The sequence below is a fragment of the Microbacterium sp. NPDC076911 genome (assembly GCF_040687125.1).
GTDB lineage: Bacteria > Actinomycetota > Actinomycetes > Actinomycetales > Microbacteriaceae > Microbacterium.
Map to the genome: position 1 here is coordinate 1 of NZ_JBFBMP010000008.1, position 57,021 is coordinate 57,021.

At 60.5% G+C, this 57,021-nt stretch carries 53 protein-coding genes, 1 pseudogene and 1 other annotated feature (1 of these 55 only partly in view); of the genes and pseudogenes, 32 read left to right on the forward strand and 22 right to left on the reverse strand.

Annotated elements, in window-relative coordinates; translation table 11 throughout:
• The first annotated feature begins 230 nt into the window (after window positions 1-230).
• A protein-coding gene (locus AB0O81_RS12710; protein ID WP_363584833.1) for an IS3 family transposase occupies window positions 231-1,495 on the forward strand; the annotation gives its coding sequence in 2 pieces (ribosomal slippage) (window positions 231-534 and window positions 534-1,495; 1,266 coding nt in all).
• Window positions 530-664, forward strand: a sequence feature (AL1L pseudoknot). Its footprint overlaps the gene before it by 135 nt.
• A gap of 311 nt (window positions 1,496-1,806) precedes the next feature.
• Here the strand turns inward: AB0O81_RS12710 and AB0O81_RS12715 are convergent.
• Entirely contained in the window at window positions 1,807-2,925 is a 1,119-nt protein-coding gene (locus AB0O81_RS12715; RefSeq protein ID WP_363584835.1) for a substrate-binding domain-containing protein, read from the reverse strand.
• A gap of 263 nt (window positions 2,926-3,188) precedes the next feature.
• Here AB0O81_RS12715 and AB0O81_RS12720 point away from each other — a divergent pair, with 263 nt between their 5' ends.
• The 6 genes from AB0O81_RS12720 to AB0O81_RS12745 all read left to right on the forward strand — a co-directional run bounded on the left by AB0O81_RS12720 (window position 3,189) and on the right by AB0O81_RS12745 (window position 10,082).
• Window positions 3,189-5,129, forward strand: coding sequence for a DUF2264 domain-containing protein (locus AB0O81_RS12720; protein ID WP_363584837.1), 1,941 nt, complete (start codon window positions 3,189-3,191; stop codon window positions 5,127-5,129).
• Window positions 5,130-5,177: 48 nt separating this feature from the next.
• Window positions 5,178-6,467 carry a sugar ABC transporter substrate-binding protein gene (locus AB0O81_RS12725; protein ID WP_363584839.1) on the forward strand — a complete coding sequence of 430 codons (1,290 nt, stop codon included), beginning with the start codon at window positions 5,178-5,180 and terminating at the stop codon, window positions 6,465-6,467.
• Between the two features lie 81 nt (window positions 6,468-6,548).
• Window positions 6,549-7,490 (forward strand): sugar ABC transporter permease, encoded by a 942-nt coding sequence (locus tag AB0O81_RS12730; protein WP_363584841.1) that lies wholly within the window; start codon window positions 6,549-6,551, stop codon window positions 7,488-7,490.
• Window positions 7,491-7,621: 131 nt separating this feature from the next.
• Window positions 7,622-8,407, forward strand: coding sequence for a carbohydrate ABC transporter permease (locus AB0O81_RS12735; protein ID WP_363584972.1), 786 nt, complete (start codon window positions 7,622-7,624; stop codon window positions 8,405-8,407).
• A gap of 5 nt (window positions 8,408-8,412) precedes the next feature.
• Window positions 8,413-9,090 carry a ferredoxin-NADPH reductase gene (locus AB0O81_RS12740; protein ID WP_363584843.1) on the forward strand — a complete coding sequence of 226 codons (678 nt, stop codon included), beginning with the start codon at window positions 8,413-8,415 and terminating at the stop codon, window positions 9,088-9,090.
• Entirely contained in the window at window positions 9,087-10,082 is a 996-nt protein-coding gene (locus AB0O81_RS12745; protein WP_363584845.1) for a hydroxyacid dehydrogenase, read from the forward strand. The genes AB0O81_RS12740 and AB0O81_RS12745 overlap by 4 nt, the downstream gene beginning before the upstream one ends.
• 40 nt (window positions 10,083-10,122) lie before the next feature.
• Here AB0O81_RS12745 and AB0O81_RS12750 read toward each other — a convergent pair whose 3' ends face one another.
• Complete coding sequence (locus AB0O81_RS12750; protein ID WP_363584847.1) at window positions 10,123-10,872, reverse strand: ion channel; 750 nt, start codon at window positions 10,870-10,872, stop codon at window positions 10,123-10,125.
• A 958-nt stretch (window positions 10,873-11,830) separates the two neighbouring features.
• Window positions 11,831-12,775 (reverse strand): LysR family transcriptional regulator, encoded by a 945-nt coding sequence (locus tag AB0O81_RS12755; RefSeq protein WP_363584849.1) that lies wholly within the window; start codon window positions 12,773-12,775, stop codon window positions 11,831-11,833.
• A 103-nt stretch (window positions 12,776-12,878) separates the two neighbouring features.
• Here AB0O81_RS12755 and AB0O81_RS12760 point away from each other — a divergent pair, with 103 nt between their 5' ends.
• The 11 genes from AB0O81_RS12760 to AB0O81_RS12810 all read left to right on the forward strand — a co-directional run bounded on the left by AB0O81_RS12760 (window position 12,879) and on the right by AB0O81_RS12810 (window position 26,063).
• Window positions 12,879-14,309, forward strand: coding sequence for a sulfatase-like hydrolase/transferase (locus AB0O81_RS12760; protein ID WP_363584851.1), 1,431 nt, complete (start codon window positions 12,879-12,881; stop codon window positions 14,307-14,309).
• Between the two features lie 2 nt (window positions 14,310-14,311).
• Window positions 14,312-15,787: a sulfatase-like hydrolase/transferase gene (locus AB0O81_RS12765; protein WP_363584853.1), complete on the forward strand. Its 1,476-nt coding sequence runs from the start codon at window positions 14,312-14,314 to the stop codon at window positions 15,785-15,787.
• A gap of 73 nt (window positions 15,788-15,860) precedes the next feature.
• Window positions 15,861-17,132: an alpha-L-fucosidase gene (locus AB0O81_RS12770; protein ID WP_363584855.1), complete on the forward strand. Its 1,272-nt coding sequence runs from the start codon at window positions 15,861-15,863 to the stop codon at window positions 17,130-17,132.
• Window positions 17,129-18,523, forward strand: a complete 1,395-nt coding sequence (locus AB0O81_RS12775) for a sulfatase-like hydrolase/transferase (protein WP_363584857.1) — start codon at window positions 17,129-17,131, stop codon at window positions 18,521-18,523. Before AB0O81_RS12770 ends, AB0O81_RS12775 begins: the two co-directional genes overlap by 4 nt.
• 104 nt (window positions 18,524-18,627) lie before the next feature.
• Window positions 18,628-19,962, forward strand: a complete 1,335-nt coding sequence (locus AB0O81_RS12780) for an ABC transporter substrate-binding protein (RefSeq protein WP_363584859.1) — start codon at window positions 18,628-18,630, stop codon at window positions 19,960-19,962.
• The gene (locus AB0O81_RS12785; protein ID WP_363584861.1) at window positions 19,959-20,936 is read left to right on the forward strand and encodes a sugar ABC transporter permease; all 978 of its coding nucleotides are present in this window, start codon (window positions 19,959-19,961) and stop codon (window positions 20,934-20,936) included. The genes AB0O81_RS12780 and AB0O81_RS12785 overlap by 4 nt, the downstream gene beginning before the upstream one ends.
• A 1-nt stretch (window position 20,937) precedes the next feature.
• A complete protein-coding gene (locus tag AB0O81_RS12790; protein ID WP_363584863.1) occupies window positions 20,938-21,879 on the forward strand; it encodes a carbohydrate ABC transporter permease in 942 nt (313 codons plus the stop codon).
• Window positions 21,872-22,981 (forward strand): enolase C-terminal domain-like protein, encoded by a 1,110-nt coding sequence (locus AB0O81_RS12795; RefSeq protein WP_363584865.1) that lies wholly within the window; start codon window positions 21,872-21,874, stop codon window positions 22,979-22,981. Before AB0O81_RS12790 ends, AB0O81_RS12795 begins: the two co-directional genes overlap by 8 nt.
• Entirely contained in the window at window positions 22,978-23,973 is a 996-nt protein-coding gene (locus AB0O81_RS12800) for a Gfo/Idh/MocA family oxidoreductase (protein ID WP_363584867.1), read from the forward strand. Before AB0O81_RS12795 ends, AB0O81_RS12800 begins: the two co-directional genes overlap by 4 nt.
• 203 nt (window positions 23,974-24,176) lie before the next feature.
• A complete protein-coding gene (locus AB0O81_RS12805) occupies window positions 24,177-24,398 on the forward strand; it encodes a hypothetical protein (protein ID WP_363584869.1) in 222 nt (73 codons plus the stop codon).
• Between the two features lie 114 nt (window positions 24,399-24,512).
• Window positions 24,513-26,063 (forward strand): arylsulfatase, encoded by a 1,551-nt coding sequence (locus AB0O81_RS12810; protein WP_363584871.1) that lies wholly within the window; start codon window positions 24,513-24,515, stop codon window positions 26,061-26,063.
• 271 nt (window positions 26,064-26,334) lie between these two features.
• On the opposite strand, the gene AB0O81_RS12815 is transcribed toward AB0O81_RS12810, so the two are convergent.
• The gene (locus AB0O81_RS12815) at window positions 26,335-26,538 is read right to left on the reverse strand and encodes a hypothetical protein (protein ID WP_363584873.1); all 204 of its coding nucleotides are present in this window, start codon (window positions 26,536-26,538) and stop codon (window positions 26,335-26,337) included.
• A gap of 458 nt (window positions 26,539-26,996) precedes the next feature.
• Between AB0O81_RS12815 and AB0O81_RS12820 the strand changes: the two genes are divergently transcribed.
• Window positions 26,997-27,254, forward strand: a complete 258-nt coding sequence (locus tag AB0O81_RS12820; RefSeq protein WP_363584875.1) for a hypothetical protein — start codon at window positions 26,997-26,999, stop codon at window positions 27,252-27,254.
• Here the strand turns inward: AB0O81_RS12820 and AB0O81_RS12825 are convergent.
• Together AB0O81_RS12825 and AB0O81_RS12830 are read right to left on the reverse strand one after the other, a co-directional pair.
• Window positions 27,245-28,048, reverse strand: a pseudogene (locus AB0O81_RS12825) (IS5 family transposase); the annotation flags it as partial. The gene AB0O81_RS12820 and the pseudogene AB0O81_RS12825 sit on opposite strands and share 10 nt — an antisense overlap.
• Before the next feature lie 41 nt (window positions 28,049-28,089).
• Window positions 28,090-28,734 carry a hypothetical protein gene (locus AB0O81_RS12830; protein ID WP_363584877.1) on the reverse strand — a complete coding sequence of 215 codons (645 nt, stop codon included), beginning with the start codon at window positions 28,732-28,734 and terminating at the stop codon, window positions 28,090-28,092.
• A gap of 529 nt (window positions 28,735-29,263) precedes the next feature.
• Here AB0O81_RS12830 and AB0O81_RS12835 point away from each other — a divergent pair.
• Window positions 29,264-29,563 (forward strand): hypothetical protein, encoded by a 300-nt coding sequence (locus AB0O81_RS12835; protein WP_363584879.1) that lies wholly within the window; start codon window positions 29,264-29,266, stop codon window positions 29,561-29,563.
• Window positions 29,564-29,567: 4 nt separating this feature from the next.
• A complete protein-coding gene (locus tag AB0O81_RS12840; protein WP_363584881.1) occupies window positions 29,568-30,164 on the forward strand; it encodes a TMEM175 family protein in 597 nt (198 codons plus the stop codon).
• A 91-nt stretch (window positions 30,165-30,255) separates the two neighbouring features.
• Here the strand turns inward: AB0O81_RS12840 and AB0O81_RS12845 are convergent, their stop codons facing one another.
• The gene (locus AB0O81_RS12845; protein WP_363584883.1) at window positions 30,256-30,516 is read right to left on the reverse strand and encodes a twin-arginine translocation signal domain-containing protein; all 261 of its coding nucleotides are present in this window, start codon (window positions 30,514-30,516) and stop codon (window positions 30,256-30,258) included.
• Between the two features lie 16 nt (window positions 30,517-30,532).
• A complete protein-coding gene (locus AB0O81_RS12850; RefSeq protein WP_363584885.1) occupies window positions 30,533-31,018 on the reverse strand; it encodes a MauE/DoxX family redox-associated membrane protein in 486 nt (161 codons plus the stop codon).
• A 395-nt stretch (window positions 31,019-31,413) separates the two neighbouring features.
• On the opposite strand from AB0O81_RS12850, the gene AB0O81_RS12855 reads away from it, so the two are divergent.
• Window positions 31,414-31,740: a hypothetical protein gene (locus tag AB0O81_RS12855; protein ID WP_363584887.1), complete on the forward strand. Its 327-nt coding sequence runs from the start codon at window positions 31,414-31,416 to the stop codon at window positions 31,738-31,740.
• 86 nt (window positions 31,741-31,826) lie between these two features.
• On the opposite strand, the gene AB0O81_RS12860 is transcribed toward AB0O81_RS12855, so the two are convergent.
• The 4 genes from AB0O81_RS12860 to AB0O81_RS12875 are packed head-to-tail and all read right to left on the reverse strand — an operon-like array spanning window position 31,827 to window position 36,032.
• Complete coding sequence (locus AB0O81_RS12860; RefSeq protein ID WP_363584889.1) at window positions 31,827-33,011, reverse strand: sugar ABC transporter permease; 1,185 nt, start codon at window positions 33,009-33,011, stop codon at window positions 31,827-31,829.
• Window positions 33,008-33,778 carry an ATP-binding cassette domain-containing protein gene (locus AB0O81_RS12865; protein ID WP_363584891.1) on the reverse strand — a complete coding sequence of 257 codons (771 nt, stop codon included), beginning with the start codon at window positions 33,776-33,778 and terminating at the stop codon, window positions 33,008-33,010. The genes AB0O81_RS12860 and AB0O81_RS12865 overlap by 4 nt, the downstream gene beginning before the upstream one ends.
• A complete protein-coding gene (locus AB0O81_RS12870) occupies window positions 33,775-34,851 on the reverse strand; it encodes a substrate-binding domain-containing protein (protein ID WP_363584893.1) in 1,077 nt (358 codons plus the stop codon). Before AB0O81_RS12870 ends, AB0O81_RS12865 begins: the two co-directional genes overlap by 4 nt.
• Entirely contained in the window at window positions 34,848-36,032 is a 1,185-nt protein-coding gene (locus tag AB0O81_RS12875) for an ROK family transcriptional regulator (RefSeq protein ID WP_363584895.1), read from the reverse strand. The genes AB0O81_RS12870 and AB0O81_RS12875 overlap by 4 nt, the downstream gene beginning before the upstream one ends.
• A 186-nt stretch (window positions 36,033-36,218) precedes the next feature.
• Between AB0O81_RS12875 and AB0O81_RS12880 the strand changes: the two genes are divergently transcribed.
• The 3 genes from AB0O81_RS12880 to AB0O81_RS12890 all read left to right on the forward strand — a co-directional run bounded on the left by AB0O81_RS12880 (window position 36,219) and on the right by AB0O81_RS12890 (window position 39,373).
• Window positions 36,219-37,502 (forward strand): ABC transporter substrate-binding protein, encoded by a 1,284-nt coding sequence (locus AB0O81_RS12880; protein WP_363584974.1) that lies wholly within the window; start codon window positions 36,219-36,221, stop codon window positions 37,500-37,502.
• Between the two features lie 69 nt (window positions 37,503-37,571).
• Complete coding sequence (locus tag AB0O81_RS12885; protein ID WP_363584897.1) at window positions 37,572-38,474, forward strand: sugar ABC transporter permease; 903 nt, start codon at window positions 37,572-37,574, stop codon at window positions 38,472-38,474.
• A complete protein-coding gene (locus AB0O81_RS12890; protein WP_363584899.1) occupies window positions 38,471-39,373 on the forward strand; it encodes a carbohydrate ABC transporter permease in 903 nt (300 codons plus the stop codon). The genes AB0O81_RS12885 and AB0O81_RS12890 overlap by 4 nt, the downstream gene beginning before the upstream one ends.
• Window positions 39,374-39,484: 111 nt before the next feature.
• Here the strand turns inward: AB0O81_RS12890 and AB0O81_RS12895 are convergent, their stop codons facing one another.
• The 3 genes from AB0O81_RS12895 to AB0O81_RS12905 all read right to left on the reverse strand — a co-directional run bounded on the left by AB0O81_RS12895 (window position 39,485) and on the right by AB0O81_RS12905 (window position 41,824).
• Window positions 39,485-40,951, reverse strand: a complete 1,467-nt coding sequence (locus AB0O81_RS12895; protein ID WP_363584901.1) for an NAD(P)/FAD-dependent oxidoreductase — start codon at window positions 40,949-40,951, stop codon at window positions 39,485-39,487.
• Entirely contained in the window at window positions 40,948-41,403 is a 456-nt protein-coding gene (locus AB0O81_RS12900; RefSeq protein ID WP_363584903.1) for an SRPBCC family protein, read from the reverse strand. Before AB0O81_RS12900 ends, AB0O81_RS12895 begins: the two co-directional genes overlap by 4 nt.
• A gap of 61 nt (window positions 41,404-41,464) precedes the next feature.
• Window positions 41,465-41,824: a hypothetical protein gene (locus tag AB0O81_RS12905; protein ID WP_363584905.1), complete on the reverse strand. Its 360-nt coding sequence runs from the start codon at window positions 41,822-41,824 to the stop codon at window positions 41,465-41,467.
• Window positions 41,825-41,979: 155 nt separating this feature from the next.
• On the opposite strand from AB0O81_RS12905, the gene AB0O81_RS12910 reads away from it, so the two are divergent.
• Entirely contained in the window at window positions 41,980-44,409 is a 2,430-nt protein-coding gene (locus AB0O81_RS12910) for a phosphoketolase family protein (protein ID WP_363584907.1), read from the forward strand.
• A gap of 1 nt (window position 44,410) precedes the next feature.
• Here AB0O81_RS12910 and AB0O81_RS12915 read toward each other — a convergent pair whose 3' ends face one another.
• Entirely contained in the window at window positions 44,411-45,454 is a 1,044-nt protein-coding gene (locus tag AB0O81_RS12915; RefSeq protein ID WP_363584909.1) for a 2-oxoglutarate and iron-dependent oxygenase domain-containing protein, read from the reverse strand.
• 191 nt (window positions 45,455-45,645) lie between these two features.
• A complete protein-coding gene (locus AB0O81_RS12920) occupies window positions 45,646-46,317 on the reverse strand; it encodes a haloacid dehalogenase type II (protein ID WP_363584911.1) in 672 nt (223 codons plus the stop codon).
• 116 nt (window positions 46,318-46,433) lie between these two features.
• Here AB0O81_RS12920 and AB0O81_RS12925 point away from each other — a divergent pair, with 116 nt between their 5' ends.
• Window positions 46,434-47,084, forward strand: a complete 651-nt coding sequence (locus AB0O81_RS12925) for a Gfo/Idh/MocA family oxidoreductase (RefSeq protein WP_363584913.1) — start codon at window positions 46,434-46,436, stop codon at window positions 47,082-47,084.
• Window positions 46,985-47,542, forward strand: a complete 558-nt coding sequence (locus AB0O81_RS12930; protein ID WP_363584915.1) for a Gfo/Idh/MocA family oxidoreductase — start codon at window positions 46,985-46,987, stop codon at window positions 47,540-47,542. The genes AB0O81_RS12925 and AB0O81_RS12930 overlap by 100 nt, the downstream gene beginning before the upstream one ends.
• Before the next feature lie 9 nt (window positions 47,543-47,551).
• Here the strand turns inward: AB0O81_RS12930 and AB0O81_RS12935 are convergent, their stop codons facing one another.
• Complete coding sequence (locus tag AB0O81_RS12935) at window positions 47,552-47,980, reverse strand: DUF6326 family protein (protein ID WP_363584917.1); 429 nt, start codon at window positions 47,978-47,980, stop codon at window positions 47,552-47,554.
• Window positions 47,981-48,061: 81 nt separating this feature from the next.
• Between AB0O81_RS12935 and AB0O81_RS12940 the strand changes: the two genes are divergently transcribed.
• A complete protein-coding gene (locus tag AB0O81_RS12940; protein WP_363584919.1) occupies window positions 48,062-48,751 on the forward strand; it encodes a TetR/AcrR family transcriptional regulator in 690 nt (229 codons plus the stop codon).
• A 201-nt stretch (window positions 48,752-48,952) separates the two neighbouring features.
• On the opposite strand, the gene AB0O81_RS12945 is transcribed toward AB0O81_RS12940, so the two are convergent.
• The 3 genes from AB0O81_RS12945 to AB0O81_RS12955 form a co-directional block, all read right to left on the reverse strand.
• On the reverse strand, window positions 48,953-49,777 hold the full coding sequence (locus AB0O81_RS12945) for a carbohydrate ABC transporter permease (protein ID WP_337337645.1): 825 nt from the start codon (window positions 49,775-49,777) through the stop codon (window positions 48,953-48,955).
• Between the two features lie 69 nt (window positions 49,778-49,846).
• Window positions 49,847-50,770 carry a sugar ABC transporter permease gene (locus AB0O81_RS12950; protein WP_363584921.1) on the reverse strand — a complete coding sequence of 308 codons (924 nt, stop codon included), beginning with the start codon at window positions 50,768-50,770 and terminating at the stop codon, window positions 49,847-49,849.
• Window position 50,771: 1 nt separating this feature from the next.
• Window positions 50,772-52,064 (reverse strand): extracellular solute-binding protein, encoded by a 1,293-nt coding sequence (locus tag AB0O81_RS12955; protein ID WP_363584923.1) that lies wholly within the window; start codon window positions 52,062-52,064, stop codon window positions 50,772-50,774.
• A 138-nt stretch (window positions 52,065-52,202) separates the two neighbouring features.
• Here AB0O81_RS12955 and AB0O81_RS12960 point away from each other — a divergent pair, with 138 nt between their 5' ends.
• Window positions 52,203-53,492: an ROK family protein gene (locus AB0O81_RS12960; RefSeq protein ID WP_363584925.1), complete on the forward strand. Its 1,290-nt coding sequence runs from the start codon at window positions 52,203-52,205 to the stop codon at window positions 53,490-53,492.
• A 139-nt stretch (window positions 53,493-53,631) separates the two neighbouring features.
• The gene (locus AB0O81_RS12965) at window positions 53,632-55,890 is read left to right on the forward strand and encodes a glycoside hydrolase family 3 N-terminal domain-containing protein (protein WP_363584976.1); all 2,259 of its coding nucleotides are present in this window, start codon (window positions 53,632-53,634) and stop codon (window positions 55,888-55,890) included.
• Window positions 55,891-55,983: 93 nt separating this feature from the next.
• Here AB0O81_RS12965 and AB0O81_RS12970 read toward each other — a convergent pair whose 3' ends face one another.
• Window positions 55,984-56,691, reverse strand: a complete 708-nt coding sequence (locus AB0O81_RS12970) for an SDR family oxidoreductase (protein ID WP_363584927.1) — start codon at window positions 56,689-56,691, stop codon at window positions 55,984-55,986.
• Between the two features lie 154 nt (window positions 56,692-56,845).
• Here AB0O81_RS12970 and AB0O81_RS12975 point away from each other — a divergent pair, with 154 nt between their 5' ends.
• On the forward strand, window positions 56,846-57,021 hold the beginning of the coding sequence (locus AB0O81_RS12975; protein ID WP_363584929.1) for a TetR/AcrR family transcriptional regulator. The gene runs 469 nt beyond the window's last position; the window shows 176 of its 645 coding nt (coding positions 1-176); its start codon is at window positions 56,846-56,848; its stop codon lies off the right edge, out of view.

A 57,021-nucleotide genomic window follows, 5' to 3' on the forward strand; every position in this document is an offset into this window, starting at 1 on the left:
TTGAACTCTTCCGAATACCTCATCATGATCAATTATTCCGATCTCGCCACCCTCGCGGGAAGCGGACAGGAGTCAACCAAACCTTCAGCAGACCCGAGGATCCGAATAGGACTCTCGGGAACGTCATGAATGCCAGCGCAGCGTGTGCGGTACAGAGTTGATGATTTGCCGAGGACTGAAGCGCCCTGGGTTTGATGGAGGCTCCTGACCTTGGAAACGAGGATGGAGTCATGGTGTCGAATCAGGGATCTGGGAAGCCGACGGGACGGCGGTATTCGCCGGAGGAGAAGGCCGCAGCGGTTCGGATGGTGCGGACTCTGCGTGCGGAGCTCGGGACCGAGCACGGAACGGTCCATCGGGTCGCATCGCAACTCGGCTACGGGGTCGAGTCCGTGCGGATGTGGGTCAAGCAAGCCGACGTTGACGACGGTCACGTCGTCGGGGTGAGCACCGCGGAGGCTCACCGAGTGCGAGAGCTCGAGCAGGAAGTGCGTGAGTTGCGGCGGGCGAACGAAATTCTGAAGAGGGCCGCGTCTTTCTTCGGGGCGGAGCTCGACCGCCAACACCGGAAGTAGTCGCGTTCATCGACGCGAACAAGAACGACGTCGTCGAAGGTCGCCCGCTCGGAGTCGAGCCCATCTGCACCCTGTTGCAGGTGGCTCCGAGCACGTATTACGCCGCGAAGGACCGCGCCCCGTCAGCGCGGGCCGTGAACGACGCGGCCCTCATCCCGGAACTGGTGACGCTCTGGAAGACGAACTACTGCGTCTACGGGGTCCGCAAACTCTGGAAGACCGCCCGCCGCAACGGGATCGACATCGGCCGGGACCAGATCGGCCGGCTCATGCGTGGTGCCGGCATCGAAGGCGCGACCCGAAGCAAACGAGTGAAGACAACTCGCCCCGATCCCACGGCCGTGCGGCACCCGGACCTGGTGAAGCGGGAGTTCACTGCGACTGCCCCGAACCGGTTCTGGGTCACAGATCTGACGTTCGTGCCGACGTGGTCGGGCGTCGCATACGTCTGCTTCATCATCGACGCGTACTCCCGGATGATCGTCGGATGGCGGTGCGCGTCACACATGCGCACCGAAATGGTCTTCGACGCGATCGAGATGGCCCGCTGGTCCAGGGGCCGCCACCACGAGAATCTGCGCTGTCACAGCGATGCGGGATCTCAATTCACGTCCATTCGCTACGGCGAACGCCTCGCCGAGATCGGCGCCACCCCATCGATCGGGACCGTCGGCGACAGCTATGACAATGCTCTCGCCGAGACCGTCAACGGCTACTACAAGACTGAACTCGTCCGCGGACCCGCACGCCCGGGACCGTGGAAGAGCGTCGAGGACCTCGAGCTCGCGACCCTCCGATGGGTGCACTGGCACAACACCGAGCGTCTCCACGGCTACCTCGGTGACATCCCACCCGCCGAGTTCGAGCACGCGTTCTATGCTGTCCAAACCGACCGCGATCAGTTGGTGGGAATCAAATAGCGCGAGTCTCCATCAAACCCAGGGCGCTTCAGTCGCTGAATCCCGACACTGTGGTCGAAACCTGGCTAAGGCTCGCTGACCGCTCCCCGGTGGTCAAATCGCACTAGCCGCTGGGTAGCGACAGCGGGGGAGGTGCCGCGCAGATTTCGCAGGGCGCCGACGTTCTGGGCGGTCGTCAAGACCGGCCGCCTTACCGCGATATTCTGCTCGGAGCAATTTGCGAAGATTTTTGTTTGCAAATGCACGTCCGTCGCTCGAACGTCAGATCACGCTTGAGGACTCAGGCTGGTGGCCGATCAGCGCACCTGCGTTTATCGCTCCGCCTCGGGAGCCTGCGGGGGAGCGGTTGTTGAGCGGAGACTCAACGACGGGTTCAGCGACACGCGGTGCACGGGCCGATCTGGTTCGGCTATGCGCCGAACCAGCAAGTCGAGAGCCGCGGCTCCGACCGCCTCGCGTGGGGGGCGAACTGCTGTCAAAGCTGGCGTGAAGCGCTCGGCAACCTCATCGTCGTACGACATGAGTGATAGATCTCCTGGCACAGCCAGTCCGCGATTGAGCGCCATGTCGACAAATGCCATTGCCTCTGGGTCCGAATGCACCAAGAGTGCCGTCATGCCGAGTTCGAGAGCACGGTCGAGGGTGGCGTTCACTGCGACAGAGAACTCTTTCGTATTTCGGCGAGGAAGCAGTGTTTCGAAGTGCTGGGTGGGGGCGAGTCCCAGATCGCGGCAGGCGGCGTACCAACCGGTGGCTATTTTGCGTGAAGTCGGAGATTGCCGGGCGACCACCAGACCGACTTTTCGGTGCCCGAGCTCGGCGAGGTGTTGCGCTGCCAGAAACCCTCCTAGAGCGTGGTCGCTTCCCGCTCCCTCTACCGGCGCTCCACCCGGTGGGTAGCTCGCCTCCCTTTCGGCAAGCACGGAAGGAACACCACATTGCCGCAACCATTTCACGACGTCGGCTGAATGTTCTGTGCCGGCGTTGAATGCGACGATGAGACCAGCAGGTCGATCATTGCGCAAGATTCGTTCGAGTATGGGGCGTTCATCTTGAGTTTCGTACGACGCGGTGCGCACCTGAACGTTCAGCCCATGCCGACGTGCTTCACTCTCGATGCCGTCGATAATTGACGGCCAGTAGTAGTCGAGCGTCGGAACAAGAACTGCGATCGAGTGGTTGTCGTTGAACGCTTCACGCTCGCTTCGTTGAGTCGTCAAAAAGCTGCCCTCTGTGGGCACGGCGCCGCCATGAACACGTGTGAGTTTGCCGTCGAGTTCGAGCTGTGCAAGATCGCGCCTCAGCGTGACGGGGGTGACGCCGAGCTCTGCAATCAGCTCGGAGCTTCTGATGGTTCCATGCTCGGCGAGCGCCGCCAGAATTCGCGCATGCCGAGTTGGGGCCAATGCCACGCCCGCGTATTCGCTCATCGAAATTGCCCGCCGATCTGCTTGTCTCTGCCAGGTGGCCGTTGCCGCCAATGTTAAAGCGATTACTGACTTACGGCGCCGCGTTCCGGCTGCCCAGTCGGCATTGGGAGGTGATAGAAGCTCATGGCAACGATTTCTGAACCCACACTCCCGTTATTCGATCATAAACGATCGTACTTGATTGAAAAAGTTTGCTAACTATCGAAAGTCGTTGCTACGCTCCATCTGTGCACTCCGGTGCTTGGTTTCAAAGGAGAATCTTCATGCATCAGATTGCGAACGCGTCTACCGCCACCTGGAGTAGAGCTGACTGGGCCGGGATTGCTGATCGGCTTCTCGCCGCTGCTCATCGACACGCCAGCGTCAATGGCGCGCGGATCGAGTTTCCCGGTGCTGAAGGCGGATATGGGCACGCCATCGACGGCCTCGAAGGATTCGCGCGGACGGGTCTCATCGCCGGATTTCGCATCGCTGGTGAACGAGGCGAAGGCCTGGACGACCTCATCGCGTTCATGCGTCGCGGAGTCACGGCTGGCGTAGACCCGACGGCCCCAGATAGGTGGGTTCGACTTGAGGAACACGGTCAGGCAAAAGTTGAAGCGGCATCGCTTGCTCTGATGCTCGATATGACGCGTCCGTGGATCTGGGATGAGCTGGATTCGGTCACGCAGCAACGCCTGGTGCAGTACCTCTCTCCCGCGGTTGGAGACGATACCTATCCGCGCAATAATTGGTTGTGGTTTCGCATCGTTGTGCAAACCTTTCTGCGATCGGTCGGGGGGCCGTGGTCCGCGGACGACATCGCTACCGACCTTGCGCTCTATGACTCTTTCCGTCGCGAGAACGGCTGGTATTCCGATGGGGACCAAAGTGCGTACGACCACTACGTGGGGTGGGCGCTTCACCTCTATCCCGTTTTGTGGGCTCGAATGGTCGGCGCATCCGACCTTGTGGGAGACCGACCTGAAGCACACCGAGCTGAGCTGGATCGCTTTCTGACCGATGCGCTCGTCTTAGTTGGAGGCGACGGCTCGCCGCTAGTTCAAGGGCGCAGCCTCATATATCGTTTTGCGGCGGCAGCGCCATTTTGGGCAGGGGTGATTGCGGGCGTACCGTCTTCGTCGCCGGGGCAGTTGCGTCACGCAGCAGAGGCAACGGTGCGACACTTTCTGGACCGCGGGGCGTTGGATGATGATGTGCTCACGATGGGTTGGCACGGCCCCTGGCGTCCGCTTGCGCAGTCGTACTCGGGCCCCGGCTCGCCGTATTGGGCGGCAAAGGGTCTCGTGGGCATCATGTTGCCTGCTGACCACCCGGTCTGGGGGGCACCCGACGTGCCGCTTCCGGTAGAGGTGCGTGACGACCTGCGTGTGATCGAGTCGCCGAACTGGCTCGTTTCTGCGACCACTGGTGATGGGATTGTGCGCGTCATCAATCATGGGACCGATCATGCGCTGCCTAACACGTACGTGGCTGACTCACCTCTCTATGCACGGATTGGCTACTCCACCGCGACCGCTCCACTTCTCGACGAACTGGCGTGGACGCAGCCGTTAGAACAGTCTGTCGCGCTCGTAGACGCGGCGGGGCGAGTAACTCACAGGGCCGCGATCCGAAGCCTTGGTGCTGAGGTTTCTGGTGGAGTGGGTGTTGCCGCGTCGACAAGTCGAGCGCATTGGGTGAACACTGACGCTGAGCCCGTGCGCCATGGTGCTGGGTGGGCCGGTGAGGTTGAAATTGTCGCGCAGCTTACGGTGTGCTCGATCGTGAGGGGGCCTTGGGAGGTGCGCATCTGGCGCGTCGGTGCGCTGGAGGCTTCAGTTGACGCGGCGACACTCTTCGTCCGCGTCGGTGGGTGGGCAATCAGCGGGGACGCCGTCGAATCTGTCGCTGCTGATGGATCGGCGTCTGCGCGCTGCGGTTCACTCGTCAGCGCGATTAACGCTGATTCGAACGCCGTGGCGCAGCTAGAGGTACGCGACAACGCCAGCCCATTGGGTAACACGTCGGTAGTGCCCGTGGTGCGAGCGCCCCTCACCGTCGGCGCCTGGCAGGTCGCGACCCTTACGCTCACGGCTGCTGAAGCGAAACGAGACGTTGACGTCGAGCTTGACGAGGACGTCGTGCGTATCGAGTGGCCTGATGGCCATCATTCGTGCACAGATTTGAAAGATTTCCGAGCGACCAACGATGGCGACCGGTAGGAGAGCGTCGGGTTTTTACTCGACCCCAGTGCAAAGGAGCAGCAATCAATGAACAAAAGAATCGCAGTTATTGGCGGAGTTCTCGCCGTCAGTGCCCTCACCCTCGTCGGCTGCAGCGGTGAGCCGGCTTCGACAGATGGAGAGTCAGGGGATGTCACACTCTCGGTCTCTGGCTGGACGCTCGCGACAACCCCGGAGTTTCAGGCGCTCGCGGATGGCTTTGAGGAACTGCACCCAGAGGTGACGGTTGATCTGAAGGAATATGACTCCGCGGAGTATGACACCCTCATCACCGCCGATCTCGCAGCGGGGGTTGGGCCAGACATCATCACTCAGAAGGGCGTCGCTTACGTTTCCACGTACCAAGAGGGCGGTCAGCTGATGGACCTTTCCGACGTCGAGATGCCCGAGGGGATCAACGGCACCGAGGCGTATGAAATTGACGGTTCGACATACGGGGTTCCTTATCGGCAAGATTCGTTCCTACTCTTTTACAACAAGGACCTCTTCGATGAGGCAGGCGTTGACTACCCCGATGGCACATGGACCTGGGACGACTACGACGAGGCAGCAGCTGAGTTGTCGGAAGGCCTTGATGGAGCTGACGGCACCTACTTGCACCGCTGGCAGTCGACGGTTCAGGGCTTTGCAAATTCGCAGACCCCGGGGGCAGACATCCTTTCGGGCGACTACAAGTACTTTGCGCCGTACTACGAGCGGGCACTTGCACTACAAGACGCTGGCTATCAGGCCGACTTCAACACATCCACGGCGAACCAGCTCACATACCAGGGGCAATTTGGTACTCAGCAGGCGGCGATGCTTCCGATGGGAAGTTGGTTTGTGGCGACTCTCGTGTCCCAGCAGGCGGCGGGTGAAGCAGACGACTTCGAGTGGGGCATCGCGCCCGTCCCCCAGTACGACAGCTCGACGACAGGACTCGACGCAGTTCCACTCAGCTTCGGAGATCCCACTGGATTTGCGATCAACGCCAACACTCCTGATGCGAAGGTCCAAGCGGCGAAAGACTTCGTCGAATACGCCGCGAGCGAGGCGGGCGCAATCGAACTTGCGCAGATCGGTATCACCCCTGCGCTGTTGTCTGAAGAGGTTGTCGAAACCTACTTCTCCGTTGATGGCGTTCCTGCCGATGACTTGTCTGTCTTCGCGTTTTCTACGCACGACACGGCGCTTGAGAACCCCGCAACATCTAACACTGCTGCCGTGCAAGGGATTCTCTACGACATGCACACGGCGATTATGAGCGGTTCGCAGTCAGTGGATGCTGCAATCGCTGAGGCAGAGAGTCGAGTGGCGAACGAGGTTGACCTCGGCTGACATTAGCCACCGATGAACGGCCCGGCCCTGCGCCAGGGGCGGGCCGTTCATTCTCTTTTTCTTGACCAGGAGGTCTGCCACATGACGATCACCACCGTTCGCTCGGACGACCCGCCAGCGCTGTCGCCCGGTTTGCCGAGCTCGAAGCGCAAAGCAATGCGCCGCCGAAACAACCTCATTGCGTGGTCATTCATCTTGCCGAATTTCATCGGCTTCGCTGCACTGACCCTCGTTCCTGTCGTCACCATGTTTTACATGTCGTTCACCGACTGGAATATCTTCGGCGGCGCGGAGTGGGTAGGACTCGACAACTTCAAACGCTTGCTCGGCGATGGCAGTTTCCAGATCGCTTTGTGGAACACCATCTACTACGCGGTGATGCATATTCCGTTGACCATCATTGTCTCGTTGGGTTTGGCGCTGCTGCTAAACAACAAGCTTCGAGGCGTCGCGTTCTTTCGTACCGCTGCGTTCTTTCCGTACATCACCTCGATTGTTGCGATCGCGGTCGTCTGGAATCTGCTCTTCAGCCCGGAATATGGCCCGATCAATGAAATGCTGCGGGCCATTGGGATCGCTAACCCCCCTGGCTGGCTCACCTCTCCGGAGTGGGCAATGCCTGCGGTAGTCATTGTCAGCACATGGCGCGATATGGGCTATTACATGATCCTGTTTCTGGCGGGGCTGCAAACGGTGCCACGTGAGTTGCATGAGGCAGCACGAATGGATGGTGCCAACGCTATGCAGCGATTCATCAACGTCACACTGCCCTGTTTGCGCCCGACGATGTTTTTCGTGATCGTGATCTTGACGATCAATTCACTCAAGATCTTCGATCTCATCCTCGTCATGACCGATGGCGGACCGGGTCGCGCGACGCTAGTTCTCTCCCAGTTCATCTATGACAAGGGTTTCGGAGAGAGCCAGTTCGGCTACGCTTCCGCAGCCTCAGTCGCACTCTTTTTCCTTTGCATATCAGTGACGGCCATCCAATTCGTCTGGAACAAACGGAGGTCCGTCTGATGGCCACCGAAACCCTTATCGCGCCCGTGCGACGCGGCCTGCGCAAGCTGTCTGATCCTGCTCCGAGGGCTCGGCCGACGGCCGGTGCATCTCCTTGGCGCGCAATCGGTCGCGGCGCCGGCTATGCCGCGATGGTTCTCGCGGCCGTGGTGCTTCTTATGCCATTCTTCTGGATGCTGATGAGTTCGCTCAAACCCAGCAACGAAGTCTTTGCGGTGCCGATCGTCTGGATTCCTGACACATTCGTGTGGAGCAACTATCTCGACATCTGGACCGAGTCGAATATCCTCACGTGGACGCGTAACACTCTCGTCCTGTCGGTCTCGGTGACATTTTTGCAGGTACTCACCGGCTCATTCGCTGCGTATGGCTTTGCTCGAATGCGCTTCCCCGGTCGCAACGCGCTATTCCTCCTCTACGTTGCGACGATCGCCGTGCCGTGGCAGAGCTACATGATCCCCCAGTTCATTCTGCTTTCCAATTTGAAGGTAGCCAACACCCTTTGGGCGATCATTCTGCTGCAGACGTTCAGCGCATTCGGCGTATTTCTGATGAAACAGTTCTACGAGACCATCCCGGAAGAGCTCTCTGAAGCCGCGCGAATCGACGGCATGAGCGAATACGGCATTTATCGGAAGATCATGTTGCCGCTGTCAATCCCGGCGATCGCTTCGTTGTCATTGTTGACGTTCGTCAACACATGGAACGACTACCTCGGCCCTCTGATCTACTTGCGAAACCCCGATCTGTGGACTCTGCAACTAGGCCTCAAGAGCTTTGTGAGCAACCTTTACGACACCGACTACGCACTGTTGTTCGCGGGGCTGACAATTTCGGTGATACCGATTGCGATCATCTTCTTACTAGGCCAGAGATTCTTTGTCGAGGGCATCGCTACGAGCGGGATGAAGGGTTGAACGCCTTGCGGGTTTCACACGATATGTTCTCGACGGTATTCGCCGTGGTCGCTGTCGGTCTGATCGCGAATGTATTGCTGGTCTTGTCTTGTCTGCCACTTATAGGACTGTTGATGCTGACTGACCCGGCTTCATCGTGGCCATACCTTGCGGCGTTGGCGCCGCTGTGCGGGCCGGCGATAGTCGGCGCTTTCCATGTCTTCGCTGAGCATGAGCGCGGCGGCCACGGGCCTCTGCGAGCTTTCGTCTCGGGTTGGCGACGGTCCTGGCCAAAAGCAAGCGGGGTGGGCGTACTGGGTACTCTCGCGCTTGTGGTGCTTCTCGTTGACGTACGTGCGCTTAGCGCGCTGGAGGTAGGTGTGTTGTTGATCCCTCTCTTGGCGGTGCTGGTGGTGCTGTCTGTCGGTGCGACGCTACTTGCTCTCGCGGGTTTAGCGGAAGTGCCCACCGCGAGAGTGCGTGACCTGCTTCGCGCAAGCATCTACTTCGCGGTGCGACGTTGGTATTTGACTGCGGCGTCGCTAGTAGTTCTGGTAGCGCAGGTGGCGCTGTTCACCCATGCACCTGCGCTGGCTCTCGGGTTAACCGCAGCGCCCGCCCTCTACCTTGTCTGGGCAAATTCGCGCTTTGTGCTGCGCCCTGTGCTTGACGATGTCGCCGTGCACACGGTGGCACGCGCATGAGGCCCGTCGTGCGCGCATCGATGTCGCCTGACGTTTTTGCGATGCTGTTCGATTCACCCAGGTTGGCGCGATTGGCTGAGCTCGCGTGTGTGGCTGAACCACTGTTGCTTGATCCTGACGACACGTCGTCGATTGACGACACGGAGGTGTTGATCACGTCGTGGGGAGCGCCGCGGCTGGACAAAGCGATGCTTGACAAAATGCCACGTTTGCGTGCAGTTTTGCACGCTGCAGGTACGGTGCAGGGGCTAGTGTCCGACGACCTGTGGGAGCGAAGGGTTCTCGTTACAACAGCGGCAGATGCGAATGCGATACCAGTTGCAGAATTCACCTTTGCCTCAGTGATACTCGCTTTCAAAAGGGTCTTCACACATATGCAACAACCTGCCGAGATGAAAGGCAGGTGGGCGGAGCTTCGCAATGAGTCGAGCTACGGCTCCCTTGGACGCACCGTAGGCGTCGTTGGATTCTCGCGCATCGGACGGCGCGTGGTGAGTATGCTTCAACAGCTTGAGAATGTGCAAGTGCTGGTGGCCGATCCGATGGTCGATCCGGCTGAAGTAGCAGCCGCGGGCGCAGTGTTGATGCCGCTTAGTGAGATGCTCCCGCGGGTCGATGTGCTCACCGTGCACGCGCCCTCGCTAGCCTCGACCTATCAGATGATCGGAGCTACTGAACTGGCAGCCTTGCCTGACGGTGCCACGCTCATCAATACGGCTCGTGGTGCTTTGATAGACCACGATGCGCTGTTGTTCGAATGTCGAACAGGGCGTCTTGATGCGATCTTAGACGTGACCGATCCCGAGCCTTTGCCCGCGGATTCGGAACTTTACAGGCTGCCGAACGTGGCGATAACGCCGCACGTTGCGGGCTCGCTAGGGACAGAAGTGCGCCGGCTCGCGGACTCCGCGCTCGACGACTTGGCCTCGTTGGTCGAGGGGAACACGCCAGATCATGTTGTTGCGCATCACGATCTCAGGCTGTCCGCCTGAGATCGGCCTTCACGTCGCTGGTGAATCGCCTCAACGATGATTAGCTGGCTTCGAGGCTTGACGGCCGCGGGGTCGGCTGTAGCGCGCGGATCATATCTTTGAGCTCAGCAACTTCGCGACTCAATGCTTCGACGTGGGCTTCAGTTGCCGGCGGTGCGGCCATCGTCATATTTTGGTCGCTGACGCGTTCAACGATCCAGGACGCAAGGGTCGCGGTGACGACACCGATGAGGGCGATGCCACCGATCATGAGTCCGACTGCGATGAGTCTCCCGGTCGTGGTTACTGGGTAGTAGTCACCATAGCCAACGGTGGTGATGGTGACGAAAGCCCACCAGAGCGAATCACCGAATGTGGTGATCGTCCCCTCGGATTGTTCGGCGTCAAGCATTGCGAGGGCAGCCACGAGAACTGCTAGTGCGGTTGCTCCGAATGTGTAGATCACGACTTGTCCGCGAAGCAGGTTGCCCGCGCCACGTTGGATCATTGCGAGCACAGTCAGGAACCGCATCAGGCGAAGCGGTCGCAGCATCGGCAAGACGACGATGGCAAGGTCGAGGAGGTGGTGGTAGAACCATCGCCATTTGTTCTGGGCGAGTGTGATGCGCACGATGTAGTCGACGGCGAACATGGCCCATGCGATCCAAATCACGACGTTTGCGATCACGCCACTCGCACCACGAAGGTCTGCGGTGATATCGAAGGCGTAGGCGATGAAGAAGAGGATAGCGGCGATGGTGAGTGGCCACTCCATGGCCTTCTCCCACCGGACGATTCGGGTTCCGTGCATGCTGCGATTCTTCCAGCAGGTCGGAGGCCCCTGACCGGTGGATTGCTGAAGCAGTAGGCTTCGCCCAATTGAGGGGAAGGAACAAGAATGAACAATGATTACTCGGGGATGTACGCTGGTCTGGGAATCGGCGCAATCCTCTTCTTCATCGTGTTGTACTGCGGAACGCTGGCGCTCACTATCTGGATTGGATAATTGATCATGCGCACGGCCGTCAAGAACGGCATCCTTAAAGCCGACGAAGAGCGCGCCAGGCGACGACTGCCGCAGCAACCGGGCATGTAGTTCTATCGCACCTGGGTTCATTGGAATCGGACAGCTGGATAGCGAATCCGGATAGCGAATCTCATTCGTACGCACTGAACGCTTGCGAAGAATTCGCGAACACTTCAACGCGTGCCAGCGTCGCTGAACGTAGTCGAACGAACACTTGGCCCTCGCCAAATCCGCGTAAACATGCGCGAGTGCACGTGAACGTGCGCCCGTACAGCCGTAGAGGCGGGGTTCAAATCCCTCCGTCTCCGCCGAAAAACCCCCGGTCAGAGGTCTGTGATGTTTTCACAGATAGTTGATTTGCGAGCAATAGCGAGGTTTCCAGTCGTAAGCAACCTGCCGGTTTCCGCGTTGGAGCGGCATTCAGGTCAGTAGTTCCACGGCTGACCCGCGTTTTGGGCTCCCTCCAGCGAACTCAGCCGAGCGGAGGTGTGTCGCCCCTCCGGCTGAGTGGCGGGCGAGCGCTGCTGGTAGGCACTGGCGCAGCGACCGGTCAAACCGAAGAATCGATTGCCACGCCGATCGCCAGGTCGGGGCCGCGTGCGGCGCCGCGTGCGGCGCGGGTGGTGTTGTCATCGGGCGCAGCGATTGCCCGCAACTCAGTACATCCAGGCTTGCAATGTTGCCGACGTAAGCTCGGTTGCGTTTCGCGTCCTTCAGACGTGCGCCAGGCGTGTTCGCGCCGCTACTGGCTGGGCGGATCAAACCTCGCGCCCTGAGTTGACGCGTGGCTGCCCCACTGGTGGATTCGCTGTTCAACAGTTGGTGAATCCGCAAGGAAGCGATCGACGATGGGCGGCCTGTGCCAGCGGCGGTACGCGAGCCAGAGTGTCGCATCGAGATCGGCGGCAAGAGGGATGCAGCGCACTCCGGCACGAATGATCGAGCTGTTGCTTTCGGCCTGAAGCGTGATACCAATTCCGGCGGCCACGAGAGCCAACTGTGACTCAAGCGAGGTTCCGTAGCCGGTGATGCGGGGGGTAAAGCCAGCCCGCTGGCACCCGGAGATGATGAGGTCGTAATAAGAGGGGCCGTGGTAGCGCGGCCAGAGAATGAAGTCTTCCGCTGCCAGTTCGTGAAGACGAACAAACTGGCGGGCCGCGAGTGGGTGGGTGTCAGCCAAGTAGACGACGAACTGTTCATCCAACAACCTGCGAGAGGCGACGAGTTGCTCATTGCTTATCGATCGAACAACTCCGAGGTCGAGGGAGCCGGCGAGAATCTCTCGCTCAAGGGTGGCACTGTTGGAGTGATGGTGCAGTTCCACCACGAGTCCGTGGGCGGTTGCGCGGAAACCTGAGATCATCTCGGGCAACGGGCCGTTGGCCCCCGCGCCCAGCGTGCCGATCACCAGATGAGCGTTGATTCCTAGGGGCGCGTCACGCACGATCTCTTCAGCGCGTAGAGCCTCTGAGAGCGTCCGGCGGCAACCTTCCAAGAACAACTCGCCGACGGGGGAAAGGCTCACCTCGCGGCTCGTGCGCACGACAAGTTCGGCACCCATCTCGGCCTCGAGCTTCGACAGCAACTGGCTCAGAGCGGGTTGCGAAACACCTAGAGACTCGGCCGCTCTACCGAAGTGCAGATTGTCTGCGAGTGCTACGAAGGCTCGCATCTGTCGAAGATCCATAAATAGATCTTATCGAATTAGAAGTTGAGTGGGATTGATCTATCGGTTGAGATTAGGCAACCTACTGGAGACAAAGATTGTCGCAATCAACCCGGCAGGCGCGATGACGCTCGCTGCGAGAGGACTGATCCTGATGCCCAACGGTGCGAGGCAGTCGAACGTGCGCAAGCCCAACGTTGTCTTGATCTTCATGGATGATCAAGCGTTCCGGACGATCGGATCGTTCAACAATCCAGAAATCTATACGCCGCATCTCGATGCCCTCGTCAGCCGCGGAACCACCTTCACGCACGCGTTCAATCAGGGCTCATGGGTGCCCGCGGTGTGCGTGGCATCGCGGGCAATGCTGATCACCGGGATGAGCCTCTTTCACGCGCACGATCGGCTCGAAGAGTCTTCGCTGCTTGGTCAGTATCTCGGCCAGTGTGGTTACCTGACGTTCTTCACCGGCAAATGGCACAACGGTCGGAACTCACTCGATCGAAGCTACAGCCAAGTGGGACCGTGGGTCGGAGGCATCAACGCCGACGGATTCAGCCCGGATAACCCCGCTTACAGAAGGCCTTCAGAGCGTAACTCGTGGCGACCTGACGACACCAGTCAAGGGCGCCATTGGATGCAGGACGACGGCGTGGTCGTGCACAGCAGTGAACTATGGACGAACGCAGCCGTCGATTTCATTGAGCGTGCAGCAACGGAGGACCAGCCATTCTTCTTGCACCTGGCGTATCACGCGCCACACGACCCGCGGCAGACCTATCCGGAGTTCCTTGACCTCTATCCCATCGACGACATCGAAGTTCCGCCGAACTTTCAACCGCAGCATCCATTTGATCAGGGCGACGCGCTGATTCGGGACGAGCAACTTGCGCCCTTTCCGCGGACTGAAGAGGCAGTCCGGTTGCACCGCTCCGAGTATTACGCGATTCTCACCCACGCCGACCAGCAGATCGGTCGAGTCCTCGAAGAGGTGGATGCGCGGGGGCTCACAGATGACACCATCATCGTGTTCTCAAGCGACCACGGCCTCGCGGTCGGCGAACACGGGCTGATGGGAAAACAGAATCAGTACGACCATTCCGTCAGGGTGCCCCTCATCTTTGCGGGTGCGGGCATTCCGTCTGGCGAGACCCTCGATGCTCTCGTGTATCAGAGCAGCATTTTCGCGACAGTCTGCGATTTGCTCGAGCTTCCCTCGCCGCAGTCGGTGGAGTTTCCGTCGCTGCTCCCACTCATGTCCGGTGCGGCCGACTCGGTTTACACCAGCATTTTCGGTGCGTATCGGCACTTCCAGCGGATGGTCCGCACGCGCTCGCACAAGCTCATTGCCTACCCCGAGCAGTCTCTTTTTCAGCTGTTCGACCTGACAGCCGATCCGTGGGAAACAGACGACCTCAGCGGCGAAGTTGCGCACACCGAACTGATTAACGAGCTACGGCACGAGATCGAACGTTGGCAGCTCAGCATCGACGACGACCTTGACATCACGCCCGCATTTGCTGCCAACGACGCGTGCACTTCGGAGGTGAGCTGATCATGTCGAGACCGAATGTGGTCGTGATCATGGCCGATCAGCTCAAGGCGACAGCGCTGCCTCAGTATGGCAACCCTGATGTGCTCGCGCCGTCACTCGATCGTCTGGCTGATCAAGGGGTTCTGTATGATCTGGCGTTCACGCCGCACCCCCTCTGCACCCCCTCCCGAGTATCGCTATGGACGGGTACATATCCGCACAATCACGGTGTGCGGACAAACGAACTGACGGCACCGCGCGACCGAGACAACTATCTGCGCGCGTTCCATCGCGCTGGCTACAACCTTGCGCTACTTGGCAAGAATCATTGCTTCGGCGCAGATGACCTTGGACTATTCGACGTCTACAAAGACTTCAGTCATACCGGCCGCACCGACGGCGGCGATGAACGTGACAAAAGGTTCCGGCGGTGGATGAGTGACGCGAACTATTCCCAGCTCTGGGAAGCGCGAACAGCTCCCCTTTCAGCCGACGACTGCCCGGCAGCGCGTGTGACTGAAGAGTCCTGCCGATTCATCGAGTCCACGACGGAGCCGTTCTTGCTCTGGATGTCGTTGCCCGAGCCGCATGAGCCGTATCACGCTCCCGAACCGTTCGCCTCGATGTATGACCCGGACGAGATTCAGATCCCCGCCTGGGAAGCGACAGAAGCAGTCGACGAGCCAGTGCGTCGACGGCTCTATCGTGAGTTGTGCGGCTTCACGGGTATCGATGACCGCGCGTTGCGCGAGGCAGTCGCGATGTACTACGCCATGATCAGCTTCGTTGATTCGTGTGTGGGGCGTGTTCTCGACACCCTCGAGCAGTTCGGGCGGCATCGCGACACGATCGTCGTCTTCGTATCGGACCACGGTGATTTCGGTGGTGAGCGAGGACTGATGGTGAAATGCAATTCCCTTGTCGATGCGCTCACGCGAATTCCTTTGCTTGTCAGCGTTCCAGGCGCGGCCGGTGCCGGGACTGTCGTTGATCACCCTGTGAGCCTGATCGACGTGATGCCCACGCTTGCTCGCTTGGCAGGGATGGAAACGATCGAAGAGAGCAGAGGGCGAAATCTGCCAGGACTCGAGCTCGCAACGCAGCCGCGGAGCGCGGTCTTCGCCGAGTACGGTGCTGGGGCCACACCGATGACTTACCAGACCGGCGTTGATGCGGCAGGGGCGACGCCCGTCACGCTTCGCCCGCTTTTGCGTGCGGCAGAGGCTGAAGGTCGCTCAAAGATGGTGCGCACGAGTCGGTGGAAGTACATCTACGACCCGCTCGACCCGCTCGACGAGCTATACGACCTGGCAGTGGACCCGCTTGAGTTGCACAATCTGGCTGCCGACCCCGACTTCTCAGATGTCATCGCAGACATGCGGCGCGAGCTGCTGGACTGGTCGATCAACACAGAAGATGCTCGTCCGGTACCGCTGTACTTTTCCGCGTCTGACCTGGCGCCCACCAGCGACGCACACTTTGCGCCGTTTGGAGCGTGAATTTGTGATGAAGAGCAATGTGAATGCCGAAATCTTGACCACGACTAATCTCCCCCAAAGTGAGGACGCCCCTATGGCCGATATCCCGGATGCTGGACAGATCACCTTCGCGCAGGATCCGCACTCAAAGAGCAATCCAGCCCTGAAGTGGTTCCGCGAGGCCCGGTTCGGGATGTTCGTGCACTGGGGTGTGTATGCGATCCCCGCCGGGTACTGGAATGGAAAACCCACACCTCACATGGGGGAGTGGATCATGCACGACTTGAAGATTCCCGCCGAAGAGTACAAGCAACTCGCCGCTTCTTTCGACCCGAACGATTTCGACGCCACCGAGCTCGTCGATCTGGCCGTGCGCGCGGGGCAGCGTTACCTGGTTCTGACTGCGAAGCATCACGATGGCTTCTGCTTGTGGCCAACCGAACTGACAAGTTTTAGTTCAACGGCTGATGCGCCCCTCGGGCGTGACATCGTCGGGGAGATCTCGCAGGCGTGTCGTGAGCGCGGCATCAAGTTTGGTCTGTATTACTCACAGACGCAGGATTGGACGCATCCGGATGCCGCGGGCAACGACTGGGATTTCGATCCCGAAACAAAAGACTTCGAGGGTTATCTGCAGGAGTATGTAAAGCCCCAGCTGACGGAGCTACTCACTGGCTACGGTGAGATCTCGCTGATCTGGTTCGATACGCCCCAAGGGATCACTGCGCAGCAGAGCCGCGATCTCGTCGAGCACGTACACAAGCTGCAGCCCTACTGTCTCGTCAACGGACGCGTCGGCAACGGACTGGGGGACTACGGTCAAACGCGAGACAACGAGATGCCCGACGAACCATCGGGTGACTGGGAAACCCCAGTCACCGGCAACGGCACGTGGGGGTTCACCGACAATACCGAGTGGAAGAGCGCCCACGAGATTGCCGTGACGATCGCGAAGGCCGTCTCTCGCGGCGGAAACGTGCTTCTGAACGTGGGGCCCGATAGCCACGGTGCCGTACCTTCGGCTCAGGTCGCTGAGCTCGAGGCGATCGGAGGCTGGTTGCAGCGCTGTGGTGCGTCCATCTATGAAACACGTCGCGGTCCATTCCGTGCACTCGAGTGGGGTTGGAGCACTGCTTCGAGCGATCACGTTTACCTACTCGTGGAGAATTGGCCTGTGCAGGGCGATCTGGTGCTGCCGGCGGGTGTCTCGGTCGAATCTGCCCGGCTGCTGACAGATGCGGGCGCCACCTCGCTCGGGGTGCATGATTCTTCAGGCGGCGCCGTTTTGGGCCTGACCGGGATCGAGCCCGATGCGGTTCTGTCAGTAATCGAGCTCACGGGTGCACGAGAGGTAGCGCCGCTATGAGTCGTCCAAACATCCTGCAGATCGTGGCCGATGACCTTGGGTTTGGCGACATCGGCTGCTTCAACTTCGGAATGACAGAGACTCCCGGATTGGACAGCTTGTTCCGGGAGGGTGTCGAACTGAGCCAGCACTATTCGGCATCGCCGGTCTGCGCACCGGCTCGGGCTGCGTTGCTCACCGGACGATACTCGCATCGAACCGGTGCCATTGACACTCTTGACGGTCGCGGACTGGACAGAATCGCGCTAGATGAGGACACTCTCGCAGACTGCCTTCGAGCGTCCGGTTACGCGACTGGGCTCGTCGGAAAGTGGCATAGCGGTGCTCTCGATGATCAATACCACCCGACGAATCGAGGATTCAGTGAGTTCGTTGGTTTCCAAGGCGGCTGGATGGACTACTGGGACTGGACCATTCAGAAGAATGGCACAGCGGTGCGCACTGACGGCCGCTACCTCACGGATGTGTGGACAGATGAGGCAGTCGACTTTCTTCAGGCGCACAGCGACGAACCGTTTTACTTGCATTTGGCCTACAACGCACCGCACGCACCGTTTCAGGCCCCCGAAGGTACAGATAAAAAGCACCTAGAACGTGGCAACAACCCTGCCGTCGCCACGTTGTACGCGATGGTCGAGGCGATGGATGCTGGAATCGTTCGCGTTCTGGCGGAGCTTGATCGACTCGGCCTGCGCGACAACACGCTGGTCATGTTCACGAGCGACAACGGGCCGCAAATGCGGGGGCATGGGCCACAAGCAACCGACCGCTTCAACTGCGGATTTCGCGGCTCGAAAGGACATACCTACGAAGGTGGGATTCGTGTGCCCGGTATTGTTCGTTGGCCCAACGGAATCGAAGGTGGGCGCCGTGTCGATGACATGGTGCACTTCACAGACTGGTACCCGACGATCCTTGCGGCTACAGAGACGTCGACCGTGAATGCCGATCTCGCTCGTGACGGTGAGAACGTGTTGCCCATTCTGCGTGGCGACGCGGGTGCAGTTGCTGAACAACGTTTCTGGCAATGGAATCGATATCGACCAGTTGGAGTGTGCAACGCGGCGATGCGTGACGGGCACTGGAAGCTGGTACTGCCCGAGATCACGGCGGCAATGCATGTGACACCGGACGACCTTGAGATGGATCGTGCTCTGAGGTACGAGCCCGAGCAGTTTTCCCAGATCCGCACCGGCCCGTTGCCACCGATGCCGCGGGTGCAGCCTGGTGAGGTGTGCCCCGAGCTTTACAACCTGGCGATAGATCCTTTAGAACTCAACGATCTCGCTCAGGAGGAGCCGGGTCGCGTTGAAGCGATGCGTGCGCAACTTGAAACGTGGTTTCTCGAGGTCAACAGGCCGGAGGTCGAGGCGATTTTCATGCCGACTTAAACGTTTCCACCAATCCTGACCAGACTCTCAACACCCACGACAACACATCACACCGATCCCAGCGTTGGGGTCATTCCTGCAGATATCAACGAAGAGGAACTGCCATGAAGAAATTGCAATCCAACAAGACCTGGCGAAAGGTCGCGATCGCCACGCTGAGCGCGACAGCGGTCGGCGCGCTGCTGAGCGGCTGCGCAGTCGGGGGAACGTCGACCGAAACCGTTGACCAGGCTGAGGGAGACGCCACACTCGTCGTCTGGACCGATGCGATCCGCCTCCCGCTATTCGAGGCGTACCAAGAGGCACACCCCGAGGTGACTCTTGAAATTGAGACCCTCGATAGCTCGCCCGATGAACTGGCATCAAAGATTCTTCTTGCCAACACTTCGGGACAGGGGTGGCCCGACGTTCTCGCCACGGCTGCATCTGCAGCAAGTTCGCTGGCCGGTGACCCGTATGACTTCGCGCTCGATCTCACGTCGCTTGTCGACCCAGAAATCGTCGCGGACTTTTCGCAGGGGACACTTGATCCGTGCACCGTCGGGAACGAACTAATTTGTCTGAGAGGCGACTTCGCGCCGGGCGTGCTCTGGTACAACCCGAACTTGATGGACGAGTTCGGATACTCCATCCCAACGACCTGGGAAGAATTCCAGGCCACTGGTGAGAAGCTGGTTGAAGAGCACCCTGGCTACGTCGTCGGCAGTGCCAGTAACCCTTGGGACGACTTGACCTACTACGCGGCAGCGGAGTGCCCCGGTCCGGAGTTCACGGGTGTGGACACCGTCACGGTCGATCTGAGCGATCCGAACTGCACGCGCGTGACCGAAATGATCGACAGCATGCTCGAGGTCGATGCGTTTGCCCGGACAGCCGTTGTTGATCCCCAGTTCGCCCAGGACTACGGCACTCCTGAGAAGGTTCTGATGATGATGGGACCGATCTGGTACGGACAGAACGTTTACGCCAACTCATTCGACGCTGCTCCTGGCACTCTCTCGTTCGCAGCTCCGCCTAAGTGGGAGGCTGACGCCGAAGCTCACACCGGCGACATCGGCGGTCGCGCGTACGTAGTGTCGAACCACAGTGAATACCAGCAGGCGGCGGCGGACTTGGTGACCTGGGTCACAACGGGTCCGTTCCTCGCCACCGAGGCCTCGACAACGTTGCCATCGTACGAGCCGATGCAAGGCGCTTGGCTTGACCGCAACATCGAGGATGGCACGTTCACCGAAGTAGATACGCCGCTCGACGAGGTGCTAGCCACTGCTGTTGATGGCATCTGGACGGGACTGACCTACAAGCAAGCCAATTCTGAGACCTACCGTTCGGTAGTTCCGGCTGCGCTCGGAACAGGGCAGACGATGACCGAAACTGTCCCGGAGTGGGAGACGCGACTGGTTCAGAACCTCGAGGCAGCTGGTTGGGAAGTCGAATGATGTCGACCCCACAAAGCCCCGCGCTTGCCGTAGCGGCAAGCGCGGGGCCGGAAGCCGAGGGTCAGACGCACGCCGCTTCCGCGGGGCGTGGCGGGCGAGCCCCAGGCGGTGCGTCGCGAGGCATGATCCTCACGTCCTACCTGTTCCTCTCGCCGTATCTCTTGCTGGTGATCGGATTCGGGCTCGTGCCGGCGATTTATGCCGTCGTTATCTCGTTCAGCGGACCGAATGGTGGGTTCGCGGGATTCGACGCCTATGTGCAGACATTTCAGGACTTCCGCTATGTCGATGCGTTCGTGAATATCGGCATCTACGCATTCTTCTTCATCGCGCCGTCGATGATCGTCTCGATCGGCATCGCGCTGCTCCTTCAGGGGCGATCGGCGCGCGCGGGCTCCGGATTCCGGTTCGCGTATTACCTGCCGCAAGCCCTCGTCGGGGCGGCCGGAGTCGTGGTGTGGATCTTCATGCTGAACCCGGCGACAAGTCCCGTTGGGGGACTCATGAACGCGTTCGGTCTCGAGAACATTTTCCAGGTGCTCACTCCAGCCGCTGTGCCCCCAGTGCTGGCGATGATCGCCGTATGGACCTCGGCGAATGCCATCCTGCTTATGTATGCGGCGCTCACATCCATCCCTGCGGAGATCCTGGAAGCTGCACGAATCGATGGCGCCGGTTCATGGACTACGGCCATGCAGATCAAGCTTCCGATGCTTAGAAAGTGGATCGGCTACACACTGATCCTCAATATCGCCGCGGCGACGCAGCTCTTCGTGGAGCCGCAGATTCTCTCCAGCGCGACAGGCGGAGCCATCGGTGATGACTTCTCGCCACTGCAGCTGACCTACACGTTCGCCTATACCTACGGAAACTTCCCCGCAGCCGCGGCATTGTCCGTTCAGCTGCTTGCCATCGCCGGAATTCTTGCTGCTGTTGTGCTGCGAAAGACTGACATGTTCCGGGTGGAGATCTGACATGACATATGCAATGAAAACGGAGTCCATCCGGACCCCACCCCCTGAACTGAATACGGGGGGTAAGTCACCGTTCGGACCGGCGACAGCTCGCACCGTCGCATGGTTCGTGCTGCTTGCATGGGCAGCCTTCTCGTTGATTCCGATCATCTGGTTGCTGCTTGCGGTCACCAAGTCCAACGCGCAGCTGCAAAACGATTTCCCGTTTTCGTTCGGCAGTTTCGGGAATATCTCGACCGCGTGGGCAAACCTGCAAGGCTACGACGGCGGCGTCGTCGTGGATTGGATCGGAAACTCGGTTCTGCTCACGGTCGGCGGTATCTTCCTGGCGGTCATCACGACGGTGCCGGCAGGCTATGCGCTCGGAACGCGAGAGTTTCCCGGGCGTAAAGCAATACTGATGGTCAGCTTGCTGCTCATGCTTGTGCCGGCTTCAGCGCTCGTGCTACCGCTATTCCTTGAGATGACGACGCTCGGACTCGTCGGGCATCCACTGTCGGTCATCTTGCCCCTGGGCGTCTTTCCCTTCGGCATCTACATGTCGTTCATCTACTTCAGTACGACGGTGGACAAAGACATCTATTCGGCCGCGCGACTTGACGGGTGCAGCGAATTTCAGGTGTTCCTGAGAGTCGCGGTGCCACTGGCCAAGCCCATCGTCGTCCTGATCGCCTTCTTCGCCTTCATGCGCAACTGGACTGAGTATTTCCTTCCATTCGTCATGCTGGGAGGTCCACAGCAACCGCTACCCGTCGGGCTTGCGACACTGGCGAGCAACGTTCCGCAGCTCAATCCGTTGTCCGCCCAGGCTGCCGATGTCGGCTTGCCCGAACTGATCCTCGCAACCATCATTTCGATGGCCCCCGTCATGATCGTCTTGATCGTGGCTCAGCGGACCGTGCTCCGCAGCGCAGATCTAATGGGGGGAGGGCTTCGTGGTTGAAGCTGCAGAAGAAGGCTCGTCAGTCGATCGCATCGCTTCCGTAGAGGTGGTGATGGTGCAGTCTCCTGGCGTTTCACCGTCGTTCCTATGGCGGGACGGGCTGCCCGGTTCGGATCCAGCGGGGGTCGGTGCCTGGCTTGTGCTTACCACTGAGTCAGGACTACGCGGGTATGCCTTCGCCCAGCGAGGGGTGATCTTGAACGACATCGTCGATCGACGTTTGCGTGCAGAACTGATCGGCCATGATGCGCTGGCGCGAGAGTACCTATGGCGGCGGGTGTGGGAAATCGACCGCATCGAACACATCCCGCTGCACCTGATGGGAACGGTAGACATCGCCCTATGGGATATCGGGGCGAAAGCGGCGCGAGTACCGCTTTACAAACTTCTGGGATCGTTTCGAGAAGCGATACCGGCATACGCGTCAACAGCAACGTTTGGCGACATTGCGGAGTACATGGACGTCGCAGACCAATGCCGGGAGCTCGGGTACTCCGCGATCAAGCTCCATGCTTGGGGGCACGCTCGAAAGGATGCTGCGCTCGCGGCGGCGCTTCGGTCACGCATGGGAGACGACATGGATCTCATGTATGACGGCTCCGCCGGATTCGACTTGGCTGACGCCGTCTATCTAGGCCGGGCGCTAGCTGATGAAGGCTACCTCTGGTACGAGGAGCCGATGCGCGAGTTCAGCGTTTCGGCCTATGCCGCGCTCGCACGCCGTGTGGAGATTCCTCTGCTCATCGCAGAAACCAGCGCCGGTGCACATATGAACACGGCCGACTTCATTGCGTCCGGATGCGCAACAGCCGTTCGTACGAGTTCGGCGCTCAAAGGAGGAGTGACAGGGGCGATGCGCATCGCGCATCTCGCAGATTCGTTCTTGCTTCGGGCAGAGGTTCATGGCGGCGGCTTGGTGAACACACATTTGTGCATGGCGATCCCCAACACGACCTACTACGAGTCGCTCGTTCCGCATCGCCAAGTTGTACGGGAAAGCGTTGTAGGCTCGGACGGATTTGTGCGGGCGAGTAGCGCGATAGGTGTCGGCTGGGAGTCGGCCTGGCAAGAGTTCGGGCCGCCGAAGGGAATCGCTCTGTGAACAATGAGACGGCTGTCGATGGATCAGTTGCGGTGATGCGAGTTGGGCTGTTGGGCGCTTCGGGAATCGCACCGCGCGCGATCATCGCCCCGTCCAAGCGACGCACCGATGCATTGATCGTGGCGGTAGCCTCTCGGAGCGAAGCTTCAGAGTACGCGCAGCGCCACGGCATCGCCCGGGTGCATGCGGACTACCAGACCTTGATCGACGACGCTGAAGTCGATCTGGTTTATATCGCGCTGCCACCCTCGGAACATGCGCGTTGGACAATCGCTGCGTTGGAAGCGGGCAAGAACGTGCTGTGCGAAAAGCCCTTCGCGATGAACGCCGTCGAGGCAGGTGACGTCGCCCAAGCGGTGGAGCGCACCGGGCGCCGCGTCGTCGAAGCGTTTCACGACTACTACCACCCGCTGTTTCAGTGGGTACGCGAATTCGTTGCGTCCGGCGAACTCGGCTCCATCGATGCCGTCACCGCCGAGTTCAACGCGGAGATTCCGTTTGATCGCTCATCGATCCGCCATGCGCCAGAACTAGGCGGTGGGGCACTGATGGACCTCGGGTGCTATCCCCTTCATTGGCTTCGGTCGCTGTTCGGCGAGCCAGCAGTGTTGGAGGCGAGCGCAGAATTGAACCCATTGGGCGCGGACCTGTCGATAGTCGCCCGGCTGGACTTCGGCGATGGGATTGAAGCAAGCCTGGGCGCAAGCATGGCCCCAGGCATCGAGTTCGGCGCGTTCCTGCATATTGTGGGCTCGAAGGCGACATTGCATGTCGACAATCTTGTGTTCCCTTCTGCAGGTCATTCCATTGTTGTCACGCGCGACGGTCTCGACTACACGTCGACTGTCGCCGGACAGGAAACGTACGATCACCAACTAGCCGCGGTGCTCGATGCGTTTCGCACGGGCGAGTCGCTCGCGACAGAAATCGAAGACTCTGTGCGGACAATGCGAGTGATCGACGACATTTATCGCGTTGCAGGGGTTCGCTGACAATGAGCCTTTCGAGCACGTTGATGGGCCAGGTAGAGGTGGCACGCTCAGGAGTGTGGTTGTGATGGGACGAAGCGAACGACGCCAGGTACGTGCGAGGAATTCGCGAACACTTGAGTACCTCTCGACGTCGCTGAACGTAGTCGAACGGACACCCGGCCGTCGCTGAATCCGCGTGGTCCGCCTTCTTTTTGCCTTTTGTCATGCTTGCAGATGATCGAACCTTCACGCTGCAGATCCGACTGAAGAACTTGCTGGAGTCGACCGGTGCGATCAATGTGTCACTGGGACAATCCACTTTGCCGATCCACGCCCCCGAGGCGGCGCTGGCGGGGCTTATCACTGTCGGACCCATTCTGCTCGTCTTCCTCTTCGCTCAGCGCTTTCTGACGTCGGGTCAGTTGGCCGGCGCGGAGAAAGGATGAGCGACGGACTGAGGCGAACAACTAGCGGCTGGTCGCGGATACCTTTTCGATCGTCGCCCACAGACGCCCCGGCTAGCGCCCACAGATCAGTAGATAGGAAGTTGAATGAATTGCATGACCACGGACCGCCATGCGCGACGAAATGCGCAGCCCAATATCGTTCTGATTCTCGCCGACGATATGGGCTGGGGGGACCTCGGTTGCTATGGCGCGAGCGCGATCTCGACGCCGCGTATGGACGCGGTGGCAAGCGCGGGGGTGCGATTCACTGACGCGCACTCGTCCTCTGCGGTTTGCTCCCCTAGCCGCTATTCGATCCTGACCGGGCGCTACGCGTGGCGCAGTCCGATGAAGCAGCACGTGCTGCATAGCTACGCGCCGGCGATCATCGAAACCAGTCGTCCCACCATTGCTTCTGAACTGCAGGCGAGCGGCTATTCGACCGGGGTCTTCGGGAAATGGCACCTGGGCCTGGATTGGACGCGCACCGACGGCACGCGGGTGACCGCGTTCGGCGAGCAGGCCGATCTCGATATACTCGACCGTCCTGATCAGTATCCCGTCGAGGACATCGATCATGCGCAACCCTTCGCAGGGGGTCCGTGCGACCTCGGCTTCGATCGGTTCTTCGGTATCGCGGGGTCGTTGAACATGCCACCCTCGGCATTCTTGTCGCAGGACCGCACGGTCGGTGTGCCCACCTTGCCGCGGGACATCTACATGGCCGGCCAGAACCCTGGGTTGAAGGTGGATGGGTGGCGTGATGACGAGGCGGACCTCCGATTCACGTCGGAGGCAGTGGATTGGATGAAAGAGTGTGCTGGCGAGGAGGAGCCGTTCTTCCTGTTCCTCTCCACAGCTGCGCCGCACCGTCCGTGCGTTCCACCGGCACGTTTTCATGGACTGTCACAGGCGGGGATGCGTGGAGACGCGGTCTGTCTCGTGGACTGGATGGTGGGGGAGATCGACGACACGCTCGCGGAGCTCGGCATCGCCGACGACACGATCGTGATCATCACCAGCGACAACGGTGCGCCGATGATTTTCCCCGAGGATGGGGACACGGACCATCATCGACCAAATGGCCCGTACCGCGGGCAGAAGGGCGACATCTGGGACGGTGGACATCGTGAGCCGCTCATTGTGCGCTGGCCAGCCGGCTTGGAGGCGGGACTCGTGCGCGACGATCTCATTTGCCTGTCCGACCTGTATCCGACGATTCTGGCGGCGGCCGGCCTGTCGCCTTCGAGCGGCGCGGCAGAAGATGCCGTTGACATCTTCGCGCGACTAGACAGTTCCGATCCGCGGCCACGAGGTCTGCCCGTCGTACACCACAGCATGGGAGGTGCGTTCGCGCTGCGGATAGATCAGTACAAGGTGAATTTCTGCACAGAGTCCGGTCGCGGCTTCTCGGCACAGATCAGGGACGACGGCGGAGCGAACCGTGCCATCTTCTCTGCCAGTAGCCGGGAAGACGGCACTGTCTACGACGCCAAGCACCCCATTGGCCGCATCTACGACATCGACACCGACCCGCAGGAGACCACCGACCTGTGGGACCAGCGCCCCGACCTGGCGGCTCAAGCACACCGAATGCTCTGCGAGATCACCGCAGGCGCCGACAGCGGCTTTCCCTGTGGCATCGGTCCGAGTGTCGCACGGTAACGAGGAGCCTAACGGGTTGAAACCAAAGACCCTGCAGTCCCACGCCGCAGGCGAGAGGAGCCCAGCGGTATACGCGGCCTGCTAGCGGTCGCGCCGGCAGCCTCGCCCGCCGCGACCTGTCCGCTGGTCTGGCTCGCAACGTGCGCAGCGTCCTTTGGTCACCACCGACCATCAACGACGGGATCCGCCGACGGATTGGCGAAGGTGTCCTGACCCCAGGACTATGCTGCAGGTTCGGTGGCAAGGTGGTGGTCAGCTCCTGAATGCTCATCTAGACGACCCCTCCCTTTGCGCGCGTTCCGGTCGCAGTGTTGCCCGTCAGTATCGCGGGAGCCAGATCGCGTGCGATCAAGACGAACGGGAATCTCAAGGGCACGACACCCGCTACGACACCGGGCAGTTCACGCGTGAGCAAGACACCGATCGCAATGGTTGCGTTTATCTGCCCAGGTGCCCCCCAGGTGTCCCCGAGCATCCTGAGAGTGTTGTTTCTCAGCGAGTCTAGAGTGCGTGGAGTGCCTCGCGAGCGGGAAAAGGACCCGTGTAAAAGGCCTGATTAGGTCTACTAACTAGCGTGATTCTGCGGTAGAATCGGCAACAGTTGATTGATCGGGTCAGGGCGCAATTTCACCCTGCTAAGGTCGAGTCCTCGCAAGGGGACCGAGGGTTCAAATCCCTCCGTCTCCGCCAGCTAATATGGCCCGCATTCCCTTGTAAACACTGGGATCGCGGGCCATAGCTTTTTCATAGAATCTGCTTTTGCGAACAAATCGCGAACATTCTGCGAAAACGCGCTCAGGTGGTCGATGGTGAGACTGCCAATGCGTCGCTGATGGAACCCTCAGCTAGGGCGTGTCTGACAATGAGCGAGCCGTAGCCAAGGTCCGTCTTCAGGGGGATGTGTGCGCGTGACCCTTGTGGTGTAGTTGGACTATGGATTCGATGCTTCGAGGACGTGAAGTGGGCGTTCACAGTGTTCAGCGGCTAAAGCTGACGGTGCGGCTCCGCAACGTCGTCGCGATCGTCGGAGTGGGCGTTGCGATTGTCTGGTTCGGGTTCGCCGCCGCCGACGCTTCTGGTGCTCAGATGGCCGCGGCCAGCGCGATGTTCGCGGCATTCACCAGCGGGTGGGCGGGCGCTTTCGCAGCTATCAAGGCAAAGCTGAAGTCGGGCGTGCCAGCTCAGGCTTGAGCGAGTTTGCCCGTCCATGCGATAGCGGCGTGAATGAGGACGGCGGCCCGGTAGACGATCGCGTGTTTGTCGTAGCGGGTCGCGAGGCCTCGCCATTGCTTGGTGTGGCAGAAACGGCGCTCGATCACGTTGCGGTTCCGGTAATCGCCAGCATCGAGGCCGACGGGCCTGCCGCCAAGTGAGCCGCGTCGCTTCCGATGACCCTGCTGGTCTCTCGGTTCGGGAATCACAGCCTTGATCCCGCGTCCACGCAGGTGCGACCGGATCGCGCGGGACGAGTAGGCCTTGTCGCCCCGGACCGCATCTGGGCGCGTGCGTGGCCGGCCGACCGGGCGCTCCACGCGGAGCATCTTCAGCATCTGTAGCAGCGTTGGAGAATCCCCAGCCTGGCCGGACGTGATCACGGTTACAGTCGGAGACCGTTGCCGTCTACGAGTTGATGGATCTTCGTCGAGAGGCCGCCGCGTGAGCGACCGATCCCGTGATCAGGCGGCTCGGCGGCTGGATTCGTGTAATTCAATCCAGCCCCCTGTGGGGCACGTCGTATTCGTCGCGTGCTGATGTGCCCTGGCGATCGTCGAGTCCACCGACACCGACCAATCGACCAGCTCCTCGGCATCGGCCTGCGCGATCAGCGCCCGCACGATCGTGTCCCAGGTTCCCTTGACCGCAAGACGGTGATGCCACGTCCACACGGTCTGCCATGGCCCGAACACCTCCGGCAGATCACGCTACGCAATTCCGCACCGATACCGGTAGATGATGCCCTCGAGCATCGTTCTCGCGTCCGAGAAGGCGTGTCTCTCATTCGCATGTGTTGCGCTGACGCGCGGTGCTACCAGGTGTCGACGAGCTCGAAGTCGAACACGAAGGATCCTGTGCCGTCGATGTCGACGCTCTCGGCGCGGTCGATGTCCGCGGGGGAGAACGTCAGTTTCGCTAGCGTGGTGTCCGTGCGAGTGCCTGCGGCCCATTCGATATCGAACTTGATGGGATATCCGTTGTCGGCCAGGATGCCGTCGGAGCAGCTGGAAGAGTAGTTGGGGGCAACTATCTCGCCGTCTGCGTCCAACACGTCGCGGGTGACGTTCGCACCCCCGAGCTCGGGGTCGGGGTTGTCTACCGGGACCTCCTGCAAGCTGGCTTCGACGAGCACCGCGTAGCAGTTCAGGTCGTCGCCGAAGCCGTCGTCGAGGACTCCCATGTCGGCGATACCCCGGTAGGTGACGTCGAAGACGCCGAAGAACTCGTCACCCATCGTGAAGCTGTCTCCCACGCCATAGCGGATGACGTCAGTGGTGGGTTCCTCCACGGGCTCTTGTGGCTCGGCCACCGCTGCTGTCTCTTCAGCGGGCACCTCGACAGCGGCGGGCTCATCCGTTGCGGGTGCGCACGCCGTGAGCACGCCGATCGCGAGAACGCCGATCACGGCGGCTCTCACGCAGCTGGTCAGCGGAAGAGGCCCACGCGAACATGTCATGTCATCAATTCTGCTCACTGCCCAGGCGACAGGACAATACGTCTTTCGACTGACCCGCGCGAGCAGTGTGACACAGCATGGAGCTCAGCGATTCTGATGCCCGGGTGGTCCTGCTGGTCGCCGGCGACTCGCGCAGCATCCGCCCGCCGGGTTCTCAGAGGCGCTCGAGGCGCTGCGCTCGGTGATCGAGTGCGACAGTGCATCCTTCAACGACATGGTGTTGGGGGCTTCGGATTTTCGCTACGAGATCGTGCCCCCGAGTGAGAGGGCGAGAGCGAAACAGCTCAAGCCACAGTATGACAAGTACGTTCGTGAGCATCCGCTCATTGCTGCAGCAAGCGCGACGAGCGGGCTCGGCGCCATTCGGTTCTGCGACGTAGACGTGGCGCCGACATCACTTCCACGGACCTTTTCCGCCATTTCTACTCCCCGTTCAACGTGCGCTTTCAGCTCGCCGTCGGGCTTCCGTCGCCACCGGATGTGGTGGTTGGCTACGCCCTCAACCGCAGCGCGACAGCGGGAGAGTTCAGTGATCGCGACGTCGCCGTTCGGTTCTTCCGCTCAAGTCGACGCATCCGCTCCGCCTCGCTCGAGGCCACTCTCGGACGTTCACCGAGATCGACCTGCGTTTGCCGCACCCACCGACGTTCACACCTCACACGTTTTGGCCAGGATGCTGACCGATCGGGATCTTGTGTTTGCGATCAGTCACACCGGTTCAACGATTGAAACACTCGCTGCGGCGCGCGCGGCAGTATTGTCGAACTCGGCTGGAGGTCTGCGGCTCTACGTCGATGCGATCTTGACGCAGTTCAACCCGGAAGGATAGGCGCATGAACACCTCTCGCGGCCTTGAGCGCCTGATCTTGTTTTCGGATGCTGTTGTGGCTATCGCAATCACGCTCCTGATCCTGCCTCTTGTCGAGTCCGTCGCCGACTTTGAGGGGGCGGACCTGGCCGACTATGTCGACGAGCACTACCTTCAACTGCTCGTCTTCGCGCTGAGCTTCGTCGTAATCGGCCGCTTCTGGATGGTGCATCACCGGATGTACGAGAAGGTGGCGGGATATACCCAGCCGATGCTCTGGGTGAACCTCCTCTGGCTGATGAGCATCGTCTTCCTGCCGTTTCCTACCGCGCTGCTGTCGGCATCGAGCAGCAGCAGCATCCATGCCCTCTACATCGGCACGATCCTGGTCACATCTTTGGCCAGTCTTCTCCAGCAATGGCTGATCAAGCGCGATCCCACATTGCAGATCCCGGAAGCACGGGGCACAATCCGCATGCTTCCGTTCGTCATAACTCCGCTGATCCTGGCCGTCGCCCTAGCGCTCGCCTTGGCGATCCCGTCGTTTGAAGTGTGGAGCGTGTTGGTGCTGCTCACCGTCGCGCCGATCGAAGTCCTCGGCCGACGAAAGGCCCGCGCCTGACTGTGCCTGGACAGGCCCGAACTGCCGGGAGCTGCGTGGCATGCAGTGAATTCTGGCCCCCGAAGCGTCTTCATTGCAGCCGAGAGGAAGTTCAGTCTTCGCATCCGCGTGGCGGCAATTCGGCCAGTAGGTACCGGACGCAATGTCGGATGCTGCTGGGAGAATTGAGGCATGAAGGAATCCACCGCAAGTAGCTGTCCTCTGTGATTGATCCGTTCAGATTGAACTTGTAATGGAGAGCCGGCGCCGCCGCCAGCCCTTGGGGTTCGACAAGCCCCAGGCCGCCAAGCCCGGCCGCCGCTCCCCAGGTCAACGCCCTCTTGAGAAAGCGCCTCCTCGAAGCGATGTTCACTCCTTCTTCTCTGTTCTCATCGCGCCAATTGTCGGTACGATCCAACGGCGATCACCGCGGCGACGATTGCGCCTGCAGCTAAAACAACAGGCTCGCCGGGATAAGTGGGCGTTGAGGAGAACATTCCGCCTACGACGAGAGCGGAAAGGGCCGCGTTTCGCACAATGAGGATGGGTCGCACCTTCTCTTCTTTTCCGCCGCATCCGCAATTGTTCCCAGTCTTCCGGGCGAGCGAGACCGACATTGCCGCCGTGAAGACGAGTAGTAGGGCTAGGAGGGCGACTCCGGTTGCGAACGGTGAAATGCCCGCTGAGAAGTACAGTCCAGCGATGAACTGAACTGGGATGATCACGCTAGCGAGGACACCAGAGGTGCGTGCTCCGGTGAGCTTGTAGCCCATGATCTCGGACCAGAACTTCTGCGTCTTGCCTAGTTTCGTGCTTGCGGACCAGACGAAATATCCGCCCGCCGCCATTCGTGCCAACACAAGTGCGATCTCCAAGGACTAGACACCCCTCTCACGGTTCCGAAAGTTGCGTTCTTACGCATCACGACGAAAGGAAATCCCCGCACGACACGAGTGAGAATCCCCTGATCAGGCACCAGCGACGCTATCGATGGAAGGGGTGTGAGTCAAGCACTCTGTGCTCAATAGCCATTGCAGCTTCATCGAAATCAATCGCGTCAAGAGTGGCCTTCGAATCAAGGAAACGAATCTCCTTCACCATCAGGCCACCCACCCGGCCACATTGCGCGTCGGACCCGCGATACCATCCGACAGTTCACTACTCTCAAGTTTTTCGCAACTATGCGACGCGCGTAGACCTGCTTCTCGCGACGGCGGCGTGGATCGAAAGCGAGATCTTTCCACGGCACGATGCACCGAGCATCTTCGACATGCCTCTGACAATTCGCGCAGCGATGGATTCATACGACCAGCGTCCAGAGCTAGCGCACGTAGTAGCCGAAACGACGATGCGAGGAATCAGCGGCGCGGCGCCCAGCCCGCGCCGCGCGCTGCTGGAGACCATGATAGATACCGAAGTTCCAGGACTTGAGGTAGGCCAGCGTAGGGCGATTCTCGCGGCGTTGTCTCACTTGGACTCGGCGGCGACGTGGGTCACATTCCGTCGAGAATTCGGCATGAGTCGAAGCGACATCGCCGATGCTGGCGCATGGGCCGCCGAAGCGGTGCTGGACCCGATTCGCTCACGAGTAATCTGACGCAAGCCGGGAACCTCATCTCATTGGAGCGACAAGTTCGACGTTTCGAAGCCGCGTAAGCACGTGCGAACGCCTGCGAACGCAGGTCAAGACCCGTTTGTTGATCCTGCGAATGGGCTTCGTCGCTTGCTTAACAACGTGTCGATGGTCACCGCGAGTACCAGCACCAGCCCTGTGGCTATGTTGCGGGCCGACGCGTCGAGGTCGATCAGCGTCAATCCGTTGGCGATGGATTGGATCACCAGGATTCCGATGAAGGCTGACCATGCGCTTCCTCGTCCGCCATAGAGGCTTGTGCCCCCCACGATCGCGGCAGCGATCGCGATGAGGAAGACCTCACCGCCCCCCGAGCTTTGATTTGCAGCGGCGAGGCGGCCTGCGCCGAGAATGCCCCCCAGCGCAGCGAGTGTCGAGCAGGCCACAAAGGCGCTGACAACAATCGTTTGCACTCGTACGCCGGCCAACCGCGCGGCCTGCGGATTTCCGCCGATCGCACGGATTCCTCTGCCCCATCGAGTTCGCCGCAGCAGAATGTCCGTTCCCCACACCAGACCAATGAACAGCACGACGCTCCACCCGATTCCGCGCTCTTGCGAGAGATAGGCGATAGGAACAGCAAGTGCCACCGCGATCAGGATCGCTCTGAGTCCGATCGCAAGGGGCGCTTCGGCTGGAAGCTCCGCGGCAAGGCGCTGTCGCCGTTCGATGAGTCGCGTGACGGTGATTCCGATTACCACCACTGCGACGAGGACCCATGCGAGCCAGCTCGGGACGAAAGCCGTTTGACTGAAGCGCACCAGCCAAGAGTCGAACGGCAGGTTGACCGAGCCAGCGTCGCCGAGAATCTGCCACTGAATGCCGACCGCGATCAACAGACCAGCCAAAGTCAGCACGAATCCGGGCAGACCTACTCGGGCGATGAGTATCCCATAGATGAATCCGATGATTGAGCCCGCGAGCAGGGCGGCAAGTACGGCGAGTGCGAGGTTCCATCCCAGCGAAGTGGCTGCCACTGCTGCAATTGCGGCGGCAAGGCCGCTTACCGATCCCACGGAGAGATCAATCTGTCCGATCAAAAGTACGATCACGACGCCCAAGGCGATGATGCCCGTTGATACTGATTGCAACGATAGGTTGACGAAATTCTCAGGTGTCCAGAACGTGGGCGAGGCGATGCCCAGGATGATCCAGATTACGAATAGCGCCGTAATGATCGGAACTAGCGGCCGTTCGCCGTCTCGAATCTTCCGCCAGGACTCGGCAATGTTCATGCTCGCGCCCATCCTGTGCCGGTTGCGCTCGGACTCGTCGGTGCGGTCGCACCCGTGATGGCCCCGAGCAATTGCTCCGCGGTAGTATTCGCGGCGTCGTACTCCGCAACAAGTCGTCCGAGGCGCAGCACCGCGACTCGATCAGCCACCGCGAGAACATCAGTAATTGAATGACTTGCAAGCACCACCGCAAGGCCACGCGTGCGCAAGCGACCGATGAGTGTGAGGATCTGCGCAGTCTGGCGAACGCCGAGCGCGTTCGTCGGTTCGTCGAGGAGAATGACTCGCGGATCGCCGAGAAGCGTACGTGCAATTGCGACGCTGCGACGTTGACCGCCGGAAAGTGCATGAACAGGCACGCGTACGTCGGGGATGCGCGCCGCCAAGCTGTCTAAGACGACTCGGGCGCCACGTTCCATGCTGACTTCGTCGAGCAAGCCTTTCGCTACGTTCTCGTGTCCCAAGTAGAGATTCTCGACGACATCGAGATTCTCGCAGAGCGAAAGCCCCTGCGGAGAAGCGACGATTCCGGTGCGTCGGGCATCGGCAGGGGAGCCGAACTTCACCGGTCGCTGATCAACGCGGAGGACTCCCGCAGAGGGTGCGATCGCCCCCGAAGCAACTCCCATCAGGGTCGACTTTCCTGCGCCATTATCGCCAACAATCGCGAGCACCTCGCCAGCGTTGATCTGAAGATCGATGTCGATGAGCGCCTGCGCGGCGCCGAAATCTTTCGACACCCCTTCGATTGAGACGACGGCGGTCATGGAATCTCCTTGTCAATGAGTCCTATGCGCACGCAGGCATCGGCATAGTCCGGAGTGCAAATGGCTTCGACTGAGTGCACGCGACCTTGCACAATCACCCGCTCGATATCGCTCTGCTCGACGGCCGTGGGCGCGAGTACAAAGCTCGGTACTCCAAGGATCATGCTGGGAGCGGCCGGCTCCTCACCGCGGAGTAAACGGACAGCAATCTCGGCCGCCGTGCGTGCTTGGTCATCGGTTGCCTTCGCGACCGTCATCAGCTGGTTGCCATCGACGATTCGTTGAATCGCTGAGAGTTCACCATCCTGCCCCGACACGGGTGGCACGGGATCGACGCCTGCGGCTTTCAGTGCTGCGATGGCGCCCCCGGCGAGCGCATCGTTGGCGGCCACGATGCCATCGACTCGGCCCGGAAACTGCGTTAGTTGTCCCGAGACCCACTCTTGTGCCTGCGTCGAGCTCCACGCAGGCGCGTCAAATTCGCCGAGGATTTCGACGTTTGCGCCTTCGAGCGCGTCGTGGACGCCCGCGCGCAAAGCAGCAGCGTTCGGGTCTGTCGGTGACCCATGAACCAGCAAAATCCCCGGAAGATCGCCAGCTTCCGACGGGAGGGCCGCGACGACGGCGTCGGCTTGAATTCTCCCGATCAGCTCTGAGTCGAATGACACGTAAATGTCGACGTCGGGGTGGTCGATGAACCGGTCGTAGGCGATGACATCCGCTCCATGGCGAGACGCTTCGGCCACGATGCTTTCTGCGGCGACGGTGTCGACTGCGTCGAGCACGATCACGTCTACCCCGCGTGCAAGCATCGCTTCTGCCTGCTCTTGCTGACGAGCCGCACTGGAACCAGCGTTCGCGTACAACAGATCGCATTCGGGGCATCGTTTGGCAACGACCTCTTCAAACACTGGTCGGTCTGACGTCTCGTACCGAGATACACCTGCTTCCGGCAGCAATAGTCCGATCGTGCCAGCCGACGATTCTGCGGGACTACTCACACACCCGACCAGCGTGCCAAGCACGAAAACGCCGAATATCGCAGCGAAGGTTCGCCGTTGTACCCGATTCATGAAATGACCCCCAGCACACCGAGCGCCCGCGCACGGTCGAGTGCGGCGGCGAGCGTGCCGCGCAGTTCTGCCTCGCGGCCGAATTCTGCGGCGACCACATCTGCGTAGCCGCTCGACGAGGTCAGAGTGTTGTGCTGCATTGCTTCTCGCAGTGGCGCTAGAAGCAGTTCGCCTGATGCGACGAGATCGCCGCCGATCACGACAATATCGGGGTCGATTAGGTTGCATACGTTCGCGATCGCCGCCCCGAGGCTTCGTCCGGTGTCGGCTATTGCGCGCTGGCATCCAGGGTCGCCATCGAGGCCTCGCGCGATCACATCGTCAAGGGTGAGATGGCCGTGGCTTACGCTCAACATTCTGAGAAGCGCTGCCGAACCCGCAACAGTCTCGAGGCAGCCCCTGTTGCCGCATCTGCAGACATCGCCGCGCTCGTCAACAATCATGTGTCCGAGCTCCCCGGCGGCGCCTCGGCGGCCGTGAAGCAGCTTTCCGTCCACGACGATGCCAGCGCTGATGCTGTGCGAAACGCTGATGTAGACGACAGGGTCTCGGCCGACCCCCGCGCCATATCGAGCCTCTGCGAGGGCCCCGAGATTAGCGTGATTGTCGACAGCGGCTGGTGCTCGCAACACCGTCGCGAGCACGTCGGCCACGGCGGCACCATCCCATCCGCGAAGCAGCGACGACGAAGAAACCACACCTGACGAAACGTCAACAGGCACGGGAACGCCGACGCCCACGGCGAGTAGCTCATCGACTGACGCATCGACGGACTCGACGAGCTCATTCACGAGCATCGCGGCACGTTGCAAACTCATGTCTGCTCGGTGGTCGGGCGCCAATGGCAGTGTTTCAGTCGCCAGTATTCGCATCGAGGTGTCGGCTAACGCGACGCTCATCGATCGAGCGGCCACGTCTATTCCTGCGACAACACCGATCGAGCGGGCGAGAGTGACTAGTCGCGCTCTTCGTCCCGACCGGATCGAGGGACTGGTATCGAGCACGCCAGCATCGGCAAGTTCCGTGACGATATTTGAAACGCTCGCTGGCGAGAGGCCGGTGATCCCTGCCAGTTCGACCTGCGTTAACGACCCATGCTGTTGCACTGCAGCAACGACGCGAGCACGGTTCGCCTCGCGCAACGATGTCTGCGACCCCGTTGCCGCTTGCGTGTGCTGCACACCCGTACGATACATCGTTGTCGCGTTGACTTCGAGAAGTAACGCAATGATCACGGTTCTCGAGTTGTTGAGTTCAAGTCTTGACTTCAAGGGTTATTGGCCCCGAAGATGATCACACAGCGAGCGCAAGGCAGCGCTCAGGCATGGGGAACCGTGCACCACATCGGCAAGGAAGACGATATGACAATGCGTAGCAAGAAATGGATCGCGCTTGGTGCAGGAGCGGCAGCGACCGCACTGGTACTTGCAGGCTGCTCGAGCACTCCGTCAGACGAGAGCAACGACGGTGGCGGCAGTAGCGGCCCCGAGGTGGAAGTCTTCACCTGGTGGGCTGCCGGTTCTGAGAAGGCGGGGCTCGACGCTTTGGTGAGCGTCTTCAACGAGCAAAACCCCGACCTCGAGTTCGTCAATGGCGCAGTCGCAGGTGGAGCCGGCTCGGCTGCAAAAGACCTGCTTCAGTCCCGACTGCAGGCGGGGGATGCACCTGATACGTTCCAGGCTCACGCGGGTGCTGAGCTTCAGGACTACATCGATGCTGCCCAGATTCAGGATGTATCCGACCTATATGACGAATTCGGGCTTACCGACGCATTCCCGGCAGATCTCATTGACCGACTCACCGTAGACGGCATGATCTACTCGGTGCCGTCAAACATTCACCGAGCGAACGTGGTGTGGGCAAACCCAACGGTGTTGGCCGATGCGGGCCTAGACCCCGAAGCAGAGTACGCCGACATCGACGAATGGATCGTGGCCCTCGACGCCGTGCAGGACTCAGGCAAGACGGCCCTCTCGATTGCCACCACGTGGACTCAGGTGAACTTCCTCGAAACAGTGCTGCTGTCATCGCTGGGAGCCGAGGCGTACAACGGACTGTGGGACGGCTCGACTGACTGGGAAGGCCCCGAAGTCACCGCAGCGCTCGAAGACTTCGAAACGTTGATGACTTACACCAACACCGACCGCGACGGCTTGGACTGGCCCGACGCCACCCAGCAGATCATCGACGGTCAGGCCGGGTTCAACGTGATGGGCGACTGGGCAGAAGCCGCGTTCGCTGAGGCGGGACTCACGTCGCCGACCGACTACATCTACTTCCCGGTTCCCGGAACTGAAGGCGTGTTCGACTTCCTTGCGGATTCGTTCACCCTGCCGGTCGGAGCGCCAAACGAAGACGGCGCGAAGGCATGGCTTGAGACCGTGTCTTCTGCTGACGGACAGGCAGCGTTCAACAAGGCCAAGGGTTCAATCCCGGCACGTACCGACGCAGACACGAGCGACTTCAGCCCGTACCAGCAGTCGGCAATCGAAGCATTCGAGACTGATGTCATCGTGTCATCGCTTGCGCACGGTGCGGCAGCTCCTGTCGCGACGCTGAACAAGGTGGCTGACGCGACGAGCAAGTTCACGACTGGGGCATCTGACCTCGCAACATTCCAGTCCGAGCTCGCAGCAGCCGTCAACGGCTAGGCCCACTGAGCTGCCCGGGACTCACAGAGTTCCGGGCAGCTCACTCTGACTAACTCGGAAAGTACTTCTATGCTGAAGCGACTCAAAGCGGCGGGGCCACCCCTGCTGTTGCTCGCACCTTCACTCATTCTGCTGGCTGTGTTCGTGTATGGCCTGCTGGCGGCCAACTTTCAGACCTCGATCACTGACAACCACACAGCAGCACAGGCAACCGGTCAGCAGCCGACCGTTGTGGTGTGGTTCGACAACTATTTCGCACTTCTCGGAAGCAGCAGCTTTCAGCACTCGCTGATGAACCTGTTGCTGTTCACCGTTGTCTTTCTCATAGGAACCATGGTCATTGGCTTTTGCTGGGCCTGGATGATGGACAAGCCCTCCCGAGGCGAAGGTATCTTTCGCTCCATCTACCTCTTCCCGATGGCCGTCTCATTCGTGGCATCCGGTGTTGTGTGGCGTTGGCTACTGAACTCAAACGAAGGCGAGAACGCCAGCGGCCTCAACCGCCTGTTTCAGATGGTTGGCCTCGACTTTCTGCAGAACCCGTGGTGGAACGACGTCACCTTCGGTATTACGGCCATCGCCCTTCCCGCGATCTGGCAGCTGTCGGGTTATGTCATGGCGCTCTTTCTCGCTGGCTTTCGTGGAATCCCAGAGGAACTCCGCGAGGCGGCCCGTATGGACGGCGCGTCTGAATGGCAGCTATACCGGCTGGTGCTGTTCCCCCAGCTTTCGCCGGTTGCATTGTCGGCCCTCATCATCATCGGACACATGTCGCTGAAGTCGTTCGACCTCATCATGTCGATTTCGAAACCCGCGAACTACCAAACCAAGGTGCCCGCCGTCGACATGTACGTCTTCAAATCGAGTTTTGACTATGCGAACGCTGCCGCGGTTGGCACGATTCTGCTCGTCATCGTCGCGGTGATCGTTGTGCCGTACCTCATTTGGACCAACCGTCAGGAGAAGCGATGACTTCCTCGGTTTCTGCTCCGGCGTTGACGCCGAATGCAAACGAACCCGCCATCGACGCCCCACGGAGAAAGACGAAAAGGCGTTACAGCGTCTCGCGCACCCTGCGATTCGCCTTGATGATCTTCTTTGTCATGGTCGTGCTCACGCCGGTGTACGTGCTATTCGTGACCAGCTTCAAGGGCGCAGGAGATGCATCCCCCGTGCGGGCATGGAACCTGCCGGAGATTTGGGTTCTCGACAATTGGATTGGCGCGTGGAATGCGCTAGCCCCTTCGATCGGACGCTCGTTCATGATCGTGATTCCATCGGCGATCATCTCGGCATTCCTCGGATCGTTGAATGGCTTTGTACTGTCACTGTGGCGCTTCCCCGGCGCGAACCTCGTGTTCACACTGATTCTGTTCGGGATGTTTATCCCGTATCAGGCCGTGATGATCCCGCTGCTGGAGATCATGCTGGGGGCTGGCATTCCCAGTGGTGTGCCCTCGCTGATTCTGCTGCACGTTATATATGGCATTCCGATCACCACTTTGATCTTCCGCAACTACTACATGACGGTGCCTCACGAGCTGATCGAGGCGGGTCGAGTAGATGGCGCCGGGATGTTGCGCACCTATTGGTCGATCATTTTGCCCATCTCGCTACCCAGCTTCGTGGTGGTCTTGATCTGGCAGTTCACCAACGCGTGGAACGACTTCCTCTTCGCGGTGTTCTTCTCCTCAAGCCAGAACGGCCCGGTGACGCTCGCGCTCAACAACCTTGCCAACGGCGCGCTGCTGCAGGACTACGGCATTTCGATGGCGGGAGCACTTCTCGCGTCGTTGCCTCCGCTGATCGTGTACATCCTGCTCGGAAAGTACTTTGTCGGTGGGCTAATGTCTGGCTCGGTAAAAGGTTAGGTCGCACGCTCAAACCCTCGGGTCACGCTCCTCGTGTGTCCCGAGGGTTTCGTCGTGCGCAGCGTTCTGGTTCAAGGGCGGCTGCGTCACATTTAAGCTCGAGCCGTCAGCTCAGCGAGGCATGAGATTGGGCAGTGCGGTCGCGCCAAACTCATGTTCGAGGGCGCTCAGCGCGGCATGCCAACCGGCGAGCCCATGCATGCCCGGTCCGGGGCTCACCGAAGCCCCGGCAAGGTAGACGCCGGGCATCGGGGTGCGCCACGGGTCATTTGACAGCGTCGGCCGCTGAAGCAGCTGTCGCACGCTGGGTTCCCCAGAAGAAATGTCTCCGCCTACGTAGTTTGGGTTGTGGGCGGCGACCGCTGTGGCGGTGCGAGAGGTGCTGGCGAGAATCGTGTCGCGAAACCCCGGCGCGAACCTTTCGATCTGCTCAATCACGACTTCCTTGCGGTCGACCGCGGAGTCTGCAGGCACATGCGTGTATGCCCACAGCGTGTGCATACCTTCGGGCGCACGCGTCTTGTCGAAAACTGTGGGCTGCGACACAAGTACAAAGGGGTTCTCGCTCAGATGTCCTCGAACCACACTGTTCTCGGATGCCTGGATTTCTGCGCGCGTGCCGCCGACATGGATCGTGCCCGCCTCTCGCACTGCTGCGTTGGACCATGGCACCGGTTCCGATAGCGCGAAGTCGACCTTCGCGACCGCATTTCCGTATCGAAAACGCTCCAAACGGCGGCGGTATGCCGATGGCATGCGATCGCCCGCCAGACTCAGCAAGGCCCTGGGCGTGACGTCCAGCAACGTTGCGCGCGCTCGCGGCAACTCGTCGAGAGAAGTGACTTCGTGGTCTGCGACGACCACTCCGCCATGAGCCTCGATGTCAGCCACCATTGCGTCAGCGATGCGCTGGCTGCCACCAACAGGGATCGGCCATCCTTGAGCGTGCGCGTACGCCGTCAGGGCGAGACCTGCGCCGGCAGCGGCGAGGCTCGGCAGTGGCAGCACGGTGTGCGCTGCGACACCTGTCAGCAGGGCCGGTGCGGTGTCTTGGCGAAAACGTGCATTCCACAGCGGAGACCCCTGTTCGAGCGTGGCAGCACCGAAGTACGTGGCAGCACCACTGTGGGGCGGCACTCGGAGCAGAGTTGACCCCGTGAGTTCGGCGACTTCGCTCGCCCGTGCCGCAAGCGGCCGCATGAGTGACGCGTACGCCGCGCCATCTCGCCCGAGGCCCTCGCTTGTGCGCGCGAGATCGCGATAGGCGACTCCCGCTTGCCTGCCGTCGAGCGGATGCGCGAACGACACCTCTGGCACCACGAAATCGACACGACGCCGTAGCCCGAACTCTCGGAAGAACCGTGACTCAAAAGCCAAGGGATGCACCGCGGAGCAGACATCGTGCGTGAAGCCCGGGAGAGTGAGTTCGGCGCTTGAGACGCCGCCCCCGGGCGTTGCCGCGCGTTCGAACACCATCACTTTCAGTCCGGCCCGCGCAAGGGTGACTGCGGCGGCGAGGCCGTTCGGGCCTGCGCCCACGACGATGGCGTCGACATCTGAGTGCAACGGATTGTTCATGATGCATCGCCGTTCGCGCGGCGTCCTTCAGCGACGAATGCCAAGCGCTCGATGGTTTCCGCGTTGCGAGTGTGTAAGAGCAGATCGCGCACGCCGCGAGGCAACAAGCGCGCTGGGCCGCGCACCGCTTGTTCTTGGATGCGGACCATGCAGTGTTCTTCGTCGAGTGAGCGTACGTCGATGGTCACTTGTGCTTCACCGATCGGCCAGCCCCGTGCCCGCATCACCATTTGATAAGGAGGATCCCACATGAGACTCACGGTGGTGTCGTTGATCAGCGCTGGCCAGACCCCAAAGGAATGATGAAGCCGACTGCCTGGCTGGGGCCACTGAGGTTCCACCTCGCGCATTCTCGAGGCGCCTACCACCCATGTCGGATACAGCCAGCCATCAGAGAGCGCAGCGAAGACATCGTCGGGCGTGCAGGCGAAGCAGCGCACATTGCGTGACATGTTCCTCCCTCAGGGTGTCTAGTCGATCCTGCAGTTGCCGTCGTGGGTCGGCGGCGCGCAACTATCGTTCGGTGATGTCCACTACCTGAGGTGAATCATCCGCACCGTGGCCTGGGGGAGCGTCGACGCTCTCTGCGACGATCATGATCCCCCCGGAAGAGTTCGCGGATTGTGCGAGCTTGTCGATCCACTCTCGGCTCAGTTCCTCGGGTTCCGGGTTCTCGAACACAAATCTCAGCGGGATTGAAGAGTGCAGCCAGATTGTGCTGCGACCGCGCGGTTGGTCTTCTGGGTGAGTCCACGAGACGGTGAAGCTCTCGTTGCGGCGCAACTTGGTGGCGATCACTACTTTCAGGTGCGCCAACGTGCGATCTTCGATGTGAATCGGCGTAGCTGAACCGCCATAGTAGATGGTTCCCATGGCTGTCATAGTAGCCACTGCCCTGAAGAAAGATCCATGTTAACCACGGAGGTTGGCAAGGGGATGCTTCGCCTCAGCATCGCCCGTGATATCGCCCATCAGCCGCTCCTGTCAACCCGAGCGCATCGGTTCGACACGGCTCGTATCCTCGCAGCATGGCGAGATCATCGAGAGAGGACGACCACAGTACGGGCGCTAGATCGGAGGGAGGCAACGCGGTGGCGGAAGGCGCGCACACCTGGGCTCATCTCGATGGGTGGTGGCGCGCAGCCAACTATCTCAGTGTCGGGCAGATCTATCTGCTCGACAACCCATTGCTTCGAGAGCCGCTTCGCCGCGAGCACATCAAGCCGCGTCTACTCGGCCACTTCGGCACAGTTCCCGGCCTCAACCTGATCTATGCGCATCTGAACCGGGTCATCTGCGAGCGCGACGTCGACTGCCTATACATCGCTGGTCCAGGGCATGGTGGCCCAGGAATGGTCGCCAATGCGTGGCTTGACGGCACATATACCGAGCGCTTTCCCGCGGTCACGACAGACGCCCTCGGCATGCAACGCCTGTTCCGGCAGTTCTCGTTCCCCGGCGGCATCCCGTCGCACGCGGCTCCAGAGACGCCCGGCTCGATCCATGAAGGCGGTGAACTCGGATACTCGCTCAGCCATGCCTATGGGGCGGCCTTCGACAATCCTGATCTGGTCGTCGCGTGCGTTGTCGGCGATGGAGAAGCTGAGACGGGTCCGCTCGCTACCGCTTGGCACTCGAACAAGTTTCTCGATCCCGTCACCGATGGCACAGTGCTGCCCATTCTGCATCTCAACGGATGGAAGATTGCGAACCCGACCGTCCTTGCGCGGATTCCTGAGCATGAGCTTCTCGAACTGATGCGCGGCTACGGCCACGATCCCTTGCTCGTCTCCTTCGATGCATCGGCTGGGTCAGATGACATTCACCGCACCATGGCCGCCGTCATGGATACGGCTTTCGATCGCATCGCACAGATTCGGCGCGCGGCGGCCGAGGGCGATTTGCAACGACCTCGATGGCCAATGATCATTCTTCGTTCGCCGAAAGGCTGGACGGGTCCAGAACAATCCGGCGGGCTCGCCGTTGAAGGCACCTGGCGTTCACATCAAGTGCCGCTGAGCGACCCGCGGGGCGACGGACACCAGCTCGAGCAGCTGGAGGACTGGCTGCGTAGCTATCGCCCCGACGAATTGTTCGAAAGCGGCGGCGCCCCGCGTTCAGCAACAGTCGCGTTCGCTCCGAAGGGCGAGAAGCGCATGAGCGCGTCGCCGCACGCTAATGGAGGAGTTCTGCGCACACCGCTCGATCTCCCCGACTTCCGCGAATTTGCTGCGCGAGTCACGGCTCCTGGTGCCGACACTGCGCAGGCCACCGGGATGCTGGGAGAGATGCTCGCCGAGGTGATTCGACGCAACCCGCAGAACTTTAGAATCTTCGGCCCGGATGAAACTGCATCCAACAAACTCGCCCCGGCCGTGTATGAGGCGACGCAGAAACAATGGAATGCCGAGGTTTCGCCACTCGATGAGCATTTGGCACGCGCCGGTCGGGTGATGGAGGTGCTCAGCGAGCATCAGTGCCCGGGGTGGCTGGAGGGCTACCTGCTCACCGGTCGCCACGGCGTCTTCACCTCGTACGAAGCGTTCATTCACATCGTCGATTCGATGTTCAATCAGCACGCGAAGTGGCTTGAAGCTGCCAACGAAGTGTCGTGGAGAAGCGACATCTCAAGCTTGAACTATCTACTCTCGAGCCACGTGTGGCGACAAGATCACAATGGTTTCTCGCATCAAGATCCCGGGTTTCTCGATGTCGTCGTCAACAAGAGCTCAGACATTGTGCGCGTCTATCTGCCCTTTGACACGAACACCCTGCTCTCAACTTACGACCACTGCCTTCGCTCCACCGGCTACGTCAATGTCGTGGTCGCGGGCAAACAAGACGCTCCCCAATGGCTGTCGATGGATGAAGCGATCGAGCATTGCGCAAATGGTCTCGGTGAGTTGGCATGGGCGAGCAACGTGCCCGACGGGGAAGAGCCTGATGTCGTGGTGGCCGCAGCCGGCGACGTTCCCACCATGGAGATGCTCGCAGCGGTGTCAGTGCTTCATGAGGAGCTGCCTGACCTTCGTATTCGCGTGGTCAATGTTGTCGACCTCATGAGGCTGCAAAGCGAGGGAGAACACCCGCACGGCATGCCCGACGACGAATTCGACGCGCTCTTCACTCGAGATCGGCCCATCGTGTTCGCGTTTCATGGATACCCCTGGCTCATCCACAGACTGGCCTACCGGCGTTTTGGACACCCAAACCTTCACGTGCGCGGGTTCAAGGAGCGAGGTACAACCACCACACCATTCGACATGGTGATGCTCAACGATCTGGACAGGTTCCAGCTTGCGATCGACGTCATTGATCGCGTGCCTGGGCTCGGCGACGCAGGCAGCCAGCTTCGCCAAGATCTCGAGAATCGTCGCCGGGATGCTCGGTCCTATGCACGCGAGTTCGGCGAAGACCCGGCCGAGATTCAGGAGTGGGCGTGGCCAGTGAACGCCTAGGCTAGCGCTTGCTCGACAGCACGCGCGCGGACTCGCGCTGAGCATATGTGTTGATCACGCCAGCGCGTGAGCCCTTCAACTTCGCCGTAATGTGGTCGCCCACGGTGACTGGTGCATACAAGGCAGGGTGCTCATCGTCTATGCATGACGGCAAGACGTCGATGACCGCGTCGAGATCACCGTCATGGAAGAACGCGGCGCTGCGACGGCGTTCGATCGTTCCGTTGATGATCGGAGGCTTGACTCGGTGCAGGGTCGACATCCATCGTTCGTTCGTCAGGTGAGCGGTGGCATCGCCAAGGTTGACGAGGAACGCACCGTCGTCGGGCTCGACATCGTGCCAGTTGCCATCTTGCCCAAGAACTTGCAGTCCGCGCACCTGGTCGGCCCACAGCACGGTGACTATTCCGAAGTCGGTGTGCTCGCCCATCCCAGTGAGATCACCGTCGAGAGCAATGTCTGTGCCTGGGGGAAGGGCGTAGTTGTTCATCCGAAGCACGTCGAGCGAGTGGCCCGTGCGCTCCGCGAAGAAGTTCTGTTCAAGGCCGAGCGCGTGCCCAAAAATAGTGGTGAGTGTTCGCGCGACGCGCGCGGCCTCGGCGAAATACGCGGTCACTGACTCTTCGAACCCAGCAACGTCGGGCCAGACATTGTCGGCGTATTCAATTTCAGGAAGGCCCGGGCTGGCGGGATAGTCGGCGGCGGTCGCTCCGACGTTGAATGCTTCGAAGAAGTCATTCATCCGGTTCGCGGACTCCACACCCAGCGACAGGCTGAGCGCTTCCGACTTCGGCGGGGAATAGCCACGGTTTATCGAAGGCGGAGTGCGGTAAGTCTTCTTCTCATCAAGGTCGAGGGCAAAGAAGTCGTCCATCGCCGCGACGAATGCCGATGTGATCGATTCCGGTACGCGGTGACCGACGATCTGGATGAATCCGACGCTTCGGCACGCGCTGTCGATCTGGCGGGCTACTTCGGCACGTTGCTCGGCCGTTCCCTCAGCGACATACGCTGAGATATCGACGCGTGGAACAGAGAATGTCATGGCGCTCTCTTTCGGTATGGTCACCAAGGGCGACCGCGAATAGGCCGCTTCAGGCTTTCCTCACCCGAGTGGGTGTTGCTTCCATGAGCGTGAGTTGATTGTAAACACGTCACTGTTACGCGCGGGTTTCAGCGCCTGCTCAACGACTGGTTGCGCTGGAGCGCAAGGCGGGGTGCTGTTCGAATTGCTTGCTAAAGGTCGGTCGCAATGATCGCCCCGACAACTTCGGTGAGGTCAGAGCCGATGATGTCGGGCTGCGGGCCGATAGGACTGGGAACCACGCCGCCCCGGGCGATAAACGCTGCTTTTGCTCCGACTTCGAGCGCTCCCGTGATGTCCCACGAGTGTGCAGCGACGAGGCGTACCTCGCTGATATCGACGCCAAACTGCTCCGCGACGGCAAGATACGGCTCCGGCGCGGGCTTGAGAGCTCGAACGGCATCAGCCGACATCGCATCGTCGAAGAACTCTCGGATGCCGGAATTCGCGAGTTGTAAATCAGCGACCTCGCCCGTGGAGTTGGTAAGTGCCACGATCTTGAGCCCGGTTGTGCGCAGCTGCTCGAGGGCAGCTGGAACCTCGGGGTGAGGAGGAAGCGAAGTCATGCGGTCGACCATCTCGATCACGTCGGCCTCTGATATCGCCACGCCAGCGCGCTCGGCAACCATGGCTAACGCCCCGCGCTGGGCAGTGCGGAAGTCAACATACTGTGACGTAAAGCCGCCGACGAATGAGAGCCGGAGCATCTGTGAAAACCATTGACCGCGCAATGCGGCTGAACCGAGCAGCTGCTCGAACGCTGGATCAAGTGCTCGCAAGTCGAGCAGCGTCTCGTTCACGTCGAATGCGATGACCTTAATCATGTTCTTTTCCTAGCGTGCGTCTCGTGATGATCGTATTCGCTGTTCCACGGTTGGTGAATCTGCAAGAAAATGCACCCCAGCTTGAATGATCGAACTGTTGCTCTCCGCATCGCCAAGTGGCACGAGAAAGCGTTGTAGGCTCGGACGGATTTGTGCGTGCAAGTAGCGCCATTGGTGTCGGATGGGAGTCGGCCTGGCAAGAGTTCGGGCCGCCGAAGGGAATGAACGGTGCGACGGCTGGCGATGAGGCGGTTACGGTGACGCGAGTCGGATTGTTGGGTGCGTCTGGCATCGCGCCGCGCGCGATAATTGCTCCTGCGAAGCGGCGCGCTGACGTGTCGATTGTGGCGGTGGCGTCTCGCAGCGAAGCGACAGACTACGCACAGCACCACGGCATTGCCCGCGTCCACGCCAACTACCAGGCGTTGATTGACGACTCCGAAGTTGACCTGGTTTATGTCGCACTGCCGCCCTCGGAGCATGCGCGCTGGACGATCGCTGCGTTAGCAGCGGGCAAGGACGTGCTGTGCGAAAAGCCCTTCGCGATGAACGCTGTCGAAGCAGATGAGGTCGCTCAAGCCGTGGAGCGCACCGGGCGCCGCGTCGTCGAAGCGTTTCACGACTATTACCACCCGTTGTTTCAATGGGTACGCGGGTACGCGGGTTCGTGGCGTCTGGCGAGCTCGGCACAATCGATGCCGTCACCGCTGAGTTCAACGCGGAGATTCCGTTCGATCGTTCATCGATTCGCCATGTGCCAGAACTAGGCGGTGGTGCGCTGATGGACCTTGGGTGCTATCCCCTTCATTGGCTTCGGTCGCTGTTCGGCGAGCCGACAGTGGTGGAGGCGAGCGCAGAGTTGAATCCATTGGGGGCAGATCTGTCGATAGCCGCCCGGCTGGACTTCGGCGACGGGATTGAAGCAAGCCTGGGTGCAAGCATGGCACCCGGCGTCGAGTTCGGCGCTTTCCTGCATATTGTGGGCTCGAAGGCGACATTGCATGTCGACAATCTGGTGTTCCCCTCTGGCGGCCACTCCATCGTTGTCACCCGTGACGGCCTCGACTACAAGTCGACTGTCGCCGGAGAGGAAACGTACGATCACCAACTTGCGGCGGTGCTCGACGCGCTACGCACCGGTGAATCGCTCGCGACAGAAGTCGACGATTCTGTGCGGACTATGCGAGTGATCGACGACATCTATCGCGTCGCCGGGGTTCGCTGAGCCTAGTTTCTAGTTTCTAGTTTCTAGTTTCGGCGGGAGCTGCCAGCGTGCGGCGAGCACAATAACAACCGCGAGTAGGCCGAGTTCTACACCGCTGGCCACGAGGTAGTACCCCCATTCGCCGATAGCTGCACCGACAATCGTGATCGCGAAGAGGGCGGCCACGATGATGTTGAGCAACCGGTTCGCGCGCCAGGGGAGAAAGATGCTGGCTGCGATCATCAGCGTTGGGATCATGACGTAGAGAACGATGCCGAGCATGAAAGGCTGGCCGATCTCGAACATGAATACGCTTCCCGCTTCAATTTGTTCACGCAAGTCAGCGCGAAAGAGACCGAAGATATCGACGAAGGCGACGATGATCATCGTCGCGGTCCACAGCGCAGACAAGCGCAAGCGAACGTCGATCGGGGGCAGAGGCTGAAGAGTGGATGACATGGACGCGCCTTTCAGGCTTACGAGTGTAAGGGGATAGTTTTCAGCATAGCCTTACATCTGTAAGTGAGGCAAGATGGAGGAATGACAGCGCGAGGAACACTGAGCCGCGAACTCGTCATTTCCGCCGCGGCAGCTGTGGCGGATCGCAACGGAATCAACGCCGTCAGCATGCGTACGGTGGGAGCCGAGCTCGGTGTCAAGGCGATGTCGATCTACCACCACGTCAGCGACAAAGAGGCACTGCTGGACGCGCTGGCGGAGTGGGTGTTTGCGCAGATAGCGCTGCCCGTCGTTGGCGACCCGTGGCGCGAGGCGATGACAACGCGGGCGGTGTCAGCGCGCGCTGTGCTCGGCCAGCATCCGTGGGGGTTGGGGATGCTGGAATCGCGCCCCGTGCCAGGCCCGGCCCTGATGCGACACCACGATCGTGTGGTTGGGTGCCTCATGAGCCAAGGCTTCTCAGCACTCCTCGCGACGCACGCCTTCTCAACACTCGATGCGTACATTTACGGATTTGTGCTGACCGAGGTGAGCTTGCCATTTGCTGCGGAAGGCGAGACGGAGGCAGACTTCGCGGCGAGGGTGGCGCCTTCCGAAGCGGAATACCCGCACCTTGCGCGTGCGCTTGAGCAGCTCTTTGCTCAGGAAAGCTATGCGTTCTCGGACGAGTTCCTCGATGGGCTCAATCTCATTCTTGACGGACTCGCGCAGCGCTTGGCCGCAGCACAAGGCTATGAGCGACCTACCGGCGCTGACCCGCGTCGCGCGTGAGTCTCCTCGATCTAACGCTGCTGTCGATCCCGTGATCGAATTGTCGACCTCGCTCCGTATGCTTTCGATCGTGCCCGAGCGGCGATGAAGGCCGAACGCAACCTGGAATAGGTGGCGAGTTCGGCGAACACCGCCGCGTCGTCACGGAGCCTGCCGGGCTTTTTCGGTTGCTGAAGGAGCTCGACTATCCCCAACCTCTCTTTACTTCACCCCGGCGCTGACGACGCTCTGAACGAAGTAGCGCTGAAGGAAGAGGAACAGGATGACGATTGGCGTGATGACCAGCACCGCACCCGCCAACAGCAAGCCATAGTTGGTCGCTTCTTGCCCTTTCGAAAACAGCGTCAGCGCGATGGGCAGTGTGTACGTCGCCTCGCTCTGCGCTGCGACTAGCGGCCAGAGGAAGTTGTTCCACGACATCAGGAACGTGAGGATCGACAGCGTCGCAATCGGTGCACCGCATAGCGGCAAGACGACTGTGAAGAACAATCGAACTTCCTTCGCTCCATCGAGACGAGCTGCTTCCAGCAGCTCATTCGGGATTCCCATCATGAACTGGCGCATGAGGAAGACACCGAGCGGCGTGACAAGGAACGGCAGGAATAGACCGGGTAGCGTGTTGACAAGCCCGAGCTTGCTTACCAGAACGAACAAGGGCACGAAGGTTACTGTCCCCGGAACCATGAGCGTGAGCATTACCAGCGCGAACAACAGCTTCTTGCCCGGGAACTCCATCTTGGCCATCGCATAGCCGACCATCGAACAGAACACCACATTGCCCGCCACCGTGACGGTGGCCACGATGAGGCTCGTCATGAAGAACTGCTGGATGTTCAGGTCTTGAAACCACTGCAGGTAGTTGTCGAACGTGAGTTCTTGGGGTATCAGCCCCGTCGGGTTTCGTAGGAGTTCGCCCTCGGTTTTCAACGAGTTGATGACCATGACGACGAACGGTGTGAAAAAGAGGATGACGCCGAGCGTGAGCAGGAGATACGCAACCGCCTGCAAGGGGGCGGGCGTCTCCATAGCGGTGGAGCGCGAGCGCCGGCGCTTCTTTGGCACGGTGACCAAAAGTGTTTCTGACATCTCTTACTCTCAATCCTTGGAGCGCAACACGCGGAACTGTGCGAACGCCAACAGTGCGATGACTACGAACAGCACGTACGACCCGGCAGAGGCCGTGCCGTAGTTGCCGAACCCAAACTCGTTGTAGACGAAATAGGTCACCGACAAGGTCGAATCGAGTGGGCCTCCGTTTGTCATGATGAACGGCTCCTCGAAGAACTGCAGGTAGCCGACTGAGATGAGAATTGCCCCGAGCAACAGTGTCGGGCGCATGAGCGGCAGGGTGATGTGGATGAACCGTTGCCAGATCGAGACGCCGTCGAGCGCGGACGCTTCCCGCATCTCGGGGGCAATGGTCTGCAGCCCTGCGAGAAAAATGATCATCAGCGTTCCCACGTTGCGCCATACGGCCATGACAATGAGGGCTGGCATTGCCCAGAAGGTGTCATTGAGCCAGTTCGGCCCATCGATTCCCACGAAGCTGAGCGCCGCGTTGATGATTCCGTCGTCCTGCAAAAGAAAACGCCACACCACAGCTACCGCGACGATAGATGCGACCACTGGCAGGTAAAACCCGACACGGTATACCGACCTCAGTCGTGAAATTCCCGTGTTGAGGGCAAGGGCCAATAGCAGCGCCACCGCCATCGTGAGTGGGATGCCGACGAGCACGAAGTAGAAAGTGACGCCCAGTGACTTGATGAACTGTGGGTCGCGGAACAGCTGGATGTATTGGTCCAAGCCCACGAACGTGACGGCGAACGGATCTTGCACGTCGCTGGCCCTGAAGTCCGTGAACGACATCGCAAACGACGACAGGATCGGTATCAGCATGAAAACGCCGAAGAAGATCATGAAGGGGAGTGCGAATCCCCAAGCGACGAGGGCCTGTCGTCGGGCGCCTTTCGACTCCCGACGATTCACCTTCGCGCTGCTCTGCTGAGCAACGGACATGTTACTGTCCGGTTCCGATTGATTCGGCAGCCGACTGCAGATCTGCCATCGCCTGGGCAGGATCTGCTCCCGCGCGGATGATCTGTTCCAGCGCCTTGTCGGCCTGGGCACTTACCTGCGTCCAAGTCGTGAGGGTAGGAGGCGAGTTGGTGTCGGTGAGTTGTTCGCCGAGGACGCTCAACAGTGGGTCGTCAGCCAAAGCTGGGTCATCCCACGCGCTCTCCACGGCGGGCAGGTCTCCGACAGCCTGTTGCCAGCGCACCTGCACATCGGGCTCGCTCAGCCAACGCGCAAACTTCCAGGCTGCTTCAGGGTTCTGGCTCTTTTCGAAGACGACCAAGTTCGATCCACCGGTGAAGCTTGTCGAAGAGACCTCCTCGGGTACACGCATGACACCGATCATGTCTTTGTAATCTTCGCCTCCGCCTGCGGCAGTCAGCGATCCGATGAGGCTCGGGCCACCGGTCAAGACGGGAGTCTTTCCGCTGACAAACTCCGACTCGCCACTGCCCGCGCCAGTCTCGGCGTCGGGATTGGCGATGCCTTCGCTGAAGAACGATTCGTAATACTCCATCGCCTCGACCCATTCCGGTGAGTCCAGGGTCCACTCCGTCTGGTCGGCGTTGGTGATTTCGGCACCGTTGGACCAGGGGAACATCAGCATGCTCTGAAATGCGTCGGTGCCGCTGGAGGGGAGTCCTACGCCGTACTCTGCCCCCGCCTCGGTTTGCAGAGCCTTGGTGAACTCCTTGAATTCTTCCCAGGTTTGCGCACCGTCTGGGAATCCTGCCGTTTCAGCGAGATCCTTGCGGAAGTAAAACACGCGTGTGTCGACGTACCACGGCACTCCGAAGAGTTGGTCGCCCACCATGTTCGTGCTCAACGATCCCTCAAAGAACCCTGAGGTGTCGATCCCTTCTGGTACGGGAGTAAAAGCGCCGCTGAAGTCGGCCATCCAGGTGGTGCCCATTTGTGCCATGTCTGGAGTTGTGCCGGCGGCGATGGCCGTCTGGTACTTGTTGTGCGCGGCATCCCAAGGCAACGCGGTGACGTTGATTGTGAGATCTGGATTGAGTTCTAGAAATTCTTCGGCAAAGGCAGGCAGCGCGGCGGCCTCATCTGCTTGCGCCCAAATGTTTAGTTCTCCGGTCGCCGGCTGATCGTCCAGCGCGTCAATGGCTGAAGCGTCGCTTCCGGCGGAGTCAGCCCGCCCGCAGGAGGTCAGTACCAGTCCGGCAGTCAGCGACAGCGCAACGATGGCAACTGCTCTTCGTGAGCGATTGTTATTGAACATCATTGTCCTTTCATCAAGGTCGTAAATCAATAAACAGAATCTATGTCACGATGTGTGCATCGTCAATAGGTCTGCGCAACTATTTCCAAAAAATGGCTTTCCGCAGGCTGACCGCACGAGCCCATCCAAAATCGGTCAATGAGCTGGCCAGCGCTAGGCTCGCTGCAGTCGGAGTTTGAGGGGGCAACGTCGGTGCGGACCGCGGAAGAGAGCGATGTGCTGCCCATGCGACAGCGGCGCCACAGCATGGAGCTCGTAATCAAGGCGCTTCAGGACGCGAGCACCCCGTTGACAGCTTCAGGTCTTATGCCACGCACGGATCTGTCGCGGCAGGGCGTGCTCGCAGTGTGTGATGCGCTCATCTCCCTCGGACTCGTGATCGAAGTGGCGCCGACCGCCCCGCGTTCGGCCACAGGTGTCGGGCGGAGGTCTCGAACGTTCGCGTTCAATGACCGCGCAGGTTTTGTCGCAGGCGTCGAGTTGGGCCCCGAGCGGATTGTGGCGCAGTTGTGCAACCTTCGCGGTGATATCGTCACAGCGACGGTTGTGGAGCGCAGGACTCCAATTCAGTCAGCCTCGGCACTGATAGACGAAGCGAAGAACATCATTGATGATCTGGTGGTCGAGGCCGCTATCGATCCTGGACTCCTGACAACAGTGGCTGTTGGCGTTCCCGCGCCGGTCGACCATAACGGAGGAGTTGGGAGCTCGACGCGAGTTTCCGGGCTCCCTGGAATCAACGTGATCGAAGCTTTCAGTGCCGGTCGCCCCTGGGAAGTGCTCGTCGATAATGACGCCAACCTGGCGGTCATCGGTGAACGCTGGCGCGGGGCCGCTCAAGGGCTCGATGGCGTCGTCTTGATGCTGGTGCAGGAGCGGTTCGGCGCTGGCATTATCGATTCAGGTCGCATCGTCAGGGGTGGCAGCGGCTTTGCGGGGCAGATGGAGTTCGTGAGGCTTCTTGAAGGTGGGCATGGAACGCAAGGAATTGTGCCTTTGACAGCTCTGTTTGTCGAACAGCTGAGCGAAGAGGATCGCACCAGGGTCACCACGCAGGCGCCGGCTGAGCAGAGCGCATCCAGCTCTGAACAGTCCGTGGGTCCTCTAGAGGTCGAGGCCGTGTTTGAGGCCGCGTCGAAGGGCGATCGGGTTGCCCTCACCATCGTTGATGGCGTGGCCGACCGGCTGGCGAGAGTCTCAGCCGTGGTCGCGACTCTGCTGGGCCCCGACATTCTTGTGTTCGGCTGTGACGTGCCCAGCGACGCCGAAGAGCTCCTTGAGCCTGTTCGTCGGAAGCTAGCCGATCTTGTGGAGGGTGAGCCGCCAAGCTTGGTTCGCTCAGAACTTAGGGACCAAGCGGTGGCCGTCGGCGCAGTGCGCTGTGCCCTGGATCTCGCGCATCAACGTCTGATCCCATCTAGGTTCTGAAGTCGCCACAGTGCTGAGCGCAGTCTTCAGCTGTGCGAGAAAACCTTGCCCGATAAAGGGCGTCGTGCAATAATCCACGGCATGGATTTATGTCGTGCACCGAGGCCGACAAAGCGTCAAGGAGACAGCGATGCCAATCATGGATGAACTCCAATACAAGGACAGCTCCTTGCCGATCGATGCTCGCATCGACGACCTCTTGGCTCGTATGAGCGTCGCCGAGAAGGTCGGGCAGATGATGCAGCTAGATGCGAATCGGGCTGATCTGGACGACTTGATCTCGACGAACCTTGTCGGTTCGCTGCTGCACATCGGGGAGCGGATGGGCGAAGCGATTGAGATCGCCGAGCGGACGCGGCTTGGAATTCCGCTGTTGACCGCGGACGACTGCATTCACGGCCACTCGTTCTTTCCCGGCGCAACGATTTTCGGAACTCAGCTTTCGATGGCCTGTTCTTGGGACCCGGAGCTTGTCGAGCGGGCGGCGCGCGCCGCCGCGGTGGAGATCTCAGCGACCGGTATTCACTGGACGTTTTCTCCCGTCCTCTGCATCTCTCGCGACCTGCGCTGGGGGCGAGTGGACGAGACCTTTGGTGAAGATCCGATTCTCATCGGTGAACTCGGCGCTGCCATGATTCGTGGGTATCAGGGTGAGGGGCTGGATGACCCCACGGCGGTTCTCGCCTGCGCCAAGCATTTCGCGGGGTACTCCGAGACGCAGGGTGGCCGTGATGCCAGTGAAGCCGATGTCAGCCGACGCAAGCTGCGCTCGTGGTTCCTCCCCCCGTTTCAACGGGCGGTCGACGAGGGATGCCGCACGTTCATGCTGGGCTACCAGTCGATCGACGGCGTACCGATCACAGCGAATAAGTGGCTGCTTTCAGATGTGCTGAAAGGTGAGTGGGGTTTCACTGGCACACTCATCACTGACTGGGACAACGTGGGGCGCATGGTCCGCGAGCAGAGAGTGTGCGCCGACCATGCCGAGGCTGCTGCGGTCGCTGTCGAGGCTGGCAACGATCTTGTGATGACGACACCGGAGTTCTTTGAGGGTGCGCAACTTGCTGTCGCCACCGGAAGGCTCGCAGAAGCCGACCTTGACGAAGCCGTCCGCAGAATCCTTCGACTGAAGTTCGAGCTGGGTCTGTTCGAGAACCCTCGGGCGCCCGATGTGGCGCTGCAAGCTCAGGTCATTGGCAGCGCCGAGCATGCTCGGCTGAACCTCGAGATGGCGAGGCGTTCGCTGGTGCTGTTGCGCAATGACGGCACCCTGCCACTGATAGATGCGACGAGCGTCGAGCAATCTCCGCGGACGATCGCTGTGGTCGGGCCCAACGCCGACGACCCTCATGTCACGCTGGGGGACTGGGCTGGTTCATCGGGCCAGGTCGCCTGGATGCCCGATGGTCACCCTCGTGAGCTGGTGCAGACCGTGCTGGACGGGATGCGCGCGGTCGCTCCCGAGGGCTGGAGCGTGACCCACTCTCGCGGCGCCGATATTGAGGTTCTCATCCCTGATCCTGGGGGTGAGAAGTGGCACGACGGCGGTCCGCGAGTGCCCGTCTTTTCTCCAGCGAAGGTTGATCCAGCAATGCTCGCTGATGCGGTGGCTGCCGCAGGGTCGGCTGACTATGTCGTGGCAGTGCTCGGCGACACGATCGCATTGACCGGGGAGACGCGCTCGACCGCCACGCTCGAATTGCAGGGTGCGCAAATAGCGCTTCTTGATGCTCTTGTGGCGACGGACACCCCGGTCATCCTGGTGCTCGTGCATGGAAAACCGGCGACTCTGCCTGCCTCAGCAATGCAGACCGCAGCCATCATCGAGGCGTTCAACCCCGGCATGCGGGGTGGGCAGGCTGTCGCCGAACTCATTCTGGGCTTGATCGAACCTAGCGGTCGTCTGCCGATCTCGGTGCCGCGGCACGTCGGGCAACAGCCTGTCTATTACAACCAGGTGCGCGGCCAGCATGGTGAGCGATACGCCGACTTGACCCAGGAGCCGCAGTTCGTCTTTGGCGAGGGGCTGTCATACACGAACGTGGAGTATTCGAATCTTCATGTTCCCATCGATGAGGTGGGGTCCGATGGTGTGATTCGCTGTCAGGTGACGCTCACCAACACCGGAGCTCGCCCGGCGATCGAGACTGTGCAGGCCTACGTCAGCGATCTCGTGACCACCGCTACCTGGGCTGAGAAGGAACTCAAAGCATGGCGCCAGGTGCGGGTGGAGGCGGGTCAGAGTGAGACCGTGACGGTCGAGGTGCCAGCTGCATCGTGTTCCATCGTCACCTCCGACGGGCACCGAGTCGTCGAGCCGGGGCGTTTCGAACTCCTCGTGGGCCGCAGTTCCCGGCCCACGGATCTTCTTCGTGCAAGCTTCACGATTGCGGACTAGGCGCGAGTGCGCGCTGGGAGTGGGATGCCACCGTTTGGTGGGTTCATCCGAACCGCCGCGACCTCCCACACCGCTGCTGCTTGAGTAGCGCGCTCAGGCAGCGCCACCGTTTGCATAGATCACCTGACCGTTGACCCACCGACCCGGTCCGGCGAGGAATGCTACGACTTCGGCGATGTCGTCAGGTGTGCCCAAACGCCGCATCGGGTTGAGTGACGCGATGTGGTCAATCGCCTGCTGCGGCTTCCCAGCGAAGAAGAGTGGGGTCGCGGTGGGGCCAGGGGCAACTGTGTTGGCCGTGACATCTTGCCCGGCGAGCTCGCGGGCAAGAATGAGTGCCATCGCCTCGACGGCGCCTTTCGATGCCGCGTACGCGCCGTAGGTGGGCATTTGCAGGCGAGTGATGGACGTGGAGAGGTTGACGATTGCTCCGCCGCTGCGTACCTGGCGGGCGGCGAGTTGGTTGATGATGAAACTGCCGCGCACGTTGACTCGCTGAACGCGATCGAAGGTCTCCAGTGTCATTTCAGCAATGGGGGCCAACGGCATGATTCCTGCGGCGTGGACGACGACGTCGATTCCGCCGAACTGTGCGGTGGCTGTGTCGAAAAGGGCGGTCATCTCTGTTTCATCAGCGACGTCTCCCTGTAGCGTGATCGCGCTGCCGCCGGCGGCCGTGATCGCCCTGACTGCCTCAGTTGCTGCTTCTGCGTTGCGGCCGTGGTGCGCCACCACCGACATACCGTCAAATGCGAGACGCTGCGCGATGGCACGGCCGATGCCGCCCGAAGCTCCAGTCACGATTGCTACGCGAGGCCTAGTAGAAGTAGATATGGGCACGATTCTCCAATGATATGAACGTCTCGGTCATATCATGCACCTAAATGGACACTCTGTCCACTAAGCTGAACCTGCAGCAGATTGACGCTATGTATCGCTGGAGTATGGAGGGGTGATGATGGACGAGCAGAGCAGTGCCCCAGTCCGGGCCGGGCGGGGGCGGCGGTCCGCCGCGATCGTTCGTGCCGAAGTGCTCGAAGCTGCTGCGACGCTTCTCTATGAAGAGGGGCTTGGAGCAGTGACTTTCGATCGCGTTGCGGCCAAGTCACGGGCCAGCAAAACCACGATCTA

Coding starts and splice junctions, on each gene's coding strand:
- AB0O81_RS12715 (WP_363584835.1), bottom strand. CDS start 2,925: ATGAGCGAATACGCGGGCGTGGCATTGGCCCCAACTCGGCATGCGCGA.
- AB0O81_RS12720 (WP_363584837.1), top strand. CDS start 3,189: ATGCATCAGATTGCGAACGCGTCTACCGCCACCTGGAGTAGAGCTGAC.
- AB0O81_RS12725 (WP_363584839.1), top strand. CDS start 5,178: ATGAACAAAAGAATCGCAGTTATTGGCGGAGTTCTCGCCGTCAGTGCC.
- AB0O81_RS12730 (WP_363584841.1), top strand. CDS start 6,549: ATGACGATCACCACCGTTCGCTCGGACGACCCGCCAGCGCTGTCGCCC.
- AB0O81_RS12735 (WP_363584972.1), top strand. CDS start 7,622: ATGGTTCTCGCGGCCGTGGTGCTTCTTATGCCATTCTTCTGGATGCTG.
- AB0O81_RS12745 (WP_363584845.1), top strand. CDS start 9,087: ATGAGGCCCGTCGTGCGCGCATCGATGTCGCCTGACGTTTTTGCGATG.
- AB0O81_RS12750 (WP_363584847.1), bottom strand. CDS start 10,872: ATGCACGGAACCCGAATCGTCCGGTGGGAGAAGGCCATGGAGTGGCCA.
- AB0O81_RS12755 (WP_363584849.1), bottom strand. CDS start 12,775: ATGGATCTTCGACAGATGCGAGCCTTCGTAGCACTCGCAGACAATCTG.
- AB0O81_RS12760 (WP_363584851.1), top strand. CDS start 12,879: ATGACGCTCGCTGCGAGAGGACTGATCCTGATGCCCAACGGTGCGAGG.
- AB0O81_RS12765 (WP_363584853.1), top strand. CDS start 14,312: ATGTCGAGACCGAATGTGGTCGTGATCATGGCCGATCAGCTCAAGGCG.
- AB0O81_RS12770 (WP_363584855.1), top strand. CDS start 15,861: ATGGCCGATATCCCGGATGCTGGACAGATCACCTTCGCGCAGGATCCG.
- AB0O81_RS12775 (WP_363584857.1), top strand. CDS start 17,129: ATGAGTCGTCCAAACATCCTGCAGATCGTGGCCGATGACCTTGGGTTT.
- AB0O81_RS12780 (WP_363584859.1), top strand. CDS start 18,628: ATGAAGAAATTGCAATCCAACAAGACCTGGCGAAAGGTCGCGATCGCC.
- AB0O81_RS12785 (WP_363584861.1), top strand. CDS start 19,959: ATGATGTCGACCCCACAAAGCCCCGCGCTTGCCGTAGCGGCAAGCGCG.
- AB0O81_RS12790 (WP_363584863.1), top strand. CDS start 20,938: ATGACATATGCAATGAAAACGGAGTCCATCCGGACCCCACCCCCTGAA.
- AB0O81_RS12805 (WP_363584869.1), top strand. CDS start 24,177: ATGCTTGCAGATGATCGAACCTTCACGCTGCAGATCCGACTGAAGAAC.
- AB0O81_RS12810 (WP_363584871.1), top strand. CDS start 24,513: ATGACCACGGACCGCCATGCGCGACGAAATGCGCAGCCCAATATCGTT.
- AB0O81_RS12815 (WP_363584873.1), bottom strand. CDS start 26,538: ATGCTCGGGGACACCTGGGGGGCACCTGGGCAGATAAACGCAACCATT.
- AB0O81_RS12820 (WP_363584875.1), top strand. CDS start 26,997: ATGGATTCGATGCTTCGAGGACGTGAAGTGGGCGTTCACAGTGTTCAG.
- AB0O81_RS12830 (WP_363584877.1), bottom strand. CDS start 28,734: ATGACATGTTCGCGTGGGCCTCTTCCGCTGACCAGCTGCGTGAGAGCC.
- AB0O81_RS12840 (WP_363584881.1), top strand. CDS start 29,568: ATGAACACCTCTCGCGGCCTTGAGCGCCTGATCTTGTTTTCGGATGCT.
- AB0O81_RS12855 (WP_363584887.1), top strand. CDS start 31,414: ATGCCTCTGACAATTCGCGCAGCGATGGATTCATACGACCAGCGTCCA.
- AB0O81_RS12860 (WP_363584889.1), bottom strand. CDS start 33,011: ATGAACATTGCCGAGTCCTGGCGGAAGATTCGAGACGGCGAACGGCCG.
- AB0O81_RS12865 (WP_363584891.1), bottom strand. CDS start 33,778: ATGACCGCCGTCGTCTCAATCGAAGGGGTGTCGAAAGATTTCGGCGCC.
- AB0O81_RS12870 (WP_363584893.1), bottom strand. CDS start 34,851: ATGAATCGGGTACAACGGCGAACCTTCGCTGCGATATTCGGCGTTTTC.
- AB0O81_RS12880 (WP_363584974.1), top strand. CDS start 36,219: ATGCGTAGCAAGAAATGGATCGCGCTTGGTGCAGGAGCGGCAGCGACC.
- AB0O81_RS12885 (WP_363584897.1), top strand. CDS start 37,572: ATGCTGAAGCGACTCAAAGCGGCGGGGCCACCCCTGCTGTTGCTCGCA.
- AB0O81_RS12890 (WP_363584899.1), top strand. CDS start 38,471: ATGACTTCCTCGGTTTCTGCTCCGGCGTTGACGCCGAATGCAAACGAA.
- AB0O81_RS12895 (WP_363584901.1), bottom strand. CDS start 40,951: ATGAACAATCCGTTGCACTCAGATGTCGACGCCATCGTCGTGGGCGCA.
- AB0O81_RS12900 (WP_363584903.1), bottom strand. CDS start 41,403: ATGTCACGCAATGTGCGCTGCTTCGCCTGCACGCCCGACGATGTCTTC.
- AB0O81_RS12905 (WP_363584905.1), bottom strand. CDS start 41,824: ATGGGAACCATCTACTATGGCGGTTCAGCTACGCCGATTCACATCGAA.
- AB0O81_RS12910 (WP_363584907.1), top strand. CDS start 41,980: ATGGCGAGATCATCGAGAGAGGACGACCACAGTACGGGCGCTAGATCG.
- AB0O81_RS12915 (WP_363584909.1), bottom strand. CDS start 45,454: ATGACATTCTCTGTTCCACGCGTCGATATCTCAGCGTATGTCGCTGAG.
- AB0O81_RS12920 (WP_363584911.1), bottom strand. CDS start 46,317: ATGATTAAGGTCATCGCATTCGACGTGAACGAGACGCTGCTCGACTTG.
- AB0O81_RS12935 (WP_363584917.1), bottom strand. CDS start 47,980: ATGTCATCCACTCTTCAGCCTCTGCCCCCGATCGACGTTCGCTTGCGC.
- AB0O81_RS12940 (WP_363584919.1), top strand. CDS start 48,062: ATGACAGCGCGAGGAACACTGAGCCGCGAACTCGTCATTTCCGCCGCG.
- AB0O81_RS12945 (WP_337337645.1), bottom strand. CDS start 49,777: ATGGAGACGCCCGCCCCCTTGCAGGCGGTTGCGTATCTCCTGCTCACG.
- AB0O81_RS12950 (WP_363584921.1), bottom strand. CDS start 50,770: ATGTCCGTTGCTCAGCAGAGCAGCGCGAAGGTGAATCGTCGGGAGTCG.
- AB0O81_RS12955 (WP_363584923.1), bottom strand. CDS start 52,064: ATGTTCAATAACAATCGCTCACGAAGAGCAGTTGCCATCGTTGCGCTG.
- AB0O81_RS12960 (WP_363584925.1), top strand. CDS start 52,203: ATGAGCTGGCCAGCGCTAGGCTCGCTGCAGTCGGAGTTTGAGGGGGCA.
- AB0O81_RS12965 (WP_363584976.1), top strand. CDS start 53,632: ATGGATGAACTCCAATACAAGGACAGCTCCTTGCCGATCGATGCTCGC.